The 57,671-nt window shown below is 62.2% G+C and carries 48 protein-coding genes, 1 tRNA gene and 1 pseudogene (1 of these 50 running past the window's edge); 33 read left to right on the top strand and 17 right to left on the bottom strand.

Going from position 1 to position 57,671, the window contains the following annotated elements; translation table 11 throughout:
* The 3 genes in view from MHX66_RS03780 to MHX66_RS03760 are tightly spaced (at most 53 nt apart) and all read right to left on the bottom strand, a layout consistent with a single transcriptional unit that may run on beyond the window.
* Window positions 1–1,744, bottom strand: the 5' portion of a protein-coding gene (locus tag MHX66_RS03780) for a multifunctional oxoglutarate decarboxylase/oxoglutarate dehydrogenase thiamine pyrophosphate-binding subunit/dihydrolipoyllysine-residue succinyltransferase subunit (protein ID WP_071057080.1). 1,952 nt of this gene lie to the left of the window's left edge; only the first 1,744 of its 3,696 coding nucleotides appear in the window; it begins with the start codon at window positions 1,742–1,744; the stop codon falls past the left edge of the window.
* 53 nt (window positions 1,745–1,797) lie between these two features.
* A complete protein-coding gene (locus tag MHX66_RS10575; protein WP_370646263.1) occupies window positions 1,798–5,289 on the bottom strand; it encodes an ABC transporter ATP-binding protein in 3,492 nt (1,163 codons plus the stop codon).
* A 40-nt stretch (window positions 5,290–5,329) separates the two neighbouring features.
* Entirely contained in the window at window positions 5,330–6,097 is a 768-nt protein-coding gene (locus tag MHX66_RS03760; protein ID WP_239200073.1) for a hypothetical protein, read from the bottom strand.
* An 87-nt stretch (window positions 6,098–6,184) separates the two neighbouring features.
* Between MHX66_RS03760 and MHX66_RS03755 the strand changes: the two genes are divergently transcribed.
* Both MHX66_RS03755 and MHX66_RS03750 read left to right on the top strand, forming a co-directional pair.
* On the top strand, window positions 6,185–7,699 hold the full coding sequence (locus tag MHX66_RS03755) for a carboxylesterase/lipase family protein (RefSeq protein ID WP_239200070.1): 1,515 nt from the start codon (window positions 6,185–6,187) through the stop codon (window positions 7,697–7,699).
* 188 nt (window positions 7,700–7,887) lie between these two features.
* A complete protein-coding gene (locus MHX66_RS03750) occupies window positions 7,888–8,676 on the top strand; it encodes a hypothetical protein (protein WP_239200343.1) in 789 nt (262 codons plus the stop codon).
* 1 nt (window position 8,677) lies between these two features.
* On the opposite strand, the gene MHX66_RS03745 is transcribed toward MHX66_RS03750, so the two are convergent.
* Window positions 8,678–9,181 carry a hypothetical protein gene (locus MHX66_RS03745; protein WP_239200067.1) on the bottom strand — a complete coding sequence of 168 codons (504 nt, stop codon included), beginning with the start codon at window positions 9,179–9,181 and terminating at the stop codon, window positions 8,678–8,680.
* Window positions 9,182–9,450: 269 nt separating this feature from the next.
* Between MHX66_RS03745 and MHX66_RS03740 the strand changes: the two genes are divergently transcribed.
* The gene (locus MHX66_RS03740) at window positions 9,451–10,767 is read left to right on the top strand and encodes an NAD(P)/FAD-dependent oxidoreductase (protein ID WP_239200064.1); all 1,317 of its coding nucleotides are present in this window, start codon (window positions 9,451–9,453) and stop codon (window positions 10,765–10,767) included.
* Window positions 10,768–10,870: 103 nt separating this feature from the next.
* Window positions 10,871–12,970, top strand: a complete 2,100-nt coding sequence (locus MHX66_RS03735; RefSeq protein ID WP_239200062.1) for a DEAD/DEAH box helicase — start codon at window positions 10,871–10,873, stop codon at window positions 12,968–12,970.
* Window positions 12,971–13,106: 136 nt separating this feature from the next.
* On the opposite strand, the gene MHX66_RS03730 is transcribed toward MHX66_RS03735, so the two are convergent.
* The 3 genes from MHX66_RS03730 to putP form a co-directional block, all read right to left on the bottom strand.
* Window positions 13,107–13,592, bottom strand: a complete 486-nt coding sequence (locus tag MHX66_RS03730; RefSeq protein WP_239200060.1) for a hypothetical protein — start codon at window positions 13,590–13,592, stop codon at window positions 13,107–13,109.
* Window positions 13,593–13,647: 55 nt separating this feature from the next.
* Window positions 13,648–14,223, bottom strand: coding sequence for an HNH endonuclease family protein (locus MHX66_RS03725; protein ID WP_239200058.1), 576 nt, complete (start codon window positions 14,221–14,223; stop codon window positions 13,648–13,650).
* Window positions 14,224–14,354: 131 nt separating this feature from the next.
* The gene (gene putP / locus MHX66_RS03720) at window positions 14,355–15,944 is read right to left on the bottom strand and encodes a sodium/proline symporter PutP (protein ID WP_297668018.1); all 1,590 of its coding nucleotides are present in this window, start codon (window positions 15,942–15,944) and stop codon (window positions 14,355–14,357) included.
* A gap of 523 nt (window positions 15,945–16,467) precedes the next feature.
* Between putP and MHX66_RS03715 the strand changes: the two genes are divergently transcribed.
* Genes MHX66_RS03715 through MHX66_RS03700 form a run of 4 tightly spaced genes read left to right on the top strand, consistent with a single transcriptional unit; the run spans window position 16,468 to window position 24,324 of the window.
* Entirely contained in the window at window positions 16,468–19,203 is a 2,736-nt protein-coding gene (locus MHX66_RS03715; protein WP_239200054.1) for a DEAD/DEAH box helicase, read from the top strand.
* On the top strand, window positions 19,196–20,209 hold the full coding sequence (locus tag MHX66_RS03710; RefSeq protein ID WP_239200052.1) for an SWIM zinc finger family protein: 1,014 nt from the start codon (window positions 19,196–19,198) through the stop codon (window positions 20,207–20,209). The genes MHX66_RS03715 and MHX66_RS03710 overlap by 8 nt, the downstream gene beginning before the upstream one ends.
* Before the next feature lie 9 nt (window positions 20,210–20,218).
* On the top strand, window positions 20,219–21,487 hold the full coding sequence (locus tag MHX66_RS03705; protein WP_239200050.1) for an exonuclease SbcCD subunit D: 1,269 nt from the start codon (window positions 20,219–20,221) through the stop codon (window positions 21,485–21,487).
* Between the two features lie 20 nt (window positions 21,488–21,507).
* Entirely contained in the window at window positions 21,508–24,324 is a 2,817-nt protein-coding gene (locus MHX66_RS03700; protein ID WP_239200048.1) for an AAA family ATPase, read from the top strand.
* Here the strand turns inward: MHX66_RS03700 and MHX66_RS03695 are convergent.
* Window positions 24,321–24,680 (bottom strand): hypothetical protein, encoded by a 360-nt coding sequence (locus MHX66_RS03695; protein ID WP_239200046.1) that lies wholly within the window; start codon window positions 24,678–24,680, stop codon window positions 24,321–24,323. The genes MHX66_RS03700 and MHX66_RS03695 overlap by 4 nt on opposite strands.
* Window positions 24,681–24,763: 83 nt before the next feature.
* Between MHX66_RS03695 and MHX66_RS03690 the strand changes: the two genes are divergently transcribed.
* Entirely contained in the window at window positions 24,764–25,384 is a 621-nt protein-coding gene (locus tag MHX66_RS03690; protein WP_071057035.1) for a hypothetical protein, read from the top strand.
* Window positions 25,385–25,416: 32 nt separating this feature from the next.
* On the opposite strand, the gene MHX66_RS03685 is transcribed toward MHX66_RS03690, so the two are convergent.
* A tRNA-Arg gene (locus tag MHX66_RS03685) sits at window positions 25,417–25,489 on the bottom strand.
* Window positions 25,490–25,616: 127 nt separating this feature from the next.
* Between MHX66_RS03685 and argS the strand changes: the two genes are divergently transcribed.
* From argS to MHX66_RS03655, 6 genes are all read left to right on the top strand, one after another.
* The gene (argS, locus tag MHX66_RS03680) at window positions 25,617–27,287 is read left to right on the top strand and encodes an arginine--tRNA ligase (protein WP_071057033.1); all 1,671 of its coding nucleotides are present in this window, start codon (window positions 25,617–25,619) and stop codon (window positions 27,285–27,287) included.
* 70 nt (window positions 27,288–27,357) lie between these two features.
* Window positions 27,358–28,770, top strand: coding sequence for a diaminopimelate decarboxylase (gene lysA, locus MHX66_RS03675; protein WP_370646262.1), 1,413 nt, complete (start codon window positions 27,358–27,360; stop codon window positions 28,768–28,770).
* Window positions 28,771–28,905: 135 nt separating this feature from the next.
* Window positions 28,906–30,231 carry a homoserine dehydrogenase gene (locus tag MHX66_RS03670; protein ID WP_239200044.1) on the top strand — a complete coding sequence of 442 codons (1,326 nt, stop codon included), beginning with the start codon at window positions 28,906–28,908 and terminating at the stop codon, window positions 30,229–30,231.
* 56 nt (window positions 30,232–30,287) lie between these two features.
* Complete coding sequence (gene thrC / locus MHX66_RS03665) at window positions 30,288–31,361, top strand: threonine synthase (protein WP_239200042.1); 1,074 nt, start codon at window positions 30,288–30,290, stop codon at window positions 31,359–31,361.
* A complete protein-coding gene (thrB, locus tag MHX66_RS03660; RefSeq protein ID WP_239200040.1) occupies window positions 31,361–32,287 on the top strand; it encodes a homoserine kinase in 927 nt (308 codons plus the stop codon). The genes thrC and thrB overlap by 1 nt, the downstream gene beginning before the upstream one ends.
* On the top strand, window positions 32,274–32,561 hold the full coding sequence (locus tag MHX66_RS03655; protein ID WP_239200037.1) for a hypothetical protein: 288 nt from the start codon (window positions 32,274–32,276) through the stop codon (window positions 32,559–32,561). Before thrB ends, MHX66_RS03655 begins: the two co-directional genes overlap by 14 nt.
* Before the next feature lie 105 nt (window positions 32,562–32,666).
* On the opposite strand, the gene MHX66_RS03650 is transcribed toward MHX66_RS03655, so the two are convergent.
* The 4 genes from MHX66_RS03650 to MHX66_RS03635 all read right to left on the bottom strand — a co-directional run bounded on the left by MHX66_RS03650 (window position 32,667) and on the right by MHX66_RS03635 (window position 35,671).
* Window positions 32,667–33,038 carry a helix-turn-helix transcriptional regulator gene (locus MHX66_RS03650; RefSeq protein WP_239200034.1) on the bottom strand — a complete coding sequence of 124 codons (372 nt, stop codon included), beginning with the start codon at window positions 33,036–33,038 and terminating at the stop codon, window positions 32,667–32,669.
* 138 nt (window positions 33,039–33,176) lie between these two features.
* Window positions 33,177–33,818, bottom strand: a complete 642-nt coding sequence (locus MHX66_RS03645; protein ID WP_239200031.1) for a cytochrome P450 — start codon at window positions 33,816–33,818, stop codon at window positions 33,177–33,179.
* 21 nt (window positions 33,819–33,839) lie between these two features.
* Window positions 33,840–34,334, bottom strand: coding sequence for a hypothetical protein (locus MHX66_RS03640; protein WP_239200028.1), 495 nt, complete (start codon window positions 34,332–34,334; stop codon window positions 33,840–33,842).
* A 29-nt stretch (window positions 34,335–34,363) separates the two neighbouring features.
* Window positions 34,364–35,671, bottom strand: coding sequence for an MFS transporter (locus tag MHX66_RS03635; protein ID WP_239200025.1), 1,308 nt, complete (start codon window positions 35,669–35,671; stop codon window positions 34,364–34,366).
* A 64-nt stretch (window positions 35,672–35,735) separates the two neighbouring features.
* Here MHX66_RS03635 and MHX66_RS03630 point away from each other — a divergent pair, with 64 nt between their 5' ends.
* Window positions 35,736–37,193, top strand: coding sequence for an FAD-dependent monooxygenase (locus tag MHX66_RS03630; protein ID WP_297667991.1), 1,458 nt, complete (start codon window positions 35,736–35,738; stop codon window positions 37,191–37,193).
* Here MHX66_RS03630 and MHX66_RS03625 read toward each other — a convergent pair.
* The 4 genes and pseudogenes from MHX66_RS03625 to MHX66_RS03610 form a co-directional block, all read right to left on the bottom strand.
* Window positions 37,156–37,449 (bottom strand): HAD-IA family hydrolase, encoded by a 294-nt coding sequence (locus MHX66_RS03625; protein WP_239200022.1) that lies wholly within the window; start codon window positions 37,447–37,449, stop codon window positions 37,156–37,158. The genes MHX66_RS03630 and MHX66_RS03625 overlap by 38 nt on opposite strands.
* Before the next feature lie 65 nt (window positions 37,450–37,514).
* Window positions 37,515–38,228: pseudogene (locus MHX66_RS03620) on the bottom strand (IS6 family transposase).
* Window positions 38,229–38,310: 82 nt separating this feature from the next.
* Window positions 38,311–39,009: a DedA family protein gene (locus tag MHX66_RS03615; protein ID WP_239200016.1), complete on the bottom strand. Its 699-nt coding sequence runs from the start codon at window positions 39,007–39,009 to the stop codon at window positions 38,311–38,313.
* A gap of 139 nt (window positions 39,010–39,148) precedes the next feature.
* Entirely contained in the window at window positions 39,149–40,828 is a 1,680-nt protein-coding gene (locus MHX66_RS03610; protein ID WP_239199998.1) for a long-chain fatty-acid--CoA ligase, read from the bottom strand.
* A gap of 290 nt (window positions 40,829–41,118) precedes the next feature.
* Here MHX66_RS03610 and rho point away from each other — a divergent pair, with 290 nt between their 5' ends.
* The 17 genes from rho to MHX66_RS03525 all read left to right on the top strand — a co-directional run bounded on the left by rho (window position 41,119) and on the right by MHX66_RS03525 (window position 57,474).
* Entirely contained in the window at window positions 41,119–42,864 is a 1,746-nt protein-coding gene (gene rho, locus MHX66_RS03605; protein ID WP_239199978.1) for a transcription termination factor Rho, read from the top strand.
* Window positions 42,865–42,867: 3 nt separating this feature from the next.
* Complete coding sequence (gene prfA, locus MHX66_RS03600; RefSeq protein WP_239199975.1) at window positions 42,868–43,944, top strand: peptide chain release factor 1; 1,077 nt, start codon at window positions 42,868–42,870, stop codon at window positions 43,942–43,944.
* Window positions 43,945–43,982: 38 nt separating this feature from the next.
* Window positions 43,983–44,960, top strand: a complete 978-nt coding sequence (locus tag MHX66_RS03595) for a HemK/PrmC family methyltransferase (RefSeq protein WP_239199971.1) — start codon at window positions 43,983–43,985, stop codon at window positions 44,958–44,960.
* 55 nt (window positions 44,961–45,015) lie between these two features.
* Entirely contained in the window at window positions 45,016–45,675 is a 660-nt protein-coding gene (locus tag MHX66_RS03590) for an L-threonylcarbamoyladenylate synthase (protein WP_239199968.1), read from the top strand.
* Entirely contained in the window at window positions 45,675–46,847 is a 1,173-nt protein-coding gene (locus MHX66_RS03585) for an MraY family glycosyltransferase (RefSeq protein WP_239199953.1), read from the top strand. The genes MHX66_RS03590 and MHX66_RS03585 overlap by 1 nt, the downstream gene beginning before the upstream one ends.
* 5 nt (window positions 46,848–46,852) lie before the next feature.
* Window positions 46,853–47,365, top strand: coding sequence for a hypothetical protein (locus MHX66_RS03580; RefSeq protein WP_239199951.1), 513 nt, complete (start codon window positions 46,853–46,855; stop codon window positions 47,363–47,365).
* 485 nt (window positions 47,366–47,850) lie between these two features.
* On the top strand, window positions 47,851–48,651 hold the full coding sequence (gene atpB / locus MHX66_RS03575) for a F0F1 ATP synthase subunit A (protein WP_239199949.1): 801 nt from the start codon (window positions 47,851–47,853) through the stop codon (window positions 48,649–48,651).
* A gap of 90 nt (window positions 48,652–48,741) precedes the next feature.
* Window positions 48,742–48,984 carry an ATP synthase F0 subunit C gene (locus MHX66_RS03570; protein WP_005292984.1) on the top strand — a complete coding sequence of 81 codons (243 nt, stop codon included), beginning with the start codon at window positions 48,742–48,744 and terminating at the stop codon, window positions 48,982–48,984.
* Window positions 48,985–49,053: 69 nt separating this feature from the next.
* Window positions 49,054–49,614 (top strand): F0F1 ATP synthase subunit B, encoded by a 561-nt coding sequence (locus MHX66_RS03565; RefSeq protein WP_034985593.1) that lies wholly within the window; start codon window positions 49,054–49,056, stop codon window positions 49,612–49,614.
* Window positions 49,615–49,619: 5 nt separating this feature from the next.
* Window positions 49,620–50,438: a F0F1 ATP synthase subunit delta gene (locus MHX66_RS03560; protein ID WP_239199947.1), complete on the top strand. Its 819-nt coding sequence runs from the start codon at window positions 49,620–49,622 to the stop codon at window positions 50,436–50,438.
* Between the two features lie 84 nt (window positions 50,439–50,522).
* Window positions 50,523–52,160, top strand: a complete 1,638-nt coding sequence (gene atpA / locus MHX66_RS03555; protein WP_239200318.1) for a F0F1 ATP synthase subunit alpha — start codon at window positions 50,523–50,525, stop codon at window positions 52,158–52,160.
* A 66-nt stretch (window positions 52,161–52,226) separates the two neighbouring features.
* Window positions 52,227–53,207, top strand: coding sequence for a F0F1 ATP synthase subunit gamma (locus tag MHX66_RS03550; protein WP_239199937.1), 981 nt, complete (start codon window positions 52,227–52,229; stop codon window positions 53,205–53,207).
* A gap of 2 nt (window positions 53,208–53,209) precedes the next feature.
* Entirely contained in the window at window positions 53,210–54,655 is a 1,446-nt protein-coding gene (atpD, locus tag MHX66_RS03545) for a F0F1 ATP synthase subunit beta (protein WP_005292972.1), read from the top strand.
* Window positions 54,656–54,667: 12 nt separating this feature from the next.
* Entirely contained in the window at window positions 54,668–55,039 is a 372-nt protein-coding gene (locus tag MHX66_RS03540; RefSeq protein WP_005292970.1) for a F0F1 ATP synthase subunit epsilon, read from the top strand.
* 103 nt (window positions 55,040–55,142) lie between these two features.
* Window positions 55,143–55,562, top strand: coding sequence for a DUF2550 domain-containing protein (locus MHX66_RS03535; RefSeq protein ID WP_239199935.1), 420 nt, complete (start codon window positions 55,143–55,145; stop codon window positions 55,560–55,562).
* Window positions 55,563–55,598: 36 nt separating this feature from the next.
* Window positions 55,599–56,324, top strand: coding sequence for an endonuclease NucS (gene nucS, locus MHX66_RS03530; RefSeq protein ID WP_005292966.1), 726 nt, complete (start codon window positions 55,599–55,601; stop codon window positions 56,322–56,324).
* Between the two features lie 100 nt (window positions 56,325–56,424).
* Entirely contained in the window at window positions 56,425–57,474 is a 1,050-nt protein-coding gene (locus MHX66_RS03525; RefSeq protein WP_239199933.1) for a tetratricopeptide repeat protein, read from the top strand.
* Window positions 57,475–57,671 lie beyond the last annotated feature (197 nt).

Genomic DNA, 57,671 nt, shown 5'->3' with positions numbered 1-57,671 from the left:
TGCCCTCGAACTCGGTGAAGATCTGTGCGTAGGGCTTGCCCACGATGTTGGCCAGCACGTTCAGGCGGCCACGGTGCGGCATGCCGATGATGACCTCGTCCAGAGCTGCGTCGGCAGCGCGGTCGATGGCAGCGTCCATCATCGGGATCAGGGTCTCGGCGCCCTCCAGGGAGAAGCGCTTCTGGCCGACGTACTTGGTCTGCAGGAAGTTCTCGAAAGCCTCGGCGGAGTTCAACTTCTGCAGGATGTACTTCTGCTGTGCCGGGCTGAATCCCTCCTGGCCAGCCTCGATGCGATCCTGCAGCCAGGTGCGCTCTTCGGCGTCCAGAATGTGGGTGTACTCCGAGCCAACCTTGAGGGTGTAGGCCTTGCGCAGGTGGGCAAGAACCTCACGCAGCGTCATGGTCTCGCGGCCAGCGAAACCACCGACGTGGAAGGTGCGGTCGAAGTCCCAGAGGGTCAGGCCGTGGGACTCGATGTCCAGGTCGGAGTGATCCGGGATAGGCAGACCCGGCTGAGTCCACTGCAGCGGGTTGATGTTAGCGATCAGGTGGCCACGGGAGCGGTAGGCCTCGATCAGCTGCATCACGCGGGTGGATTTATCCACGCCGATGTTCGGCAGATCCTGGCTCCAACGGGTCGGGGCGTAGGGCACGCGCATGGCGTGGAAGATCTCGTCCCAGAACTCGTCGTTGATCAGCAGGCGGCTCATCGTGCGCAGGAACTCACCGGACTCCGCACCCTGGATGATGCGGTGGTCGTAGGTGGAGGTGATGGTTACCAGTTTGCCGATGCCCATCTCGCCCAGGCGATCCTCGGATGCGCCCGCGAACTCGGCGGGGTAGTCCATGGAGCCCACGCCGATGATGGCGCCCTGGCCCTTGGTCAGGCGTGGCACGGAGTGGCGGGTGCCGATGCCGCCTGGGTTGGTCAGAGAGATGGTCACGCCGGTGAAGTCGTCCATCGTCAGCTTGCCTTCGCGGCCGCGGTGGACAACGTCCTCGTACTTCTCGATGAACTCGCCGAAGGACATCTTCTCGGCTTCCTTGATGGCAGCAACCACCAGGGAACGCTGACCGTTCTTGCCCACCATGTCGATGGCCAGACCTAGGTTGATGTGCTCCGGGGTAACGAGGGTCGGCTTGCCGTCGACAACCTCGTAGGAGTTGTTCATATCCGGGTGGGCCTTGACGGCCTGCACCAGGGCGTAACCGATGATGTGAGTAAAGCTAATCTTGCCGCCGCCGCGCGCACGCAGGGTCTCGTTGACCATCGCACGGTTTTCGAACATCAGCTTCGCCGGCATATCGCGCACGGACGTAGCCGTCGGGATTTCCAGGGAAGCGTCCATGTTCTTAACTACGGCCCTTGCGGCGCCCCTAATGGGGAACTCGCCAGGCTCCGGTGCCTCCACCGGCTGCTTCGGAGCAGGCGGGGCGGTGCGCTTCGGGGTGGGCTTAACGCTGCTGTCCTGGTTCTGGGATGCAGAACCCTTAGGCTGCTTGCCACCCGCCGTCGTATCCCGGTTGGGGGTGACGGTGTTCTTAGTGGAGCTTTGGCCGCCCGTGGTCTTCTGTGCTCCGTCGCCCGCCGCAGCCTGGGTGTTGCCCGACGAACTTACCGGAGAGGAATTTTTCTCAAAGTAATCGCGCCATTCAGCGTCGACGGACTTTGGGTCTTCCTTGTACTGCTGGTACATCAAATCGACCAGCCACTCGTTTTGACCGAAATTTGCGCTGCTCACAGCAGGTCCTCGCCTCTTTCCTTTATGACTTTAAGTCTCGCCGTTCCACCCTACTACAAACCCTTTGGTGGCCTTAGGGCGGCATTCCACAATTCGGCATATGGTCCGCCGTTTTGTAGTAGGTTGTTATGCTCACCAATTTCGACGATTCGGCCGTGATCCATCACCACGATTGTGTCGGCCCGGGCAGCGGTGCGCAGCCGGTGCGCGACGATGAGCGCGGTGCGGTTGCGAGTCACGCGATTGATTGCCTTGACGATCTGAACTTCCTCCTCGTCGCTGATGTTGGCCGTCGCCTCGTCCAACAACATGATGGTCGGCCGAATGTATTCCGCCCTTGCTAGCGCGATCATGTGTTTTTGCCCGGCGGAGAGCGTGCTCGTTCCGGGGGAGATGCGGGCGCTCAGCCCACCGGGGATCGTCTGCAGAATTCTCTCGCCGCCGATTCGCTTGACCGCCGCCTGCACCTCCGCCAGGTTGGTGTGGTTTGCGTCGTCTGCGCCGTAAGCGATGTTCTCGGCCACGGTTCCGGCAAATAGATGCGGTTCCTGCGGCACGGTGCCGATACAGCGCCGCCAGCCGCGCACGTCGAAGGTTCGGATGTCCGTTCCATCCGCCCGCACGGTTCCCTCCGTAGGGTCCATGAATCGGTTTACTATCCGCAGGAGAGTGCTCTTGCCAGCGCCCGTTGCGCCGACCACCGCCGTGGTGCCGCGGAAGGTGTGGTCGATGTCTAAGGTTGGCTCGCCGGCTTCACTGTGTTCGCCGTGTTTATTGTTGCCGTATTTATATATGACGCCCTCACACCGAATCGCCGGGCCTTTCACAAAGGTCGGTACTTCTGCGTTGCCTGGTGAGGTGATGGCCGGGCGTTCGTTAAGCAGTTCGCAGATTCGGGAGACGCTCACGCTGGCTTGCTGGAACTGATCGAACACCTGGGAGAGTTGTTGGATCGGGCCGAAGAGCATCGTCAGGTAGAGGCTGAATGCGACCAGCGCGCCCTCGGTGGTCTGGCCACTGGCAATGAGGGCTCCGCCGGTGCTGAGTATCGCGGCCTGCGCGAGCTGGGTGAGCAGGTTAATGCCGGGGAAGTACAGACTCACCGCCGTTTGAGAGTGGGTGCGCAGGCGAAGGTATTCGCGGGATTCGTTTTCCAGGCGGGTCTGCAGTGCCGCACCGTAGCCGAAGGCCTGGCCAGTGGGCAGCCCCATGAGGGCTTCCTGGAACGTTGAATTGACCTGGCTGATCTGACTCCTGGCGCGGGTATAGAGGCGGCGGGAAATTATGCGGAACACCACCGTCGCCACCACGATCACCGGTAGGAACAGCGCGACTATTCCGGCCAGGGTCAGGTCAGTGCTAATAAGCATTCCGAGGATGCCAAGAGCCAGGGTGGCCGACACGATCGTTTGGGAAAGTCCGGACTGCAGGAAGTTGGAAAGCGAGTCGATGTCGGTCGTAAGGCGGGTCATGATCCTGCCGCTCGACTGGCGGTGGGACCACAGAAGATCCATTCCGGTGATGTGTCGGAAAAGCCGATTGCGCAGTGTAAAAATCAGCCGTTCGCCGGTCAGCGTGGTGAGCACGGTGTTGGCCACCTGCGCGCCCCAGGAAAGCACGACCACCAGCAAGGCAGCTGCGCAGGTGATCCACAGTGCGCCCATGTCGTTGTCCGCGACTCCGCCGTCGATGGCGTGGCGAATAAAGGTGGGTAGGGCGATGTCTGCGGCGGAGGAGAGAAACAGCGTGACGACCACCGCTGCGATGAGCCCAGGAACCATGGCAAACAAGGTGCGAAGGCGGAAGCTCCCGCCGTCGTCAAGATCCGCGATTCGAGGTTCCACGGATGGATACGTCGCGGGATCGGCTGCGTCTTCGTAGTCGGCCGGTAAATCCGCATCGGGGGCGCTGTCGAAGGCTTTGGAGGTTTCGGCTGCGACTGGGGCTGAATCAGCCGCAATTGTCTGCAGAGCTGCAGGCAGGGAAATCGTCTGGTCAGGATCGCGGAAGCCGCCGTCCGCGCGGTGGCTGATGTAAATCACCGTGGGGCGGGAGACCGCGGTGCGGAGGTTAGCCAGGATTTGGGCCTCGGTGGCTTGGTCGATGGCCGAGGTGGCGTCGTCGAAGATTATCGTGTGCGGGGCTCGTAACAGCACGCGCGCGATGGCGATGCGCTGGCGTTGCCCACCGGAGAGCGTGATGCCCCGCTCGCCGACGACGGCATCCAACCCGCCCGCTTCGCGGATGAAGCGATCGGCACAGGCCAGCCGGGCGGCTTCCCAGACCTCCGCGTCCGTGGCTGAATAGCCGAGCAGAATGTTCTCCCGGATCGTCCCGGAGTAGAGGAATGCTTCGTCCATTACTAGCGCTGGCCGGTCGGAGTCTTGCACTTCCAGCAGCGGAACCGGCCTGTTGTCGGTGGCATTTACCACCTGGATGTCCGCCGCATCCTGGGTGTTCAAACCAGCCAAGGCGTGCGCTAGACGGGTCTTTCCTGAAGCCACCGGGCCCTCTACGATCGTTGTGCTTGACGGTGAGATTCTCAGTCGAATCGGGGGTTGCCCCGGGGCGATCGGCACGCTGCCTACAAAACCCATGGGGTCGCGCACAGGAGTGGTGCCGGTGGGGCGCGGCGGGGCGTCAATAATCTCGAAAATACGATCCGCACACGGCTCGGTAACGTGCACATTGACCAGCATCCCCGCAGCCATGCGAGTAAGCCGGGCAAGCATGGTGATGAACGTGGAGACCGCCAGGAAGTCACCAACGCTGATCGCCCCGCGCATGGCCAGCCAACCGCCCAGTGCAAACGCCGCCACCAGCGCCACGTTCGGCAGGGCGGAAAGAGCGGGCTGGAAGACGGCGCTGAGCTTGCCCACGCGCATGTTGATGCCGTACTGCCGGGCGGATTCGAGCCGGTAGCGGCCAATCTCGCGCGGCTCCTGGGCGAAGCTCTTCATCACCTGCACACCGGAAACAGTGCGTTCAACCTGCTCCGCGACCACCGCCGCCTGGCGCTGCGAAGCTAGGGACGGGCCGTAAAGTTTCGTACTTGAGGCATAAGCCACGGCGAAGAGAAGTGGGATCTGCACCGCGACAATCCCGGCGATGGGCGGGGAGATCCACAGCACCACGGCGAAGATCAGCACGAGCTCGAGCATGCTGGAAGCCATCAGCGGGAGCATCGCGACCATGCCCTGCACCTTCGTCAGATCCGTGATGGTGCGTGAAATCACCTGGCCGGTGCCGAAAGACCGCGCTGCGTTCTCGTCGACCGCCTGGATCGCCGCAAACATTCGAGTGCGCAGACTGTGCTGAGTGCGCACGCTAAACGTGCCAGAGAGGAAACGCCGCAACGCCTGCGTAACGAAACGCGCACAGGCAACCGCCACCAGTAACCCAATCGCGCGCGTGCTGCCATCCACGGAAGAGCCCGCGAGCAGTGGCAACAGCAGCTCAATGGTGGGTAAGAGTACGGAGAAAACCACCACGGCGGCGAATAACCACCGGTGGCGACGGGCGGATTCTCGGATGACTCTGAACACGCCGATGATTCTAACGCGGGGGTCGGACACCCCTGGCGAGTTAGAAGATCTCGTCGGCCTCGCGGATGAAGACATGCACGTTGTCGACCATGCGCTCTGCGATCTTCCGGTTGGCCTTCGCGCCCAGGTAAGCGCCGACGCCGAACGGCAGAACCTTCTTAAACATTGCTCCGCCGAAACTCTTGCGTACCTGGCGGAATGCGAAGCGCCCCAGGATGTTGTTGGCCTGCTTTAGCTCGACAGAGCCGGCTTTGCGCAGCTTGCGCGCGCCGCGCAGCCGGTTGGCGGCCTGCAGCGAGCTGAAGGTTCGATCCTCGGCCAGCGCCTGCACCAGCTCCTTGGCCGTAGCCCCGGAGATCGCCAGGTACACCACCGCGCGGCGAGTTTCCTCCTTGGAGATGTCGATGCCATTCAACTCGGCGGACGCTAGGGCGTAGAGCGCACAAACCTCAATGAGCAACGCGGATTCCGCCGCGATTCCCGCCAAGGAGAGCAGCGTACCCACGCCTGGGACTGCGGCCACGCCGCCGGTACCCGCGCCGGAGCCCGTGGCCAGGTTCTTAAAGTGTGTGTCTAGAACTTCCTGTCGGCGCTGAGGCGTGGCGTCACCATGCTTCTTCTCGATCTTCGTCACATAGGACCGGATGAGCGGCTCCTGGATAGAGACCGTGCGGTCGATTGCCGCGAAGAAGCGGCGAGCGATCGGGCCGGAAGGGTAGGGCGCACGCTGAGCCTGCTGGATGAGCTCAGAGGTAGCGGTGGCCTCGTCACGCGGTTGATCGGACTTGCCGAAATTGAGAATTCCCATGGGCATCAACAGTAGGCCAAAACCGAGCCGACGGTACGGAAGGCGCTCGCCCGACCGCGGGCGGGCGTTAGAGCTTAGGATGGTGAAATGATGAATCAGGACGGCGTGCGGGTAGAGACCACGGGAGGGGTCGTCCGAGGTTTTCGGATGGACGGCGTGCGAACGTGGCGCGGCATTCCATTCGGCTCCGCGGAACGCTGGAAAGCCCCACGTCCGGTGCGCTGGCAAGGGGAGTGGTCGGCGGAAGAGTACGGGAACGTCGCACCTCAGACCTCCTACAACTGGAAAGACGAAGTCATCGGCGACGAGGACTGCCTGAACCTGGATATTGTCCGGCCAGATACGGATGCCACACTGCCAGTTGTGGTGTTCCTGCACGGTGGCGGATTCTTCGCCGGGGCTTCCCACACCGCAGTGCTGCGCGGCCATAACTTCGCCAAAGAATTGGACGTGGTTTATGTCGCTCTGAACTTCCGGCTCGGTGCGCTGGGGTATGTGGACATGAGCTCCCTGGATGTCCCCGACGCCGCCGGGTGCGAACCTAACTCCGCGACCCGCGACCAGCTCCTGGCGCTGGAGTGGGTGCGGAAGAACATCGCGGGCTTCGGAGGCGACCCGGACAATGTGGTTTTGATGGGCGAATCCGCGGGCGGGACCTCCGCCGCCGCGCTGATGACCATTCCCGCCGCACGGGGACTATTCCACCGGGTGATTCTGCAGTCCGCGCCCGTAATGAGCGTGCACACCAACGCCCAGTCGAACCTCTGGGCGCGCAAGCTGACGCAGTATTCCGGACTGGTTCCGCGCACGACCTCCATCGCCGAGCTACGCGCTTTGCCCTTCGCCGACGTGGTGCGCGCCGGGCAGCAGATGCTGTGGCGGGGCGGCGGGCTGCGGGAGATGAATATGGCCTTCGGCATCGCCATCGACGGGGAACTCCTCTCCGACCACCCTTTGGGAATCTTCGAACGCGCCGAGCATCAGCGGATCCCCCTGCTCATCGGCACTAACAACGACGAGCTATCGGCTGCGCAGATGCTGTTCTTCTCTAAGTCGGCACGGATAAGGGCAGCTCGGACGATGTTGCGCGCGCACGATCCGGTGCTCGCCGAGCAGATTGAGAGCGCCTATGGGGACATTGGGCGCCGCGGGATCTTCGCGCAGATGCTCGCCGACGCCGTGTTCTGGGCGCAGTCGATCCGGCTCGCCGAGCTGCACCAGGCGGCCGGGGCGCCCGTCTGGATGTATCGCTTCGACTATGCCCCCGCGATGTTGCGGCGGCTCGGGGTGGGTGCGATGCACTCGATGGAGCTGTCTGCCCTTTTCGGTGACGCCAAGTCCTCGAAAGCCAGTTTCGTCCTGGGAGGGGAGATGGCTGTGGTCTCCGAGCACATGCAACGTGCCTGGAAGAGGTTTATCTGGAGTGCGGACCCGGGCTGGGAGCCTTATACATTGGAAAACCGGGCGACGCAGGTGTTCGAGAGGGAAATGAGGCTGGAAGAAGACCCGCGCGCGGAGTTTCGCCGGGTGTGGGAGAAGTTCGACATGCGGGGTTGGGAAGGGGACGAGAGCTCCGTGGCGATGCCGAGGCCGGGGCGCTAGTTCGGTCGTGTGGGCGGCCGACACGGCAGCGGCACAGTGGGTGAGGAGGGGAGAGGCACCCGATTGGTTTTGCGTGGAGACGTGTTGTCCAGGATCGGGTTACTATGGTGCCCAAGTCTCGGAATGCACGTTCGCTTCGGACTGAAACACCTCATATAGCACTAGGAAATACTAGGGAGACGTTGGCTGTGGGTTTCTACGAGGACATTGCTCAGGCGCTGGATACTGAGGGTATTGAGTCACGAGTAAACGATGACATGCTGTTCGTACCGATTGCCGCGGAGCTGGAGATTCATTTCCAGCAGATCGAGCAGACGAGCACTACGGCAGGCATCAACTCGGCGAATGTGTTCATGGCCAAGGGGGAGCTCGACGAGGTTGCAGGCATTGAAGAGTTTGAGGACACCCTGGTCGGAGTGGTGTTCTCCGTCGAGGCCGCCGTCGCTGTGGTGGCACAGTACATTGCGACTGACCAGTGCATTACTGTGTTGCACGACCTGCTGGAAGGCACCGATGATCGCATCTCTGACCTGGAGTTTGAGCAAGATCTGATTGAGCCGATGCTGGTACGCGCAGAGGTGGGGAATGGCTCCCTCATCACGGTGATGCTGGGTTCCGGTACTGATGAGCCCGAAGCGACCGTGACCTTTGTGACCTTCGGCGAGGAGTACGACGAGCTGGTGGCACAGGCTGAGGCCGAGCTGGATAGCGACGAGACCCTAAGCGACTTCGAGCGCGAAGTGATGTATCAGAATGTCCTGGAAGATGCCGCCGAGATGACCCAGGAGGTTTTGGAGCTGGGTACCTTCACGGACTTCGATCAGCTCTTTGACGCCCTGGCGGTTGCACAGGTGCAGGCTACCGAGTGGGAAGAGCTGTTGGTCCCGTTGGAGGACGAGTTCGACTACTACGACGACGAGTTTGAAGACGACGAGTTTGACGACGAGGACGAGGTCGCAGCAGAGGACGAGGACTAGCTCACGCGGCGCGTGGAGCCGGCGCCTTGCCAGCCTGCAGATCCTCCTGCGTCATCAGCGCATGCCACGTCAGGCTGACTTGAGCCTGGTGGTTGCGATCTCGGAACTCCTGCGGATCCTCCCGCACAGTCCACGCTTGGCCAAGGATTAACTCCAGCAGGCGGGCGGACTCGTTGCGCATCCACTGCGGACACTCCGCCGACACCGTGACCAGGAACAGATCCTGCTCCTTGGGTGCCTGCTGCCCACTGAGTCTGCGCCACAGCAGTGGGGTCATGCGCCGCCGTGAGACGTGCACCATTGCGGTGGAATCGCCGGCCGCTACAGCGAAGCGGGGCGCCTGCCAGCCAGGGGTAATGCGTATCAGGCTGCGCGGGTGGCGCAACATGGCGCGGGCCTCGGCTGCCGCGCGGTGGGGCTCGCTCAAAGCGAAACTTCGAGTAGATGGGCGCTGGATAGATGAGCGGGGGATCGGCGTGCGCCGGGCGGTGATGCGGGACTTCATGATGGCTCACTTCCTTACTTGTGTTGATCAGTTGCGCTGGCCATCCGCTGTGGAGGCTCGCCAGCAGTGGTCTGCGTTCAGGGATGCAGAGTAGGCAACGGGGTGGACACAGGTGGCGTCACTAAGAAAAAGAATAGAACACACAATCGAATAAGGGGAGGTGTTGCGAGCGACCGACGACATTAGCCGGTGCGATAGCATGGGCGCAGCAGGTGCGCGAGCGCAGGCAGAAACAGCAGGCGAGAAAAGACAGGTGAGGGAGCAGCGACATGGCGGATAACGTAGCCAACGTGGCCATCGTAGGGGGCGGGCTCGCCGGACTCGCCGCAGCGCGAACCCTGCACAAAAGTGGCGTGAAATGCATCGTTTTTGAAGCCAGCGACAGCCTGGGCGGGCGCGTGCGTAGCGAAAAGATTGACGGCGTGACCGTCGACCACGGGCTGCAGACCTTCAACTCGTGGTACCCAGCGGTGAAGGAAATCCTGCAGCCAGGGGAGTACGCCGCGCTGGGGATCCGCTACTTCCAGCCCGCAATCCAAACGCTTACGGACGACGGGTTGGCGCTGATCTGCGACCCGATCCGTGCCCCACACCTGATTCCCAAGCTCATGCGCTCAAAGGCGCGCAGCGCTCTATCCTTCCGGGACCTTCTAGCCCTACGGCGCTGGCTAAAGTCCGAGCTATCCCACCGCTCCAGCCTGGAGCTGCGCAGCATCAAGCAGAAATACATCGACGAGGACGTGAAGACCTGCGAATCGCTGGACCAGCGAGGCGTACACCGACGCACCCGCACCGTGGCCATCGATCCGTTGTTGTGCGCATTCTTGTTCGATGCCGAAAACGAGTCTTCCGCGATTTTCGCCAAGTGGATGGTCGCCACGATGCTGCGCGGCAACCTGGCTGTGCTGGAAAACGGGATGGGCGAACTATCGGCAGCGCTCGCGCGCGTGCCTGGGTCCGAATTCCGGATGAACTCGCCGGTAACAGCCCTGGAGGAGGAGGGCGACGGGGTACGAGTGACGGTCAACGAGGCAGAAACCGAATACTTCTCGCACGTCATCGTAGCCGTCGATCCGCGGCGGGAATCCGAGCTACTGGGCTCGCCAGAAGTGCCCACTACCAGCGTTTCTTCCTGGTGGTTTATCTCGGACGAGCCGGTTATGGAGGAGGGGTTGCTGACCGTGGACGGCACTCGCAGCACCCCCATTACATCTGCCACGGAAGTTACCGCCGCCGCCCCTAGCTATGCGCCGGGCAAGCACCTGGTGGCCGCCAACCACGTGCACCCGCGTGGTTCTAACCCAGCTGACGGGCCGTCGGTGGCTGAGGCGCAGCGCGGTTTGGGGTCGCTGTTCGGCGTAAATTCTTCCGGTTGGGAGCTGGTTAAGGAGCAGAAGTTTATTGACGCCATCCCGCTCATCCTCCCGCAAAGCCTGCAGCGCATTGGCAAGGAAATAGGGGAGCGGGAACTCCAAGGCGGTCGCATCGCCCTAGCCGGTGCCCAGCACGCAACGCCGAGCATCGATGGCGTGCTCCGCAGCGGGCAGCGGGCGGCAAATTACGTGATCGCCCAGCTTGAGCTTTAACCTGAGCTGCAGCTGGGGTTACGGTCCGCTAAACCCTGGAGTATTTTCCGGGGTATTTTCGTGAATCGCTTTATCGGTCAAGGCAGCGTAGGCTTGGACAACGATGAGTGATACTGAAAACGTCACCGGCGACGTGAACCAGCCGGTTAATGACGAGTCGGTATCTCAGAATGAACTGCAGGGTGGCATCACGGAGAATTCTTCCCGGGATTCTGCCGTCGAAAAGCGCGAGCCACAAGATGTGACTAATGAGGCAGTGGAGTCTGAGAACGCCGAAGCGAAAGTTCCAGAAAACGACAATAAGCAAAGCGAAAAACAGGGCGAAGAGCAGCAGCCCTCTTTCGATGGGCTGGGATTGCCCGAAAACGTACTAGCTGCAGTCAAGAAGGTCGGCTTCGAAGTACCTTCCCCAATCCAGGCAGAAACCATTCCGGTGCTGATGGAAGGCCACGACGTGGTCGGCCTCGCACAGACCGGTACCGGTAAGACGGCCGCATTTGCGTTGCCGATTCTGTCGCGTATTGACGTGTCGAAGCGTCACCCCCAAGCCCTCGTATTGGCACCGACGCGCGAGCTTGCGCTGCAGGTTGCCGAGAGCTTCCAATCTTTCTCCGAGCACCTAGGCGGCATCCACGTGCTGCCGATCTACGGCGGCCAGGCCTACGGCGTGCAGCTGTCCGGCCTGCGCCGAGGTGCCCACATTGTGGTTGGTACGCCCGGCCGCGTGATCGACCACCTGGAGAAGGGCAGCCTGGATATTTCCGAGCTGCGCTTCATGGTTCTCGACGAGGCCGACGAGATGCTGAACATGGGCTTCCAGGAGGATGTCGAGCGCATCCTGGAAGATACCCCCAGCGAGAAGCAGGTTGCCCTGTTCTCCGCGACGATGCCCTCCGGCATTCGCCGTCTGTCGAAGCAGTACCTGAACGATCCGCGCGAGATTACGGTGAAGGCCACCCAGCGGACCAGCGAGAACATTGAACAGGATTACCTGCTGGTCAGCCACCGCGACAAGCTGGACGCGCTGACTCGCATCCTCGAAGTTACCGAGTTCGAGGCCATGATCATGTTCGTGCGCACGAAGAACGAGACCGAGGAGCTGGCGGAGCGCCTGCGTGCCCGCGGTTTCAACGCGGCCGCCATCAATGGCGATATTCCCCAGAACTTGCGTGAGCGCACCGTGGATCAGCTGAAGGATGGTCGCCTAGACATCCTCGTGGCCACCGACGTTGCCGCCCGTGGCCTGGATGTCGACCGCATCACCCACGTGTTCAACTACGACATTCCGCACGATACCGAGTCCTATGTGCACCGCATTGGCCGCACGGGCCGCGCAGGTCGTAAGGGGCGCGCCATTTTGTTTGTGACGCCCCGTGAGCGCCGCCTGCTGAAGGCCATCGAAAGGGCAACCAAGTCTCAGCTGAACGAGATTGAGCTGCCGACGGTGGACGCGGTGAACGAGGCTCGCAAGGAGAAGTTCCGCGACAGCCTGACGGAATCCCTGGCGGACCCGCAGATCGGTATCTTCCGCGACCTGGTGAAGGAGTACGCGGAGTCCAACGAAGTCGAGCTGGCGGATATTGCGGCAGCTCTAGCCGCCCAGCTGCAGGCCGGCGAGGACTTCCTGATGAAGGAGAAGCCGAAGGAGGAGCGCCCGCGCCGCCGCGATCGCTATGGCGACGATAACCGCAGCGGTGGCGGAGCATACAAGCCCTTCGACGAGCGTTTCAATAAGGAAGCTCCGCGCATCACGGATCGCAACGGCAAGGAGCTGGCGGTGTACCGCCTGTCGGTGGGGCACCGTCAGCGCGTGCGCCCGGGTGCCATCGTCGGTGCCCTGGCCAACGAGGGTGGCATGAACTCCCGCGACTTCGGTCGTATCAGCATCTTCGCGGAGCATTCCCTGGTGGAGCTGCCGGCGGATCTGCCGATGGAGGTTTTCCACGCGCTGGATCAGACCCGCGTGTCTGGCCAGCTGATCAACATTGAGCCGGATCCGGGTGCGCCGGCTGGTCGCCCGGGCAGCCACAAGCGCCAGCACCGCAACGACCGCGGGGATCGTGGTGGACGTGGCGGACGCGGCGGTCACGGTGGCCGTGGCGGACGCAACCGCCGGGATGATCGTGGAGATTGGAACGACCGTGGTGGCCGCGGCGGACGCGGTTTCAAGTCAGACCGCGGGCACCGTGGAGGTCGCCGCTAGCGGCCACGCCTACGCTAGGCCACGCCGCGTACTACGCCGACGCACATGAAAACGCACCCCGGGCCCGGAGTGCGTTTTTCGTGTACCCGCGGCCTTATCCGCGGGTTCTAATTAAAGCTTTAAAAGCTGAAGGGGCTTAGACGAACATCAGGATCGCCGTGACCAGCCACAGCAGGTTGAAGATACCTGCGAACATTGCCGCCTGGCTCGGAATCTTGGAAACGTCGGCGTCCGCGGCCTTGGCAGCCTCTGCCTCGGAAGCCGGAGCGTCACCGGCCTCGACAGCGTTCAGTGCAACCAGACCCTGGCGCTGACGGGGGATAACCAGAGCAATCAGAACACCCCAAGCAGCGATGGCCAGCAGCAGGGCGAAGTGCAGCGCGGTGTTCTTCATTGCGCCGTCCACGACGAAGAATGCGATGAGACCCAGTACCGGTACCAGCAGGGAAATGAAGCCATAAGAGCGGGTAATGCGGTGTACCAGTCGCAGGGCGCCTACAGCTGCCGGGTCACCGGACTGTGCCTTGCGGAACTGGGGAGCGTACATGGAAGAAGCGATAGCAACGGGGCCGATCAACAGGATCGCCGTCAGAACGTGAAGCGCAACAATAAAAGTAGACATGTCCTCTATCCTCACAGATGAACAGGGGCTTTGTCACCTTTAAAAGTCGCGCGCCCTATAGGTCGCAGGCTTCCCGAGCCGCCTGTGCATCCGCTGCCGAAAGCGCCAATCCATAGTCGCCGACTACCCGCACGAAGCGCGCGCAGTAGCCACAGCGCTCCACCGGGGGCAGCCATTCGCTCAGGGTGGCATCGGACTTCTCCCGGTTCACCTCGGATGCCGTCACCAGCAGATTTCGCTGCATGTCGTTTGCAAACGCCCGCCGCTGCGCTTTCGGCCACGCATAAGCTCCCAGGTCCCACGCGGCCGCCAGCGGGACGATGTGGTCTATGTCCACCCCGTGGCGGTCCATGGGGTGGTGTGTATAGGGATCGACGCCCCTTCGTTCCCCCGCCGCTCCGTCTCCATCGTCGTTGGCGCACCCACCGGCCGAACCTCCGAAGGTCTGGACCAGTAGTAAGTCCCGAGTATCGCACACGCCACGGTCGGTGACCTGCATTGCCCACCCGTCGCCGAAGCGGGCGCGGGAGTACCCCAGCACCCGTGGTCGGGCGGGGATCTGGCGAATGCGATGCAGGTACTCCCTAACCGTTTGCTGATCCTGCTGTTGGTGACGATGTGGCGTCGCCACCCAAGAAACAACACAGACCACAACAACCAGGAACAGGCAATAGAACGTGAAGGGCTGAGACAGGAAAAAGCGCCGCATGCAGTCTTAGACTGCAGCGGCGCTAGAAAGGTTCGCTCAAGATAGCGGTTGCGCTACTTGGCGGTAACCTCTGCGGCTTCCTCGAAGTCGATGTCCTTCTTGATGGCCACCTTGGAGAGCTTGGCTGCCTCGTCGAAGGTATCGGTAACCTCCTTGGATGGAGCCTTGGTCATCAGGGTAACGGCGACCATGACGATGACGTTCAGGGCCACGCCCGGGATCATCTCGTACAGTTCGAACGGCTTGTCCATAACACCGAACTGCGGCAGGCCACCCCAAATGAAGGCGACGATGGCGCCGGTGACCAGACCAGCGGCGGCTCCCGGAGCGTTGAGGCGGCGCCAGTACAGCGAAGCCAGGATGACCGGGCCGAAGGAAGCGCCGAAGCCCGCCCAGGCGAACTCGACCAGACCCAGGATGCCGGACTCCGGGTTCAGAGCAATCACACCGGCGAAGACAGCGACAACCAGCACAGAGATACGGGAGAGGTTCTTGAGGGACTGATCGGATGCGTTCTTGTTGATCAGGCCGTTGTAGATGTCCTCAATCAGCGCGGAGGAGACAACCAGCAGCTGAGAAGAAATGGTGGACATGATCGCCGCCAGGACTGCGGTCAGGATCAGACCAGCGATCAGCGGGTGGAACAGGATGCGGCCCATGTCCAGGAAGATTGTCTCGAAGTTCTCCTGGTCAGTGATGGCGATGGACGGATCCATACCGAAGAATGCCGGGCCGATGATGGCGACCATGACGGTGCCGACCAGGCATAGGAACATCCAGCCCACGCCGTAACGCATACCTGCACGAGCATCGGACGGGCTGCGCAGCGCCATGAAGCGCACGATGATGTGCGGCTGGCCGAAGTAGCCCAGTCCCCATGCCAAGTTGGAGATGATGGTGACGAAGGAGACGCCGGTAAACAGGGAGAACCAGTCCGGGTTCGGCTCAATGGTCTCGAGGCCGTAAGCGTTTTCCAGTTGGTAGGTCCAGATAGCACCCGGATCATCCATGTGCAGCAGTGCCATGACCGGCACTAGCAGCAGGGAGACGAACATGATGCAGCCCTGGACGGTGTCGGTGAAGGAGACGGCCAGGAAGCCACCGATGAAGGTGTAGCCCACGGTAACGGCGGCGATGATGATCATGCCAGTCAGGTAGTCACCTTCGAAGGTGGACTCGAAGTAGCGGCCACCGGCGACCATGCCGGAGGAAACGTAGAAGGTGAAGAACACCAGAATGATGATGCCGGCGGCGATACGCAGGAAGTGGCTGCGATCATTGAAGCGATTCTCCAAGAAGGAGGGGATCGTGATGGAGTTGTTCGCCACCTCGGTGTAGGAGCGCAGGCGCGGTGCGGTAACGATCCAGTTCACTGCGGCACCGATCAGCAGGCCGATGGCCATCCACATCTCGGAGAAGCCGAGCATGTAGAGCGCGCCCGGTAGCCCCATGAGGAGCCAGCCGGACATGTCCGACGCGCCGGCTGACAATGCGGCGACGAAGGGGTGCAGGTTACGTCCGCCGAGCATGTAATCCTCATACTCGTCGGTCTGGTTGAAACTATAAAGTCCAATCAGCAGCATGATGATCAGATAGATCACCATGGCTATGACAAACCATGTTTGGTCAGCCACAAACATCATCTCCTCAAGTTGAATGTATAAGTTCTATACGTCAGCTTTCGGGCTCTCGGTGCTCCGAAGTACAGAAGGCGCGCGCATGTGTGACGCGCACAACTCGGTATCCACGTTAGCGAAGACGTTCACGTTGCGAAGGGTGTCCGGGGTACGTGGTAGAACTTCCAGCATGGGATTCACGCATCAGATGCACGTTGTTGCACCCACGTCGGGCGGGCTGTGGTTGTGGGTAGAGCGTGTCGAGGGGCACGGAGTGGTGCTTGATATCGACGAGCTGGAAATTGGCGATCTACCTGCGGTTTGTATGGGTATTTTGGGGTCGCGCCCGTGGCGAAATAGGGGTGGGATCTGGCTGTCCACCCCACGGGGAAGGGTTAAGGAATTACCGGTACCTGCGGTGGCTTTAACACCCGAAGAATCCGTTGAGCTCATGGGGCCATTATGCGAGTATGCGAATAAAAGTATCGATACTGGAGCTACTGATAAGCGTGGGCTGATTGACGGGCTAGGTCCGGAGCTTAAATTCCTTATGAATTTATGCGCTTTTGTTGAGGAATCTGTGCGGGCCGGGCGCGTGATGGTGCGGATGGAGCGTGTGGATGATCAGTGGTTCCCGCGCTGGACCCTTGCGCCAGCAGGCGACCACATGCGTGTGCTGCAGCAGTTCCGCGAGCGGGTGCCCGGAGTACTGACGCGCAACGGTGGCGCAGACGTTGTGGATCGCATGGCCGACGAGTTTGCGCACTGGATTGCGGTGACTCACCTGCGCCGTGAACTGAGCGATTTCACCTCGGATTTTGTGCGGGCTCTGGCGACGGGAACGGCGACCCGGCGAGGTGGGGCCAGCACCGTGGCAAGCCTCAGCCAGTGGCGGCGCGAAGCTGAAGCCCAGGCGGGGCAGCTGGTGTTCTTGTTGTCCACGCCCTCCGAGGTAGAAGAAGACGGTACCGAACCAACTTGGTGGCTGCAGATTGCCTATTCCCAGAACGGCGGGCCCTTCGAGCCCCTGAACCCCGCCGCAATGAACGAAGAGCTGAGGGAGCAGGTCATCCGCAGTCTCTACAAGGTGGAGGACGTGTGGCAAGAGTTCAATCCGCACGTGCGAAGCCTGCTGGCGTGGGTAAATATCGGCGCGAATCAGCGGGAGCGGGAATGGTGGCGTCCAGAAGAACTGCCGAGCGCACAGCCAACCCTGGGCACGAGCCTGGACATCACCGAGCTCGCGAGTTTCCTAGAACACGGGGCGGAGGCGCTGCGTGAAGCCGGATTTGGCGTGATGATTCCGCGCGGGTGGGGCAAGGTGCGCCCGCGGGTAAAGGCTAAGGCCACCCCGGTAGGGCAGGGGCCGGGCTCGGGCAAGCTGGGCATGGATCAGCTGATGAACTTCTCCTGGGAGGTCAGTCTGGGCGGCGGCACAGCAGGGGCTAACGGTGCCGATGGTGCCGACGGAACCGGCGAGGAGCTGGACGAGGCCACCCGCCAGGAGCTGTTGAACGCTGCCGAATCGATCGTGCGCATCAACGGCGAGTACGTCTACCTGGATCAGGAAGCCCTGTCGACCGCCCGCAAGTGGTTCGCGGAAGTGACTAAGGAGCAGGACAAGCCGCTGGGGGAAGCCACCGTGAGCGTGCGCGACATCCTGGAAGCCGACCTGTTGAGCGCCAGCGAAACGGTGGATACAGACCACGAATTCCGCGTGGTGGCCGACGGCTGGGTGGAACGATTGCTCGATGGCGAGGCACAGGTGGAACCGCCGGAGCCGGTAGAAGTTCCTGCGGCGGTGCAGACCACTCTGCGCGAACACCAGCGCCGCGGTGTGAGCTGGCTGGCCTGGATGCATCGTCACCGTATCGGCGCGATCCTGGCCGACGATATGGGTCTGGGCAAGACCCTGCAGGTGCTCGCTCTATTGGCCTGGGAACGCGAGGCCGACGACTGCACAGGCCCCACCCTGGTGGTTGCGCCCACCACCGTCGTGGAAGCCTGGCGGGCCGAAGCCGCGCTGCACGTGCCGAGCTTGGAGGTCTTGGTTGATCACGGTTCGGGATTGCTCACTGATGAGGAGTTTGGTGACGCCACGTCCCAGGGGCTGGAGGGTAAGCAAAAGAAGCCGGATCTGGTGGTGACAACCTACGGGCGTGTGGTCAGAAATACTGAGCGCTACCAGCAAGTTCAGTGGGGCCGAGTGGTGGCCGACGAGGCGCAGGCCATCAAAAACCCGGCGACGAAGCAGTCCCGCGCGGTGCGCTCGCTGAATGCAGAGACACACATTGCGCTGACGGGCACACCGGTGGAAAACCGGCTGAGCGACCTGTACGCGATCATGGATTTTGCGAACCCCGGAATCTTCGGCTCCGCCGCAGCCTTCCAGAACCGACTGGCCATCCCCATTGAGCGCTACGGGGACGAGGAGGCGAAGCGGCGGCTGCGCGGGCTGGTGCAGCCCTTTATCATGCGCCGATTGAAGGACGATGTGGCGATTGGTCTTGACTTGCCGGAGAAGCAGGACATCGTGGAGCGCGTGCCATTGTCCAGGGAGCAGGCGGCGCTGTACGAGTCCTTTATTAAGGACATGGAGATGCGCCTGCAGCTACCCGGCGGCAAGCGGCGGGCCAACATCCTGGGGGCGCTGGTGAAGATCAAGCAGATCTGCAACCACCCGGCACACTTCGCGGGCGACGGCTCCGGAATTTTGGCCGATGGCAAGCACCGTTCGGCCAAGATCGAACGCATCTTCGAGATCACCGGCCAGGCACTGAAGCAGGGCAAGAAGGTGCTGATGTTCACGCAGTTCCCAACGTTCGGCAAGATGCTGGCGCCGGAGTTGCAGAGCACCTTTGGCGTAGAGGTTCCCGTGCTGCACGGCGGGCTGTCACGCGCGAAGCGCACGCAGATGGTCCGCGATTTCCAGAGCGCCGATGGGCCGCCGATCATGATCCTCTCGGTACGAGCGGGCGGCACCGGTATCACCCTGACCGAAGCCTCAGTGGTGATCCACATCGACCGCTGGTGGAACCCGGCAGTGGAAGACCAGGCCACGGACCGGGCCTATCGGATCGGTCAAAACAAGTCCGTGGAGGTTTATAAGCTGGTGGTACAGGGCACCATCGACGAAAGAATCCACGACATCATCATGAGTAAGCGCGAGTTGGCGGGAGACATCGTCGGCGCGGGCGAAGGGTGGATCGCCAACCTCGACGATGACGAGCTGAGCGAGCTGCTGCAGCTGCGCGAATCCACCCAGTTGGAGGAAAACGATGGTTAGCAAACAGCCGAGGAAGCGCACGCGCACGGACGCGACCTGGGGCGACAATGTGGTGCTCGCCGATTTTGGAGCTAAGCGACGCCAAGAGATGGGCCGCCTGCGGGATCAGCACGGCACCCACATCCGCGGAGAGGATAGCTGGGCCAGCTCGCAACTGATGGAGGCTATTTCCAGATCCACAGACTCCGGCAGGCTGGCGCGCGGCCGCGAATACTTCCGCGGTGGCAAAGTGCTGAGCGTTGAGTTCGCGGAGAATGTGGTTGCAGGGCTGATCCACGGCTCACAGCTGGAGCCTTTCGAAACGTCCATTCACCTGCGGAGGCTCACGGACCGCCAGCGGGACTTCGTGTACCACGAGATGCTCTCCGACAGCTCGCATATCCGCTCCCTTTTAAGCGGCGGCGCGCCGGGCATGGACGTCGCCTCGGTGCTGATGCATCCCGGGCACGTCAACCGTGTGTACTGCAGCTGCCCGGATAAGTCAGCGGTCTGTAAACACGTGGTGGCGCTGACCTACTCTGCGGCGGAGAAGCTGGATAGGGATGCCAGCATTCTGCTGAAATGGCGGGGGCTTAACGCACAGGAGCTGCTGCGCCCAGTTCAGGGCTGGGGCGGCGGGAGTGTGGGGGCGTCACCAATTAGGCAACAGCAGGCACCAGACAACGCAGAGAAGCAGGCCGACCAGCCGGAGCAGGTGGATTCGGCCGAATTCTGGGGGACGTCGGCGGAACCTGTGCAATGGGAGCCGCTGCAGTGGGAATCGGGTATGGAACAGGGCGATCAAAAGGCTCTGAAAGAGGCCATGCGGTCGGTGACTTGGCATGCTGTTGATCAGCTGAAGGCCATGCATGAGCTGGAGGTTTGCTATGAGACCCTGGAGGCTGCCGAACCTTTGTTCTATTATGAAGCTGGCTTGTCCAGAGGGGCTGATAGAACTACAGGCGAGACAAATAGCGAAACAGACGGCAGCGCTAGCGATAACGGCAACACTGACAACAACGGGTAGGGGTAAGACATGGCACAACCTACGGCAATTACATCGGCGTACCGGGTGCGGATCTTGCACACGTCGGATTGGCAATTGGGGATGAAGCGCCGCTTCTTGAGCAGCGAGGCGCAGTCGCGTTTTGATGAATCGCGGTTGACGGCGGTCGAGGCGCTGTTGGACCTCGCGGAGGAAAGACAGTGTGACGCCATCGTGGTGGCCGGTGACGTTTTCGACGACAACCTGCTGAAACCAGAAATCTACGGGCGTGCGATGGACGTTCTGAAGGGGTCGACGGTGCCGGTGTTCCTGCTGCCCGGGAACCACGACCCGCTGGACGCGGCCAGTGTGTACCACAGGGAGGAGTTCACCGACCTGGCGAATGTTTATGTGCTCAGGGATTCGGCTCCAGTGGCGGTGCCGAACTCCGGTGGCGCGGGCGCGGCTGGTGTTCCTCTCGAGATTGTGGGTGCCCCGCTGCGGGGGAAGAACGCGGACGAGGATTTGGTGGCAGCTGCGCTGAGAGATTTGGAGCCGGTGCAGGGCGCGGGTGTTCGGGTGCTGGTCGGCCACGGAGCAGTGGGATCCTTCGGCGAAAAGGATGACCTAGACCGCATCGACGTGGACAACGCAGCCCGGGCGTGTCGCGAGCGGAAGGTGGACTACGTAGCGCTGGGTGACACGCACTCGACAATGCCACTGGACGCGGGCGCATCGCGGGCGCGGGTGTGGTACTCAGGCGCGCAGGAGGTTACGGCCTTCGTTGAGCAAGACGGAGGCGGCGAAGCGAACTCCGGAAACGTGCTGGTAGTGGACATCGCGGTGGATCCAGCGCGACCAGCACAGCAGGCGGACGTCCAGGTAGAGGAGGTTCCGGTCGGGCGCTGGGCATTCAAGGCGTTGAACGCGACAGTGAACTCGGCGGCGGATATCGACGAGTTTCTGGAGCGGCTGGAGGGCATCGAGGCAAAGCGCACCACCGTGGTTAAGTACGCGCTGGAGGGAACGCTGTCCGTCCACGATGCCGCTTACCTGGACGAGCGGGTCACGAAGATCGCGCCGACTTTCGCTGCGCTGTACGAGCGCGAACGGCTAATGAAGCTGCATGTTATTCCCGACGAGGACGAACTTTCCGAAGGGCTGCTCAGCCAAGGCTTTATAGGCGAGGCAGTAGAGGATCTGCAGGAACTAGCGAACACTAAAAGCGAGGACGCACAACACAAGGAGCGGGCACAGTGGGCGCAGGATGCGCTGCGGCTACTCGTGCGCTTGGCACACCAGGCGGAGAAGGCTAACTAAGGGAGAGGGACGGCAAGCAAATGACATCTTCTACCAAGGCATCGCCAAAAGCCAGCTTCGTGCTGGAGAGTCTGGATGTGCAGAATTTCGCGGGCATCGAATCCGCGCACTTTGCCCCAAGCGCCACGGGCGTGACCGTCGTTCACGGCAGTAACGAGGCCGGAAAATCCAGCCTGATGAACGCCTTTGGCCTGCTGCTTTCGGATTGGAAGGTCTCGACGACCTCCAAGAAGGTCAGTGGCTTTTTCCCCGTGGACAGCGGCACCAAGCCGAAGATCACCGCCCGACTGCAACTGGGCGAGAACCTGGTGGAGTATACGAAGGACTTCGAGAAAAAGAAGGTGCTCCTAAATGTGCTGCGTCCCTCCGTGCACAACTACACCGGCGATCAGGCGATGGAGAAATTTAGCGAGCTGCTGAACGAGAGTATCGACTCCGCCCTGCGCGAGGCACTTTTCGTCAGCCAGGGGCAGCGCCTGGATGCCCTCGATTTCACTGCCATTCCCTCCCTGTCCTCGGCCCTGCGCACCGCTGGTGACGGCGCTGGTGATGGCGCTGCGGACGATTCTGCGAGCGATGCGGTGGGCGAGAGCGGCGAAACTAGTGACGTCACAGTGAGCGCCGCCGGTGGCATCGGCGAAGGCGACCAGGGAGCCGCCGAGCTGCTGGTCCGCCTGATCGACGACGAGGACAAGAAGCTGCGGGACCGCCGTGCCAACAGAAACTCCAAGGGAGAGCTGGCCTCCGCCGAAACTGAACTGACCCGTGCGGAGGAAGCCCTAGCGGCGGCCGAGCTTGAGTACAGCAATGCGCAGGCAGCGATCCGCGAAATCGAATCCAAGCAGGTTCAGCGCGCTGATGCCGAAGACGACCTCCCGGATGCGCAGCAAGAGTTCGACCAATGCGCCGAGCGGTTAGAAGCCGCGAAGAAGGTGGCAGAGACCTTAAGCACCCTGGAAAACGAGCTGGAGCTGAAGCAGGATCAGGTCGGACGATGGAAGGAGGCCTCCGAAGCGCGGGAGAAACAGAAGCAGGCGCAGAGGGAGCTAGAGCAGTCGCTCAAAACTGCGACGGAGGAGCTGCGTGGCGTCCAGAAACAGGCAGAGGAACAACAGGCCGAGCGGGACGAGGCGAAGAAAGCCTTCGACAATGCCCACGCCTCGTACGTGCGTGCGGAGAAGCGTGCCAAGCTGGCCACCGCGCTGAAGAACGCGGCGGAGGTCCAGGGACGGCTGGAGTCCGCGGCGGAGGAGCGGGATAGCGCGGTGAAGCTGGATGCGAAGGTCGCGGAGTTGGCGCAGAAGGTGGATCGCAACCCCGCCACGCCGAAGGCGGAGCAGCGAATCCGCGAGGCGATGACGGACCTGGACGCGCAGATAAAGATCCGCGACGCGGGTGCGACCGCCGTACACATCGCAGGGCCGGCCGGCGGCACCGTCGTGGACAACGGAGTGGAGAAAACTCTGGGGGAGAGCGGCCTGGAGAAGAAGGTCACCACCGAATGGACCGTTGGCCTGGGTGAATACGAGGTGCGCGTGACCCCGGCGCAGGATTCCAGCAACCTCGACCTCAACGTCGACGAAGCACTGCAGAACGTCAATGCGGAGCTATCGGCGGTCGGGCTCGAGCCCATTGCGCTCGAGGACCCTCGCGCGGAGATCCTGGAAGATTTCGGGCGTGCTGTGCGGGCGCGTAACGAGGATGAGGAAACCCTGCGCGACCAGCGTGCGAGCCTCAAGGCTGTACTCGGCAAGCGGACGCTATCCGACCTGAATGGCCAGGTTGAAAGCCTCACCGCTGAGGTGGAAAGGCTGCGGGAAACCTGTAGCGCCCTGCGTAGTGACGCCAACGTGGATGCCAGCGAAGACGTCGACGAAGCAGAGGTAGCTACTGCGCTGGACGCAGCCACCCTAGCCCGTGACAAGGCCAACGAAAAGCTGCTTTCCCTGCAGAACAGCGACGCGATCGAGCGGAAGATCCAGCACGAGGCGAAGGTGGACAACCTGCAGCAACAGCTGGATGCGGCGGCGAAGGATCTGGAAGCAGCCCGCGAGCGCTATTCCGACGAAGACCTAAACGCGAAGCACATCCAGGCAACGCAGGCCGTGGATGCGGCGCGCGAAAAGCTGGATTCCAAGCGCCGGGAAGTAGGCGAGCTCGGCGACGTGGCGGACGTTCAGGCGAGCTTTGAGGGTGCTCGGAGCCGGGTAAACATGCTGAACCAGCAGGTGCAGGAATGCCGCGTGGATATTGCAGCCCTGAACGCCAAACTCGGGCAGGCTCGCGGTTCCGCAGAAACCAAGGAGCAGGCAGAGGCGGAAGTAGAGCGTCTCAAGGGCGTGGTCGCTAGGCTGCGCAGGCAGGCGGATGCCGCGGAGCTGCTGCACCAGGTGGTTCAGGCGGCGCGTCGGCGGATGCAAGAGAAGTACTCCGAACCGTACCGGAAGGCTCTGAACAAGCTCTCCGGAATCGTTTTCGGTAGCGATGTCGACCTGGACGTAGATGAGAAGTTCCAGGTTTCGAGCCGCGCTATCGGCAACGTGCGGTTGGACAAGGAGCAGCTCTCCGGCGGTGCGCAGGAGCAGGTGGAGATTCTGCAGTTGCTTGCCATCGCCCGCCTGGTGGGCCATGACGGCAGCGGGGTGCCGATATTCCTGGACGACGTGCTGGGATTCAGCGATACCGACCGAGCCAAGAGCATGAACAAGGTGCTTGGCGCCTTGGGGCGGGATAATCAGATCATTGTGCTGACCTGCGACAAGGATAGGTTTTCCCGGATCCCGGGCGTGGACTTCCAGAGCATCGACAGCTTAAAGAAGGCGGGAGCTAGTTCCTAATAGTCGCTGTACTCGTCGTAGTCGTCGTAGTAGTCATACTGCGCGTCGTCATAACCGTCGAGGTATCCCTCGTAGTAAGAATCATCCGGCGCGGGTGCAGGCTCGGCCGGGCGGGCGGCCATCATCTTGTTGGCACACGTCGACGTCCACCCCGACGTTCCATCGGTAAAGAAAGTCGTGCCCGTCTCGTGCATCGAGGGATCCCCGCAAGAGGCGATCGTCTTATTCATCACGGATGGGTTCGCCTGCCCCGGCGCCTCAGTGTGGCCAATGACCACCTCGCCGGTGGCGTTCGTCTGCTGCGAACCGCCCGGGTTAGATGCCGGGGACTTAGCCTCTGAGTCCTTTGAGGGCAATAAGAATTTCTTTAAGAATACCCAGCGAGTGCCCCAAAGCGACGTTATTATCGCCACAGAAGAGAACACTTAGGAGTGCTCCCATGAAGTCCCACTCAAAGCCTCGCTCGCTACCAGTAAAGATCGATGCAGTAATCACCTCAGCCGCCCTGCTGGGGTCGTGCAGCCTCATTACTTCCGAAGATTCGGATCAGGCCGAAAACTCGGCACAGTCCGTGGCCGAAGGAATGCAGCGCGTCGAAGAAGGGCGAATCTCCCTCGAAGTTCCAGCAGATTGGGTAGAGACCGAGGACTTCAAACCAACGAAGAATGGTTTCACCACGTCTTGGTCTAACGCGGACAAAGAGGCCGATAAAGAGCCAACGGATGTGATCCGTCTGAGCTCTGACCAGGGGCAAGGGCCTACGGCAACCGCCACGATGGGGTACTTCGAAGTGAACGCCCAGTTTCGAACCACTCACGGAAGAGACTTCGAACTAGGCGAGTCCCGCGACCTGGATATCGAAAACGCCGACGAGGCCAAGCTGACTACCTGGACGACGAACGAAAAATCTGGCAAGACTCTGCACGGCGCGTGGGTGTTCGTCTCCGCAGGAAGCGGTGGAGCCGCTGGAGTTGAGATCTTGGCGCTCACCCTGTCCGAGGAAGAGATCGAGGCGATCATCGACTCGGTAGAGTTCGATCCGAGGAAATCGGAGGAATAAGAACACCCCGAGTGCCCCTGGCTTGAAAAGAGTGCCCTCGGCGAGATTCGAACTCACGACCCCTGGTACCGGAAACCAGTGCTCTATCCCCTGAGCTACGAAGGCGTGTATCGGCGGTTCACTTTGTGTTCACGTCAATACGGGTTGAAAGTCTAGCACTGCACTGGGGCAGGAGTTCAATCACCTCCGCCACTGCGTGAAGTGTCCGGCCTCACTGCTAGTGTTTAATGCTGTGACTCCTGCTGAATTGTCTGAACTGATTACCAAAACTGCCCGCACGGCCCTGGATGCCCACGGTCTGGATTCTTCCGTGGTGCCGGAGAGCGCCACGGTGGAGCGCCCGCGCAACCCGGAGCACGGCGACTACGCAACGAACATCGCCATGCAGGTGGCCAAGAAGGCCGGCACGAACCCGCGCGAGTTCGGCACCTGGCTGGCGGAATCCCTCGGCGCGCACGAGGGCATCGACGAAGCCACTGTCGCAGGCCCTGGCTTCATCAACATCCGCCTGGCTGCCGCTGCGCAGGGCAAGATCGTCGAGGACATCCTTGCCGCCGGTGCAGACTTCGGCCACGGCGACGATCTCGCTGGTTCTGCCATCAACCTGGAGTTCGTCTCCGCCAACCCAACTGGCCCAATCCACTTGGGTGGCACCCGCTGGGCGGCCGTCGGCGACTCCCTGGGGCGCGTGCTTACCGCCCGCGGTGCGAAGGTCACCCGCGAGTACTACTTCAATGATCACGGCGCGCAGATCGACCGCTTCGCCCGCTCTCTGGTGGCCGCCGCGAAGGGCGAGCCCACTCCGGAGGACGGCTACGGCGGCGACTACATCCAGGACATCGCCTCCCAGATTGTGGAGGCCAACTCGGATTGGCAGCAGCTCGGCGCGGACGAGGCACAGGAACTGTTCCGATCCCAGGGCGTGGAGCTGATGTTCGCCCACATCAAGCGCACCCTCTCGGAGTTCGGCACGGAGTTCGACGTGTACTTCCACGAGAACTCCCTGTTCGAGTCCGGTGCGGTGGAAGCTGCGATCCAGAAGATCAAGGACAACGGCAACCTCTACGAGGCCGACGGCGCCTGGTGGCTGCGCTCCACCAACTTCGGTGACGACAAGGATCGTGTGGTCATCAAGTCCGACGGCAACGCGGCGTACATCGCCGGCGACATCGCCTACGTGGCCGACAAATTCGACCGTGGCCACAACCTGTGCATCTACATGCTGGGCGCCGACCACCACGGCTACATCGCTCGTCTGCGTGCGGCGGCTGCCGCCATGGGTTACGACCCGCAGCAGGTGGAGGTGCTCATCGGTCAGCTGGTGAACCTGGTAAAGGACGGCAAGGCCGTGCGTATGTCGAAGCGCGCCGGCACCGTCATCACCCTGGATGACCTGGTGGAGGCCATCGGCGTGGACGCTGCCCGTTACGCGATGATTCGCAGCTCTGTGGACTCGTCCCTGGATATCGACATGGATCTGTGGGCCTCGAAGTCCAACGACAACCCGGTGTTCTACGTCCAGTACGCGCACGCCCGCCTGTGCTCTCTGGCGCGCAAGGCCGCGGACCTGGGGGTTACTCGCGAGGGCGCCGGCCTTTCCCTGCTGACCCACGACCGCGAAGGCGACCTGATTCGCACTCTCGGCGAGTTCCCAGCCGTGGTGAAGACCGCCGCTGAGCTGCGTGAACCCCACCGTGTGGCTCGCTACGCCGAGTCCCTGGCCGGTACCTTCCACCGTTTCTACGACGCCTGCCAGATCTTGCCAAAGCCGAGCGACGACGAGCAGACTGTGGCCGAGAACCAGCCCCTGTTCGCTGCCCGTCTGTCCCTGGCTGCGGCTTCCCGCCAGACCCTGGCCAATGCGCTCGAGCTGTTGGGTGTCTCCGCCCCGGAGCGCATGTAATTGTTGTTTTTCTTTGTGACGCCACCACCTCCCGCCCCCTGCCGATAATTCACTCACCTAGGAGATTCCCTTGGATCCGGAGACTCACCTGAACTCCACGCCGTTGCGCCGTCGCACGGCCAGCACCGCGGAGTTCAACGCGATTCCCGCGCACGTCTACCCGCTGACCCTTCGCCACGAGACGGCAGGGGAGCGCCGGGGTGAGGTCACCATCGGTGGCGTGCCGATCACCGAGATCGCCGACACGTTTGGCACGCCGGCGTTCGTGATGGACGAGGAAGACTTCCGAACCCGCTGCCGCCGCCTGGCGAAGGCTTTCGGTGGCGGGCACTTCGTGCACTACGCTTCCAAGGCATTCCTGTCGAAGACTGTCGCCCGCTGGGTGATGGAGGAGGGGCTATCCCTGGACGTTGCCTCCCTCGGCGAGCTGCAGGTCGCCCTGGCCGCGGGATTCCCCGCCGAGCGCATCACCGTGCACGGCAACAACAAGTCCCCGGAGTTTCTGCGCCTGGCAGTTTCCGAGGGTGCGGAGCTGATCGTCGTGGACTCGCTGCAGGAGATCGAGACCCTGTCCACTGTCGCCGGCGAGCTGGGGAAGTCCCAGGATGTACTGGTGCGTGTGACCCCTGGCGTGCACGTCGATACCCACGAGTTCATCGCCACCAGCCACGAGGACCAGAAGTTCGGATTCTCCCTGGCCTCCGGGGCGGCTCATCATGCGGCTATGGCGTGCCACGCCGCTGATGGCGTACGCCTGCGCGGCTTGCACTGCCACGTCGGCTCCCAGGTGTTCGAGGCCTCCGGCTTCGCCCTGGCCGCCGAGCGCCTGCTGGGCCTATGGAAGCAGCTGTTGGATTCCACCGCGACGCTTTCGGACGCCCCTACGTCGCTGGATACCCTCGATCTCGGTGGTGGCTACGGTATCGCCTACATGCCGGATCAGGAGGCTCTGGACGTGGAAGAGGTGGCGTCCGAACTCAAGAGCAAGGTGCGCAAGGCAGCAGAGGTGGCCGGCGTGCCAGAGCCAAAGCTCAACGTCGAGCCGGGCCGAGCGATTGCCGGACCGTCGATGATCACGCTCTACAGGGTGGGCACGGTGAAGGACGTCGAGGTGGCAGAAGGCATGACCCGCCGCTACATCTCCGTCGACGGCGGCATGAGCGACAACATTCGTCCCGCCCTCTACCAGGCCGAATACGATTGCCGCGTGGCCAACCGCGAGGTCGACGGCGAGTTGCTGCCGACCCGCATCGTGGGCTCCCACTGTGAGTCGGGCGACGTGCTGGTCAATGACGCGCTGGTGCCGGAGGACGTTCGTCCCGGGGACCTGTTGATGATCGGCGCCACGGGCGCGTATTGCTACGCGATGGCCTCCCGGTACAACATGATGACCCGCCCTCCGGTGGTGCGAGTGTCCGACGGTGAGGCGCGGTTGATGATTCGCCGCGAAACTATCGACGACGTGCTGGCTTTGGAGGAGTAACTTCCTGGATACAGGGCAAAACAGGGGTAATGGACAGCTTTGTCTAGTCGCACGGTAGATTGGTGCGATAACCTAAGAAAAAATTACCAACTTTCCTCTCATTGAGACCTTACAAAGGAGCGACAAAGGAGCGACATGACCGAGCAGAAGTTTAAGCCAGGCAAGGGAATCGGCCAGACCGTAGGTGTGGCTCTGCTGGGCATGGGTACCGTTGGCGCAGAAGTGCTGCGGCTGCTGGAGGAGCGCAGCGATGAGTTCGCAGCCCGCATCGGTGGCCCTCTGGAGGTCCGGGGCATCGCCGTCAGCGACCTGTCCAAGCCCCGCCCGGGGGTAGACCAGGAGAAGCTGACCGACGATGCGTTGTCCCTGGTTTCCCGTGACGACATCGACCTGGTCATCGAGGTCATCGGTGGCATTGAGTACCCGCGCGAGGTAGTGCTGGCCGCACTGCGCGCTGGCAAGTCCGTGGTTACCGCCAACAAGGCTCTTATCGCCGCTCACGCGGACGAGCTGGCCGCCGCTGCCGACGAGTCCGGAGTGGACCTGTTTTTCGAAGCCGCTGTTGCCGCCGCCATCCCGGTGGTGGGTCCGTTGCGTCGCTCCCTGGCCGGCGACAAAGTCAACCAAGTGATGGGCATCGTCAACGGCACGACCAACTTCATCCTCGACGCAATGTACACCCGGGGTGCCAGCTACGACGAGATGCTGGCAGAAGCCACCGAGCTGGGTTACGCGGAAGCCGACCCGTCCGCCGACGTCGACGGCTTCGACGCCGCCAGCAAGGCCGCCATCCTGGCCTCCCTGGCGTTCCACACCCGTGTGTCCGGTGAGGACGTGCACACCGAAGGCATCCGCGACATCACCGTCGCTGACATCGAAGCGGCAAAGGCTGCAAACTCCACCATCAAGCTGTTGGCTATCTGTGAGCGCCTGGTGGATGAGGAAGGTAAGGAATCCGTGTCTGCAAGCGTGTACCCGGCGCTGATCCCCAGCAGCCACCCACTGTCCAGCGTGTCTGAGTCCTACAACGCAGTCTTCGTCGAGGCGGAGTCTGCCGGTCGTCTGATGTTCTACGGCAACGGTGCCGGTGGCGGCCCGACCGCTTCCGCCGTCCTGGGCGACGTCGTGGCTGTGTCCCGCAACATCGTGCTCGGTGGCCGTGGCCCAGGGGAGTCCACCTATGCCTCCCTGCCGATTGCCAACTTTGGTGATGTTTGTACCCGCTACCACGTGGATATGCAGGTGGATGACCGCCTGGGCGTGCTGGCCGAGGTGGCCTCCGTGTTCTCTGAGCAGGGCGTGTCGCTGAAGACCGTGCGTCAAGAAGGGTTGAACGACGGCGCGCGCCTGGTCGTCATCACCCACAGTGCGAAGGAAAAGAACCTGGAAGAGACCGTCGCGAAGCTGAAGGAGCTCGACGCAGTCAAGGCAATTGACTCCGTCATCCGCATGGAAGGCTAAAATCTAAGAGCGCTTTAAGCTAAGACCGACAACTGGGAAGAAACGACAGGGAAGCTATGACGAACAAGGTTCTGAACCACTGGACCGGCCTGATCAACATGTACCGCGATCGGATGTCGTTCGCGAAGGACTGGGAGCCGGTGACCCTCAACGAGGGCGGCACCCCGCTACTGCGTGCGAATTACCTGTCGGAGCTCACCGGCTGCGATGTTTACCTCAAGATCGAAGGCGCCAACCCCACTGGTTCCTTCAAGGATCGCGGCATGACCGTTGCCGTCACCGACGCCTTCCACAAGGGCCAGAAGGTCCTGATGTGCGCCTCGACCGGCAACACCTCGGCCTCCGCAGCGGCCTACGCCGCCCGCGCCGGTCTGAAGTCCGCCGTGCTGATCCCAGAAGGCAAGATCGCCCAGGGCAAGCTCGCGCAGGCAGTAATGCACGGCGCGCAGATCATCCAGGTCCGCGGCAACTTCGACGACTGCCTCGAGCTGGTCCGCAAGACCACCACCGAGTTCCCAGAGATCGCACTGGTCAACTCCGTGAACCCGATGCGCATCGAGGGCCAGAAGACCGCCGCGTTCGAGATTGTGGATTGCCTTGGTGACGCCCCCGATGTTCACTTCCTGCCAGTCGGCAACGCGGGCAACATCACGGCGTATTGGAAGGGCTACTCCGAGTACGCGGAGGACGGCGTTTCCACCCAACGCCCCGTGATGAAGGGCGTGCAGGCCGCCGGAGCTGCCCCGCTGGTCAAGGGCGAGCCCGTGCTGGAGCCGGAGACGATCGCCACCGCGATCCGTATCGGTAACCCGGCCTCTTGGCAGCAGGCCGTTGCCGCCAAGGAAGAGTCGGGTGGCGACTTCCGCGCCCAGACCGACGAGCAGATCCTGGAGGCCTACCGCACCATCGCTGGCCGCGAGGGCATCTTCGTCGAGCCGGCCTCTGCGTCTTCCGTTGCAGGTCTGCTGGACGCTCACGCCAACGGCGAGCTGACCGCCGGACAGCGCATTGTGTGTACCGTCACCGGCCACGGCCTGAAGGATCCGACGACCGCCCTGTCCCAGATGCCGGAGCCCACCGTCACCGACGTGGATCCGCACGCCGTTGCAGACAAGCTGGGGTTGAAGTAATGGGCGTCGAGATCCCCGTTGGCCGCAAGGCCACCGTCAAGGTTCCCGCTTCGACCGCGAACCTGGGGCCTGGCTTCGATACCCTCGGCCTGGCGCTTGGTCTGTACGACTATGTGACTGCCGAGGTCATCGAGTCCGGATTGGAGGTCGAGGTCACCGGTGAAGGCGAGGGCGAAGTTCCGCTGGACGAGCGCCATCTGGTGGTGCGTGCCCTGCGGGCAACGCTGAAGGAAGCCGACGTGACGGTTCCGGGGTTGCGTGTCAGCTGCACGAACTCCATCCCGCAGTCCCGTGGCCTGGGGTCTTCGGCGGCTGCGGCGACGGCAGGCGTGGCAGCAGGCAATGGCCTGGCGGGGTTCACGCTGGACGACCAGGCGCAGGTGCAGATTGCCTCCACCTTTGAGGGGCACCCCGATAACGCGGGCGCATCCGTGCTGGGCGCGGGCGTGGTCTCGTGGACGAACACCCCCATCGACGGAGTGTCCGCACCGGCCTATCACGCCCGTCGTATCGACGTGCACCCGGACATTAAGGCCACCGCGTTTATCCCGGACTTTCACGCCTCGACGGAGGCGATCCGCCGCGTGCTGCCGTCCGACATTAGCCACGTGGACGCCCGCTTTAACGTCTCCCGCACGGCAGTAATGACCGTCGCGCTGCGCGACGATCCGGAGCTGCTGTGGGAGGGCACTCGTGACCGCATGCACCAGACCTACCGAGCCGAGGTGCTGCCGGTGACCGCCGAGTGGGTGAACCGTCTGCGCAACCTGGGCTACCCGGCGTTCCTTTCGGGCGCGGGTCCGACGATCCTGGTGCTCAGCACCGAGCCGGTGGACAATGCACTGGTGGAAGAGGCTCGCGGCCGCGGGATGAAGGTCCTGGAGCTGGACATCGCCGGTCCGGTCGAGGTGGATGTCACCGGGTAAGGCGGAGCTGGTGACCGATGGGTTCTGCAATCCGTACACCTCACGCACGTACCCCTCGGGGGACACGGAGGTGATCTCGACGGGCATGGAGTACCTGTTCGGGCCGCCGTCCGGGAAAACGCAGCGGGAACGGTCGATGAGCAGTTTCGCGGACAAGGGACGTGACGGGTTCATTCGGGGTGGGTCGCCGACCACAGGTGATCCGGACGCATTCAGCGATCCCGGGCACCGCAACCTGATCCTCGGGGTACTGCGGCTGCTGGGCGTGGGGTAGGCGGAGAAGCTGCCCGGTTGAAGTACCGGGAGTGTGAGGTCTCGACGGCCGTGCGGTCCCGGGCGGGGATGGTGACGACCTCCCTTCTGCGGCTGGAGGACCGGGTCACGCACCGCCGGCGAGGGTTTCGTCCCGGTCCTCGGTCTGAGCACCGCTGCTGGAAACCTTATCTGCAGCGATGATCTGGTCCAGCAGGCCGGGGAATGCTTTCTCCAGGTCATCACGGCGCAGTCGGGTCATGCGGCCGTTGCCGACGTCTCGCTGCCACACGAGGCCGGCATTGCGCAGTACCCGGAAGTGGTGCGTCCGGGTCGATGGGGCCCAGGGGGTCCCGAACACGCTGCAGAACTGCTCTGTGCCCTCCGGTTGTGATGCCAGATTGACGATGACATGCCGTCGGTTTTCGTCGGACAGTGCATGGAGGATCTTCGACAGGTCAAACTCTTCGACACTCGGGTGTCCATCCTGATCAGGCATTGCGCAATTCCTTGGGGCTCGGGGGCATTGACTACTTCTATGGTACCTACCCTGGGTGGTGTCATGTAGGCATGCCCGTGCCTACTTCCCGACCGTCACCGGGAGATTCAGCGGGCGGTGGACGAGTACGCCCGTGTCCTACTGCACGGCGTCCACCGGGGACGCCAGGGTGAGGTCAGGGAGCGCGGCGGTCAACACCACCAGGGTCTCGTGGATCTCCATGCGGGCCATCGCCGCGCCCATGCAGTGGTGCATACCGTAGCCGAACTGGAGATGCCGCTTGGATGTGCGTGCGGTGTCCACGATCCAGGGTTCGGGGTAGACCTGCGGATCCCGGTTGGCAGCGTGAGCGTCTGCGTAGACCGTCTCCCCCTCGCGCACTGTTCCCCCGGAGACCGCCACATCGCGCGATGCGATCCGCGGGAACGTGGAGATCCTGCCGAGTGGGAGTAGGCGCAGGAGTTCTTCGGTGACCACTGGGATGCTGTCGGGGTTCGTGGACATCAGCTCCCAGAGCTCGTGGTGTGACAGGGCCACGAAGACGATCTTTGAGAGTTCCGACAGCACATTCTGGTCGCCGCCGACCAGCGATCCGAGAAGCAGAGCTGCGTACTCACCGTCGGTGACCGGCGGGGTTGCTTCCTCGCGGACGGCGAGCAGGTTCTTGATGAGTCCGTCGTTGAGGGGGCGTCTGCCGGCGATGAGGTCTTCCAGGTAGTGATACAGCTCCCAGAAGTCCTCCAGCAGCTGCGGGATGTCGGTGTCATGCGCGAGTTGCATCTGCCGCGACAAGTGCCGAAATCAGGGAATGTCGTCGTCGGGGACGCCCAGATAGGTGGCGTTGACGTTGATCGTCAGGGGTTCGAGCAGGTCGGTCATCAGGTCGAAGCTGGACGCGGGTGTCAGCGCATCGGCGGCGTCGGAGACGATGCGACGGACCGTCGGGGCGAAAGCCGCCATCGTGTTGGCGCTGTAGGCTGCGGCGACGAAGCGTTTCAGCCTTCCGTGGTGCGGATGATCGAGATTGAGGAGCATCTCCTCGGGCATGACCGTCGGCAGGAAGCTGGGGCCATCGTCGACGTTGGTGTCGCTGCGGATGAACGAGGTGTCCGTCAGAATCTTCTGGACATCGGGGTAGGCGGTCAGGTGCACGGCCGTATGCCCCGTGGGAAGAACGACCTGGGGAAGCCCACCTGGGGAAAGGTCATCGAGCGGTGTCACCATCGAGGGCGGCATCAGGCCGGGGATGGAGCGGAGGTCGAAGCGTGCGGATGTGGGTGGTGTGGTGGTGGTCATGGTTTCCTCCATGGATCTCTACAGGATGTTCAGTGGGTGTCGGTGTGTTCGCTGCGGCGGATGGCCAGGACGGCGATGGCGATCACGACCACCAGAACAGCGACAATGAGAACGGTTGTGGTGAAAGCACTGGTGTAGACGTCGGGGTGTCCGGGTTGGCCGGCTGCGGTGTCGGTCGCGGCGTCGCCGGTGAGCTTCTGCCCGATCAGTGTGGACAACAGGAGGGCGTAGCCTGCGACGAAGATGGCCTCACTGCCGACCCGGAAGAAGTTGAGCAACCCGGCAGCGGTGCCGGTGCGTTCCGGCGGGACCACCTGAAGGGCGTGGCCGTCCACAAGCCCAATGGGGAGGCCGAAGCCGAATCCGAGCAGGATCATCGGAACGATGATCCAGGCCAGGGAACGGTTCTCGCTGAGTAGCATGAGTCCCAGGTCGCCGAGGATCAGGACGGCAAGGCTCGTGTAGATGACAGACCCAACGTTGATCCAGGTGACGGTGTCGACGAGCTTGGCGGCGACAGTGGGTGCGATGACCACGGGGATGGTCATGGCGAGCATGAGCAGACCTGCCTGACCTGCGCTGAGATCTCGGATGCCGCTGAACGCTGAGGGGAGATAGGTCAGCAGGGTGACGAAGCCAATCGACCCGGCTACGGGTACCAGGCACATGGCGAGGAACTCCCGGTTGCGCAGCAGGGACAGGTCCAGCAACGGGGCGCGGTCTGACGTGCTTGGTGCCACAGCAGGGGCCGCGGCGGGGAGAACACGGGAGCTCAGCGCAACAGCGGCGAGGATAAGGCCGTGAACAGCGAAGACGCCGCGCCAGCCGACCCCGGCGACCAGGGCACCGGAGATGGTCGGTCCGAGCGCGAGACCGAGCCCGTTGACGGTGCCGAACAGGGCGAAAGCACGGGCACGGGCGGAGCCGGTGAAGGCGTTGGACAGCATCGAACTCGCACCGGTGAGGATCGCGGCGGCACCGATTCCGGCGATGATGCGCATGGCATCGAGCAGGAGCAGCGACGGGCTCGCCGCACTGATCAGACTGGTGGCGGCGAACAGGATGCTGCCGATAACGAAGGTGAGGCGGTAGCCGATGCGGTCGCTGAGTGCTCCCCACGCGAGGACACCGAGGGCGAAGGCGACGTTGAAGCCGTTGACCACCCACTGCAGTGCCGTGGTCTGGGTGCCGAGGTCGGTGGAGATCTTCGGAAGCGCAATGGCTGTCCCGGCGATGGACATCGGGGTGACGAACTGGGCTATCAGGATGATCGGGAGCGTCCAGCGACTCGGGGGTGCCGCCGCCGTTGTCTTGGATTGCGTCGATGTGGCTGTCATGGGTGTGTCCTTTCGGTAGGTACGATGATATTAGTAGGTACCAGTATCGTAGTTACTTCGCAATGTGAGGAGAGCACGGGACATGGAAAACACCAGCGCAGGAACACCAGATCAGTCGGATGAAATCGTGGATGTGGCCATCGTCGGAGGCGGTCCGGTCGGCATGCTGGTGGCAGCTGAGCTGACGCTGCAGGGACTGACTGTGGTGCTGTTCGAGCCGCGGACAGAGGTCGACCGCAGACCGCGAGCAGGCACAGTCCACGCCAGGTCGCTGTCGCACCTGGCCCGGCGTGGATACGTCACATCGGTCACGCCTGAGGAGATTGAACGGCGCTCCGGTACCGTCCGGCGTGCGGAGTTCCAGTTCGCCGGCTCTGCCGGGCTCACGCTGAGCGCACCCGCTCAGGAGCCGTCACCGTTGGCGGGGATACCGCAGGCCCAGTTGGAAGCGACGTTTGAGCAGCGGGCACTGTCACAGGGGGCAGACATCCGCCGGGGGACAGTCGTGCGGTCGGTCACCGTCGACGACGGCCACGACGGAGTCCTGGTCCAGTTCACCGACGCAGACGGACGCCCGGCACTTCACTCCGGAAGGGTCCGGGCACGGTACTGCATCGGGGCAGATGGAGGGCGCAGTCTTGTCGCCAGGACGGGGAACTTCCCGGCGGTCGAGACCCCCGCGACGATGAACGCCATCTCGGCGCTCGCCTACAGTGACGATGGTTCGGTTCCTCCCGGATGGAATCAGACGGAAACCGGATGGACAATGCACAACCCCGGCTTCGGGCGGCAGGGACGTGTCATCGGCATGGACTTTGACGGCCCGTCCCGGGACAGGTCTGTGCCCGAAGCGACTGAGTATGTGGACCTGGTGGAGCGCATTCTCGGAGGGCCGGCGAACCTGTCAGGGATCACCCACCTCACCCGGTTCAGCGACTTCGCACGGTACCGCCTGTCGATGCGCGACGGGAGACTCCTGGTCGTCGGTGACGCTGCGCATATTCACTACCCTCTGGGAGGACAAGGCCTGAACACCGGTATGCAGGACGCGTTCACCCTGGGCTGGCGGCTGGCCGCAGTCATCAAAGGTGTGCAGCCGGAAAGCTGCCTCTCCGAGTGGTCCCGGATGCGGTCGCACGCAGCGGCTGTCGTCATATCCAACACAGTTCTCCAGTCGCGGATGATGCACCCGCAGCAGGGGACGGCCCTTCGCGACTCCATTCACATGCTGCTGACCGTGCCTGGGATCCATGACGCTTTCGCAGACATGATCTCCGGGCAGTTCCAGCCGGGATTCGCTACGGATCTGGCGATCACCGAGCAGCAGACGGGAGAGGAACTCAGCCTTGCCCGGCTGCTGATCCCCGGCCGCGCTGTCGAGCTGCGTGTCGACGATGACGCTCCCCGCGTGGGGACCCACGATCCGGAACGGCTGGTGGTTACCGGAACCATCCGCCCCACTCCGCCGTGGCGAAGCGCTTACATCACCCCTGACGGCTACTTTGCGGAGACGACTCCGTAAGTACGCGGCGCACGTCGGCGATGGCCTGCTCGGCGGTGATGTACTGGACTGCGGTCCATCCGGCCCTGCGGGCCGCGGCACAGTTCTCAGGAAGATCGTCGATCAGAACACAGTCCTCCGCGGCGACGCTAGCCGCATCAGCAGCGATGGCGAAGATCTCTGGATCAGGCTTCCGGACGCCAACCCTGCAGGAGTCGATGATGACGGTCGCCACCTCGTCGAGGTCGACCATCGCCCGCCAGTGGTGCTGTTGCAAAGTTGGGTGGAGAACCGCGAACACTCCTTTCTTCGTCGCCTGGCCAGCATTATGGCCCAGCCTGCTTAGATATTCTGGAAGACCCGGTTGACGATCACCGCGTCCGGGTTCGGTTGCCCGTAGGCAAACATCGTGCCTTGCCCTTTCCGCAATGAGTGCATCGCCTCCATCCCTGTCAACGTCCGATATGCAGATGTCCGGTTCGTAAACGCGCCTTTCGGCCCGAGGATCCGCTTCAGCCGACCATGGTCGCCTTCTAGGATGTTGTGGAGGTATTTCACCTGCCGGTATTCCACTGTTGGCGGGCAGATTCCCTCTGACTTCAACTCGGCGATTGCCCTGGCTAGGGAAGGTGCTTTATCGGTGTTGATCACTCTGGGATACCCAGCTGACGCATTGGATCTGAGGGCCTTGGTCAGGAAACGCTTCGCCGCGGCCACGTTCCGCTTCGGAGAGAGGTAAAAGTCCAGGGTCTGACCACCGGCGGTGATCGCCCGATAGAGATAGCACCACCTGCTGCCGACCCGGATATAGGTCTCATCCACCCGCCAGGAACTGGCCTGCCAGTCAGGTACCTGCCGGTACCACCGTGTTTGCTTGTCCAGCTCACGGGCGTATTTCTGGACCCAGCGGTAGATCGTGGTGTGATCGACCGGTACGCCCTGCTCGGTCATCATTTCCTCCAGATCGCGGTAGCTCACCCCGTAGCGGCAGTACCACCGCACACTGCCCACAGAATGATGTCACGGGGGGAAATGACGACCGGAGAAGATACCCATGGCTGTGATTAGTTCACGTCGCTCTTCCTACTGCCCCAACTTTGCAACAGCACCGGTAAGGCCGGTAACCAATCCTGGGAAACTATTCTTGGGGTTCTAGAGAATCCTGGGCAGTAGCTGGGGCGAGAGATTGCTTCCTCTCGCCCCGGCTTTTCTGTATCACGCCGAAAAGTGCCGGGACGATGGAGAAGGCGACGATTCCGAGGAAAATGGCCTCGATGTTGTTCCGTACGAACTCCACCCCGCCGAATAGCGACCCCAGGTAGACGATGCCGCTGGCCCACAGCACACCGCCTATCACGTTGAAAACAATGAATGTGTGATAGCGCATGCCCGACATTCCAGCTACCAGTGGGGCATAGGTGCGAACGAAGGGTACGAAGCGGCACAGGATGATCGTGATCGCCCCGTATTTCTCAAAGAACGCCTCAGAGCGGTGCAGGTGTTCCTGTTTAAAGAAGCGCCCGTCCTTGCGGTTGCGCAGCGCAGGGTGGAAGCGGTGGCCAATCCAGTAGCCCACCTGGTCGCCTAGGATTGCCGCGATCGGGGTAATCAACAGCACCTGCCACAGCGGTGCGAAGCCATCAGGCTGGCTGGCTAGAAGGCCCGCTGTGAAGAGCAAGGAATCACCGGGCAGGAAAGGAAAGAACAGCCCGGATTCGATAAAGATAATCGCAAAAATGGCGGGCAAAATCGCCGCGCCGAAAGGTCCGGAACCCGAAAGCAAATACATTGGGTCGAACCACTGCGGCCCGAGGGCCAGCACAGTTACATCGGTCATGCAGGAAAACGCTACTCTACTTTCTCCCGCAATAGTTGGAATGGTTCCTGTTAAATTCTGGAGAATTTACCCCGACGACCCAGGGGTGGTGACCCTTGCCCGCCCCAGCCCGCCCTCAGCAGGCATCCGGGTGCGCCCCTTAAATCGTGATGATCTCGAACTTCCCCTCGCGGAAGTACTGGCGTAGGTCTTTCTTGTCGAACTTATCCACGCTGGTCTTGTCGATGTGATCCACGAAGGTCCAGTTCTCTGGCACCATCCAGCCGGGCACGCGTTGGCGAAGTTCCTCGGCCAGCTCTTGTGCAGTTTCCACAGTCCAGGGGGTCTCCTCGGCAACCACTACTACTGCGAGCGGGCGCTGCCCCCATTTCTCCGATGGAATACCGATCACTGCAGCCTCGATCACGGCTGTGGGCTCCAACAGGTAGTTTTCCAGCGCCGCGGAGTAGATCCATTCGCCGCCTGAACGGATGATGTCCGCCTTGCGGTCGTGAATCGTCAGGTAGCCGTCTTTGTTCACTGTGGCGATGTCGCCGGTGCGCAGCCAGCCGTCATCGGTAAAGCGCGGGCTGTCGTCCATGTAGTACGAAGCCGTTACTGTGTTGCCGCGTACTTGCAGTTCGCCTTCGTTGCGGTCGTTGGCTTCTAGCACGTTGTCGTTGTCGTCGACGATGCGGTAACGCATACCTGCGTGGAAGCGCCCTTGGCTTTCGCGATACTTGGCGCGGGCAGCGCCAGCCACACCAGCGGGCGGGTGGGCAACGGTGCCCACCGGGCCGGTCTCCGTCATACCCCAGGAGTGGATGATGTCCACGCCGAAGCGTTCCTCCCAGGCGTCGATCATGGCGGGGGAGACCTGCGAGCCGCCGACGTAGATCTCCTGCAGGCTCATCTTCTTGGGGTGCTTCTTGGTGTAGTGCACCAGCAGACCGGTCCACACCGCAGGGGACCCATGGGCTTGGCGTGGCATGGCGTCTGCGATCACATGTGCCAGGTGCTCCGGGGTGGCGCTGCGCCCGGTAAACACGATCGGAGCGCCGGCCATAAAGGCAGCTAGTGGCACGCCCCAGCTGAGGACGTGATAGATCGGCACACAGCATAGAAAGCTGGTGCCATTGCGGATACTGAAGCTATCGGCGGCGCGCAGCTGCATGGAGTGCAGCCACAGTGCGCGGTGGGAGTAGACCACGCCTTTCGGTGGGCCTTCCGTACCAGTGGAAAAACAGATGGCCGCCGGGTCAGTCTCTTCCATGTCCGGCCAGTCGAAGTCGGCGCTGCGCCCGTCGAGTGCGGCCTCTAGGTTTAGAACGCGCAGGTGGCTCAAGCCCGGCTTGCCTTGTTTGCCTTGCACGGCGATGAGCTGCTGTACCGCCTCGGTGTCCGCTAGGTTCGGCCCAATCACCAGCACCGCCTCCACGCAGGGGCAGTCGGCTAGTAGCGGGACGATCTGGTCTTTACAGGTCGGGTCGAGCACCAGCACTTTCGGCGCCGCCTTGTTGATGATGTGCGTGATCTGGGTGTTCATGAGGTGCCGGTTGATGGGGTTAAAAACCGCGCCCATCGAGGCCACGGAGAGCAGCACCTCCAGGTGCTCGGTACAGTTCGGCAGTACGGTGGCTACGCGGTCGCCGCGTTCAATGCCGAATTCGTCGCGCAGCATGTTGGCCATTGCGGCCGCGCGGATACCGATGTGCAGGAAGCTGGTTTGCTCCGCAGTTTCGTCAAAATACGTGGTCACGGTAGTGTTTCGGTGAACGCTGGCCCCGTATTCCAGGATCGTCGCTACGGATAATGGGATCTCCTGCATCGTCGACTTCATGCATTTCAGCCTAGCCGTTAGGTACTCGCGGTGTGGGAGGTGCTATGGTTAGCTACGGAAGCCGGATGTGAGGCTCGTTTCTTTTCTCTTTCTTTCTTTTTACGACGCCACCCCGCGCTACACCCGCCGCCAGTCGCATCGTGGGACGTTAAGGCGGCAATCTTTCTGGAAGATTCCCGCAATCTTTGGGTTAATTTAAGAACTGTTGTCGAATACGCATGTCTGGCCAACCCTGGGGCTTCGCAGGCTTTTGAAGGGTCGATGAAGAAGCCGGACGTGAAAGGACTTTTGTGAGCCTGTCCGATATTTTGGCTCGTGGCCAAGCCAATGGCCTCGCCTCGTTGAAATTGCCGGAGCTACGCCAGATTGCAGCGGCACAGGGGCTGAAAGGTACCTCTGGTCTCCGCAAAGGTGAGCTAATCGCAGCCATCGAATCCGGTGGTGCATCTGGTGGCGGTGGAGCGCCCCGGAAGCCGCAGCCTGCTGAAGAACCTGCGCCGAAGGAAAAGCCGGTTGAGGAGGCGCGGGAGGGGCGTCACCAAGAAAAGCGCCCAGAAGAAACCGCAGAAAGCGCCGAAAAGCGCGGTAAGGGCGACGGCAAAGATCGCGGCGAAGATCGCGGCGAAGATCGCGAAAAGAACCGCGACGAGCGTGGCGACAACAACCGCGACGATAATGAGCGCGAAAACAACCACCGCGACGACAACAACCGCGGCAATCGCCGCAACCGTCGCAATCGCCGTAACCGCCGTAACCGTGGCCGTGACAATAATCGCGACAATAACCGCGATAACAACCGCAACAACGGCAACAACAGCGGGGATGGTAATAACGGTGGCGGCAACAACAACCGCGAACCGAAGCCGGAAGAGCTTACGCCTGTCGCGGGCATCCTCGATTTCGTCGATGCGAACACCGCGTTCATCCGCACCACTGGCTACCACGCGGGGCCGACGGACGTGTACGTGCCGATCAACACGGTGCGCAAGTACGGCATGCGCCACGGCGACGCGATCGTCGGCACCATCCGTCCGAAGAACAACAACAATAACGGCGGCGGACGCGGACGGAATCGCCAAAAGTACACGCCGATCTACCAGGTAGAGACCGTTAACGGCCTTACCCCCGAGCAGGCATCAGCACGCCCGAACTTTGCGAAGCTGACCCCGCTGTACCCGAACCAGCGCCTGCGACTGGAGACCGACCCGAAGACGCTGACCACCCGTGTGATCGACCTGATCATGCCCATCGGCAAGGGGCAGCGTGCGCTGATTGTCTCCCCGCCGAAGGCCGGTAAGACGACCATCCTGCAGGACATCGCCAACGCGATCTCCACGAACAACCCCGAGTGCTACCTCATGGTCGTGCTGGTGGATGAGCGCCCGGAGGAAGTGACGGACATGCAACGCTCCGTCAAGGGCGAAGTCATCGCCTCCACGTTCGACCGCCCGCCAGGGGAGCACACCAACGTTGCCGAGCTAGCCGTCGAGCGCGCAAAGCGCCTGGTAGAGCAAGGCAAGGACGTTGTTCTGCTGCTGGATTCCATCACCCGCCTGGGTCGCGCGTACAACAACTCCTCGCCGGCCTCTGGCCGCATCCTGTCCGGTGGTGTGGATTCCAACGCGCTGTACCCGCCGAAGCGCTTCCTGGGCGCTGCCCGCAACATTGAAAACGGCGGCTCCCTGACGATCATCGCCACCGCGATGGTGGAGACCGGCTCGGCCGGCGACACGGTGATCTTCGAGGAATTCAAGGGCACCGGCAACGCGGAACTGAAGCTGGACCGCAAGATCTCCGAGCGCCGCGTGTTCCCGGCTGTGGATGTGAACCCGTCGGGCACCCGCAAGGACGAGTTGCTACTCAGCCCGGAAGAGGCGCGCATCATGCACAAGCTGCGCCGTATCCTGTCTGCCCTGGATTCACAGGCGGCCATCGATCTGTTGATCAAGCAGCTGCGTAAGAACAAGACCAACCGGGAGTTCATGCTGCAGGTTGCCAGCTCCGCGCCTCTGGCAGGCGAGGACGAGGAGGATTAAACCATGAGCCAATCACCGTCAGTCATCGACGACATTCTGGCCGAGTATCAGGGCCTGGAGATGCAGCTGAGCGATCCTGAGCTGCACAATGACCCAGCGGCGGCCCGCAAGGTCGGTAAGCGCTTTTCCGAGCTGCAGCCGATCATTCAGACGCACCAGAAGCTCGAGCAGGCCCGCGAGGATCACGAGGCCGCGTCCGAGATGGCATCCGAGGACAAGGAATTCGCCGAAGAAGCCAAGCGCCTAGAAGAGGAGATCGGGGAGCTGGAAGAGCAGCTAACCGACCTGCTGGCTCCGCGCGACCCGCACGACGGCGACGACATCGTCATGGAGATCAAGTCCGGCGCCGGCGGCGAGGAAGCCGCGCTGTTCGCCGGTGAGCTGGCGCGCATGTACCAGCGTTACGCTGAACGTCACGGCTTTAGTACCGAGATCCTGGGGCTGAACGAGACCGACCTGGGTGGCGTGAAGGACATGACCCTGTCCATCCGCTCCAAGCAGCCCTCCCGCGATGGCGCGTGGTCGGAGTTCAAGTTCGAAGGTGGAGTGCACCGCGTGCAGCGCATCCCCGTCACCGAGTCGCAGGGCCGCATTCAGACCTCCGCGGCGGGCGTGCTGGTGTACCCAGAGCCCGACGAAGTCGAGGATGTGCAGATCGACGACAAGGACATCCGCGTGGACGTCTACCGTTCCTCCGGTAAGGGCGGCCAGGGCGTGAACACCACGGACTCGGCGGTTCGCATTATCCACCTGCCGACCAACATTGTGGTGACCTGTCAGAAGGAGCGCTCCCAGATTCAGAACCGCGCCCGCGCGATGCAGGTTCTGGCTGCGCGCCTGCAGCAGATGAAGGAAGAAGAGGCCGAGGCCGAGGCAGCCGAAGGCCGCGCAGCGCAGATCCGCACCATGGATCGTTCCGAGCGCATCCGCACCTATAACTTCCCCGAGTCCCGCGTCTCCGACCACCGCATCGGCTACAAGGCCAACAACCTGGATTCCGTCCTGGACGGAGACCTGGAGGCGCTGCTCGCGGCGCTGAAGGATGCCGACCGCGCACGCCGCCTCGAGGCGGAAGACTAGCCTTCCCGTCGCCGCGACAGCGGCAGAGCGGCAGAGCGATGAGGCGGCAGGATGGCGGAACGGTAGTACGGCAGAACGGTGGGACGTTGAACATCAACCAAGCGATCCGCGAGGCTACCGCACAGTTGAGCGCGGCGGGCATCGATTCCGCCGCAGTCGACGCGCGCCTGCTGATGAGCTATCTGCTCGTGGAGCCCGGCACTAGCTCAGCTGCGCCCGGAGCCGCCGCTGCCACCGCTGCGCCCCGCGCCGCCGTCGACTCCGGCACTCTCTTTATGCGCGCCGACGATCCCGCCCCCAGCGCCTATGCCGATTGGGTGGCCCGCCGCATGGCGCGCGAGCCCCTCCAGCACATTGTGGGCTCCGCCCCCTTCTGCGGCCTGGACCTCTTTGCGGAGCCAGGCTGCTTCGTCCCGCGCCCCGAAACCGAGCTGCTCGCCGACTGGGCCGCGCGTTTCCTCAAGGGGCGCCCCACGCCGCGCGTGGTCGATCTGTGCTGCGGCCCCGGCACGTTGGGGCTCGGGGTTTCTTTTCTTTATGACGCCCCTATCTCCCTAACTGGCATCGAATTCTCTGATGCTGCGCTGCGACTGGCCGAGAAGAATGCTCGGCTTGTCCCGCAGGTTAAAGCCACATTCGTCCAGGCGGACCTGGCCGTAGACGATCCCGCGGAGTTGTCAGCGACGGCGGACGTTTCCCCCGAGGCTTTCGCACCCGCGGACGTGGTGGTATGCAACCCTCCGTACGTGCCGGAATCCGCGGAGGTTTCCCCCGAGGTGGCCGCCGACCCACACGCAGCCGTGTTCTCCGGGGACGACGGGCTGGAGCTCATGCCACGGGTCCTGCAGTGGGCTGAGGCGCTGGGGCGCGCAGGTGGTGGCGTCGGAATAGAACACGACGACTCCAACGGCGCGCAGGTGGCGGCCATGATGCAGCAACGCGGCTGGCGAGAAATCACCCAACACCACGACCTGGCTGGCCGGCCGCGCTTCGTCACCGCCCTGCTACCGCAGTAGTTCCGGCGATGGGGTTAAGGTAGAGCACGTAATAAATGAGCAAGAAAGGGCCGCAATGTCGAGAACCGTAGACGCAACCGATTCGCAGAACCGCGAGGCCGCGCTAGACGCCGCGGCGAATGCGGTGAAGGGCGGACGGCTGGTCGTGCTGCCGACCGACACGGTCTACGGCATCGGCTGCGATGCCTTCGACAACGAGGCAGTGGCCGCATTGCTGCGTGCGAAGGGGCGTGGCCCCGACATGCCCGTGCCCGTGCTGGTTCCCAGCTGGACCACCATTCAGGGGCTCGTGCGCGAGTACACCTACAACATGCGCAAGCTCGTTGAGGCCTTCTGGCCGGGCGGGCTGTCGATGGTCGTCCACCAGGCGCCCAGCCTGCCGTGGAACCTGGGGGATACGCGCGGCACCGTGATGCTGCGCATGCCCAACCAGCCCATTGCCCTGGAGCTTTTGGAGCGCACCGGCCCGATGGCGGTTTCCAGCGCCAATATCTCCGGCCAGCCGCCGGCGACGAATGTGCAGATGGCCGAGGATCAGCTGGGCGCGGACGTGACTACCTACATCGACGGTGGGGAAGCGCACCACGGTGTGGCCTCCACCATCGTTGACCTTTCGTCTGGCCGCCCGCGCATCCTGCGCGAGGGTGCGGCCACCACCGAGCGCGTGGCCGAGGTTCTGGGCATGAGCAGTGCGGAGCTGCGGGGAGACGTCTAATGACAGTCCTTGCCCAGCCGGCTATCGGCGCAGGTATTCCCCTGCGCGAGTTGGTGTTGGTGCTGCTCGTCGCCTGCACGGTGACGTATCTGGTGACTGGTGTGGTGCGCTCGGTGATCTTGCGCTACGGGCGGATGGCCGCCCCGCGCGAGCGCGACGTGCACCAAGTTCCGATGCCGCGGCTGGGCGGGGTAGCGATGTTTACGGGACTGGTCGTGGCCGTAGTGGTGGCCAACCAGCTGCCCGCGTTGACTCGCGGGTTTCCACCGGTAACGCCAGATATGACGGCGGTTCTGATGGCCGCCTTTGTGATTGTGTTCGTCGGAGTGGTGGATGACCTCTACGACATCTCCTGGGTGCTGAAGCTCGGCGGGCAGGTCGTGGGTGCCGTGGTGATGAGCCTGATGGGCCTTAGTTGGTACCTTTTTTATCTGCCGTTCGGGGACGGCACCACGCTGATCCTGGACCAGGTCCAGTCCACGATCCTGACGGCGCTTTTGACCGTCACGATCGTGAACGCGATGAACTTCGTCGACGGCCTAGACGGTCTGGCCGCGGGGTTGGGGGCGATCGCCGCCGGGACGATCCTGATCTATTCGCTGACCATCCTGCATGATCAGGGTGGCACCGTGGCGGCCTACCCGCCGGCGATTATTTCGGCAGCATTGGTGGGAATCTGCATGGGTTTCCTGCCTCACAACTTCTCGCCCGCGCGCATCTTCATGGGGGATAGCGGCGCGATGCTGATCGGCCTGCTGCTGTCCGCGGCCTGCACATCGGCATCCGGGCGCATCAACGCGGCGCTGTACGGGCCGGCGGATATGTTGGCTCTGCTGTCGCCGATGATTGTGGTTCTGGCGGCCCTGTCCATTCCACTGCTGGACCTGGTGATGGCAGTTGTGCGCCGCGTGTCCCAGGGCAAGAGCCCGTTTTCCCCGGACAAGAAACACCTGCACCACCGACTGCTGCACATTGGCCACAGTCAGAAGCGCGTGGTTCTGGTTTTGTACACCTGGGTTGGGGTAGTGGCCTTCGGTGCAGTGGGACTGACCGTGCTGCCTCTACACGTGATGGCTATTTCCTTTAGTTTGCTGGTGATCGTTGCCATCGTGGCGACGGTGGTGCCGCTGTGGCGGGAGAATCGGAAGTCGAACACGGCTCAGGTAAGCTAATCGCCATGACTGAGGCGACTGAGAACAACGGTGCTGCAAAAGACGCTGCGGTGAACGGTGCTGGGGTGAACGGTGCTGCGGGCGCTAAAGAGCTGCCCGAGTTGAACGACGTATCCCAAGCCAGCGACCACGTCGGCCCGCTGAAGGCTGCCATGCGTTCCGGAGCGCTGGCGCTGGTGGTGTTGGGTGCGCTTTCCCTGTTGGTGTGGGGTCTTATCAGCGGCGCCGAGGGGCTGTGGGGAGCAGGTATCGGGTGGCTGGTCGGCGGCGGATTTATGCTGCTGACGGTAGTGATCGTGCTGTTTAGTTCCAACACTTCGCCCTCGATGACGATGGGCTTGATCCTGGGCAGCTGGCTGGTTAAGGCGGCCGTGCTGCTGGGTATTCTGTTCTTCCTGAAGGACAAGACTTTCTACGACACCGCAGCGCTGGCCGTAACCGTGATCTTGAGCATGGTCGCCGTACTGGCCATCGAGACGCTGGCGGTTACTCGCACCCAGAAGCTCTACATCAGCTAGTACTTGTTCGCTAGTCCACGCCCCGGTTTGCATAACCAAATGCAGGCCGGGGCTCTTAGTTTGTTGTGGTGCTACGGGTGGCACTGCTTGCGCGCAAAGAGATGACGCCCTCACACGGAGAGGCGACAACTGTCAGTAGCGAGCTGGGGGTAAGCGCCGCGGGGAGGGAAGCGGAGGTAGGCCTAAACACATACAAATGATTCTGGAACCAAAAACGTTGAAAACCACGGCCAAGTGGGGGGACCCACAACGTGTTTCACTTAGCGATTCGCGAGATAAAGCTGATATTGTTCTATCGGGCCATTTATTGGCACACGTATGTGTGAACAGTAGATACGGCACCGGCTGATTATGTAGGGACGTGCGACGGAGTCCCTCAGCGTCGGCCTAACTCTTCGAAAAGAGACCTCCATCGCACCGCAGTGATTCTGTGCAATCTTGCGGCCCAATCACGGGAGAGAACGCTGAGCGTAACAACCTTGGCCATGAAGGGCGACTTTCACGTACCTTCATTGGAACACGAATTCTTCCCGGGGCAAGTGGATAGCAACCAGCTGTGGTTCAGTGAGTTTGCTGGTGGAGCGTTCGCGCTCGACCGCCTCATGGTCATCCGTATTGTGATGATTCTTCTGGTTACCGCATTCTTCTTCTTTGCAATGCGGAAGCCGAAGCTGATTCCGAGCGGCGTGCAGAACGTTGCTGAGTACTTCTTGGACTTCGTTCGGATTCACATCGCGGAGGATATCTTGGGCAAGAAGGAGGGGCGCCGGTTCCTGCCGATCATCGCCGCTATCTTCTTCACCGTTCTTGCCGTCAACATGTCGACGATCATTCCGTTCATGAACATTTCAGCCAGCGCTCGAGTGGGTCTGCCACTGGTGCTGGCTGTTGTCGCGTATATCGCATTCATCTACGCGGGTGTGAAGCGCTATGGCTTCGGCAAGTACATCAAGTCCTCGCTGATCATTCCTGGTTTGCCTTCTTGGCTCCACTTCATCGTGGCGCCGATTGAGGCATTCTCCACATTCGTCCTCCGTCCGGTAACGCTGACGATTCGTCTTATGGCGAATATGTTGGCTGGACACATCATCCTCGTCATGCTGTTCAGTGCCACGAACTTCTTCTTCTGGCAGATGAGCGGTTGGACTGTGGCTGCTGGCGGCACGATCCTCTTCGCGATCGCCTTCACCCTGTTCGAGCTCATGGTGATCTTCCTGCAGGCATACATCTTCTCCCTGCTGACCGCCGTGTACATCGAGCTGTCCCTCCACGCAGACGAGCACTAATTCGCCCCTTTTTAAGTACTCAAATGACCAAGCCGGACAACAACAGAAAAGCTGCAACCGGCTGGTTCTCAGAAAGGTAATGGAAACCAAATGAACGACATCTTCCTCATCGCGCAGGACACCACCACCAAGTTCCAGGGCTTCGGCACCATCGGCTACGGCCTGGCTGCTATCGGCTCCGCTATCGGTGTGGGTAACGTTGCAGGTAAGACCGCTGAGGCAATGGCTCGTCAGCCCGAGATGGCCGGCCAGCTGCGCACCACCATGTTCCTGGGTATCGCTTTCGCCGAGGCACTGGCTCTGATCGGCTTCGTCGCCGGCTTCCTGTTCTAATTTCAGTGCGATTGGCCGCTCGTTAAGAGCACTTTCTAACCACCGCACCAGAATCGAAAGCTGGAGACTATGACGAACACCTTTTTGTTAGCAGCTGAGAAGCTGCCGATGGAGGAGTCGGTAAACCCGCTGCTTCCTCCGCTGTACGACATCGTCTGGTCCATCATTCCTTTTGCAGTCATCCTGTTTGTCTTCTGGAAGTTCGTGCTTCCGAAGTTCCAGGAAGTGCTGAATCAGCGCGAGGACCAGATCGAGGGCGGCATTCGGCGCGCCGAGTCCGCTCAGGCAGAGGCTAAGGCTGCCTTGGAGAAGTACAACGCTCAGCTTGCTGAGGCACGCACTGAGGCTGCACAGATTCGTGATGACGCCCGTTCCCAGGGCCAGAAGATCATCGCGGATATGAAGGCTCAGGCAACCGAAGAGTCCAACCGTATCGTCGAGTCGGGCCACAAGCAGCTCGAGGCACAGCGTTCCGCCGTTGTCACCGACCTGCGCAAGGAGATGGGTGAAAACTCCATCAACTTGGCTGAGCGCCTGCTGGGCGAGCAGCTGTCGGACGACGTGAAGCGCTCGGGCACCATCGATAACTTCCTCGCCGGACTGGACAACGTCGGCGCTTCCGGGAAGTGATCGGTATGCACGCAGCGAGCCGAGAGGCAATTGAGCGCCTCGAGCAGACCCTGGACCAGGGTCTCAACGAGACCTCCGACAAAGTGGGCACCGGTGTAACCACCGGCACCGAGCTGTTCGACGTAGTCGAACTGCTCGACAGTGACCGCGGCCTACGTGTCGCGCTGATCGACCCGGCGAGGGATGCCAACACCCGCGTTGAATTGGCCAAGAGCCTGTTCGGCGGCAAGGTATCTGCCTCGACGGAAGAAATCGTGTCTGCTGCTGTATCCCAGTCGTGGTCCAACACTCGCGACCTGCGCGACGGACTGGTGAAGCTGGGCCGCCTGGCCCTGCTGCGCGCCGCCGACGCCCAAGGTCAACAGGACCGTGTTGAAGACGAACTGTTCCAGCTGGCCCGCATCATCGAGCGTGAGCCGGAGCTGGAACTGAAGCTGGCCGACCGCGCCGCATCCCCGGATGCACGTCGCGACCTGCTGGCCAAGGTTCTCTATGGAAAGGTCACCTCCACGACCGAGGCACTGGCGCTGCAGGCAATTGGCCGTCTGCGTCAGCGTCCAGTCGAGGAACTTGACTCGTTGGTAGACGAGGTAGCTGCACTGGAAGGGCGCACCGTAGCGCGTGTCCGTGCCGCAGCTGCCCTGGGTGAACAGCAGAAGTCGACTCTGTCGGACAAGCTGGAAAAGATTTACGGTCGCAAGATTGCGGTCCACTCCGAGGTTGATACCAGCCTCCTCGGCGGTGCCGTGATCCGCGTCGGACACGAAGTTATCGACGGCAGCACTGCAGGTAACCTGCGGCGCCTCCGCGCGTCGATCGCTTAGGGCGTCATAAAAGCGCTTCAAAAAACCGACAAAGACCAAGCAAGAAAATAGATGCTGGAAGACGAAACCGAGAGCAGGAAGAACATGGCGGAGCTGACGATCTCCTCCGACGAGATCCGTAGCGCGATTGCGAACTACACCTCGAGCTACTCCCCGGAGGCCTCCCGTGAGGAGGTCGGCGTGGTCACGGCGGCTGCAGACGGTATTGCCCAGGTAAGCGGCATGCCCTCTGTGATGGCTAACGAGCTACTCGAGTTCCCAGGCGGCGTGATTGGCGTCGCACAGAACCTCGACACCGACAGCGTCGGCGTCGTGATCCTGGGTAACTTCGAGACCCTCAAGGAGGGCGACGAGGTCAAGAGGACCGGCGAGGTCCTGTCCATTCCGGTTGGGGAGAAGTTCCTCGGCCGCGTTATCAACCCACTGGGTCAGGCCATCGACGGCCTGGGCGACATCGAGTCCGAGGAAGAACGTGCCCTCGAGCTCCAGGCGCCCTCCGTTCTGATGCGTCAGCCCGTCGAGGAGCCGATGCAGACCGGCATCAAGGCTATCGACGCAATGACCCCGATTGGCCGTGGTCAGCGTCAGCTGATCATTGGCGACCGCAAGACCGGTAAGACCTCGGTCTGCATCGATACCATCCTGAACCAGCGCGACAACTGGGCAACCGGCGACCCGAAGCAGCAGGTTCGCTGCATTTACGTCGCTGTTGGCCAGAAGGGTTCCACGATCGCTTCGATCCGTAAGACCCTGGAAGACCACGGCGCGCTGGAGTACACCACCATCGTGGCAGCACCGGCATCCGATTCCGCCGGCTTCAAGTGGCTGGCACCGTTCACCGGCGCCGCACTGGGCCAGCACTGGATGTACCAGGGCAAGCACGTCCTGGTTATCTACGATGATCTGACCAAGCAGGCTGAGGCCTACCGTGCGATCTCCCTGCTGCTGCGTCGCCCGCCGGGCCGCGAGGCATACCCCGGTGACGTCTTCTACCTGCACTCCCGTCTGCTGGAGCGCGCAGCGAAGCTGAACGACGAGCTGGGCGGCGGTTCCCTGACGGCACTGCCGATCATTGAGACCAAGGCAAACGACGTATCTGCCTTCATTCCGACCAACGTTATTTCCATTACCGACGGTCAGGTATTCCTGGAGTCCGATCTGTTCAACCAGGGTGTCCGACCGGCTATCAACGTTGGTGTGTCCGTCTCCCGTGTTGGTGGTGCCGCACAGACCAAGGGCATGAAGAAGGTGTCCGGCTCCCTGCGTCTGGACCTGGCCGCATACCGCGACCTGGAGGCATTCGCTGCCTTCGCATCCGACCTGGACCCGGCTTCAAAGGCACAGCTGGAGCGCGGTAAGCGCCTGGTCGAGCTGCTGAAGCAGAAGGAGACCGAGCCGCAGTCCGTCGAGGACCAGATGGTTTCCATCTACCTGGCAGGCGAGGGCGAGTTCGACGACGTTCCGGTTGAGGACGTTCGCCGCTTCGAGTCCGAGCTGCTGGAGAACCTGCACGCTTCCCACGGTGGCGTGTTCGAGCAGATCAAGGGTGGCACCCCGTTCAGCGACGAGTCCAAGGCCGAGCTGGCTGGCACAGTCCAGGACTTCAAGCAGGGCTTCCAGACCACCGACGGCACCCCCGTCATCAACGAGCCGGAAGCTCGCCCGCTTGGCGACGACGAGGTCACCAAGTCTCAGATCACTGTCTCCCGCAAAACCCAGTAGGCGCGGAAGGTAAGTGAGCACAGTGACCACCAAGACCATTAATGAAACAGAAGGGAGGCGATAGTTATGGCTAGTCTTCGCGAGCTGAGGACACGCATCAAGTCCGTGAACTCGACTAAGAAGATCACGAAGGCCCAGGAGCTCATCGCCACCTCGAGGATCACGAAGGCTCAGGCACGTGTTGACGATGCGGAGCCTTACGCGGATGAAATCACCCGCGTGGTTCAGCGCCTGGCCTCCGCCAGCACCCTGGATCACAAGATCCTGCAGGAGCCGACGGATGCTTCCCGCGCCGCAATCCTCGTGGTTTCAAGTGACCGTGGCATGTGCGGTGGCTACAACAACAACGTCTTCAAGAAGACTGCAGAGCTGCGTAAGCGCCTGGAGAACGAAGGCAAGGACGTTGTTCTGTACGTCTCTGGTAACAAGGGCATCTCCTACTACAACTTCCGTGGCGAGGACATCGCAGGTGCCTGGTCGGGCTACTCTCAGGACCCCGACTACGCGGCTACCCACGATGTGCGCCGCCACCTGATTGATGGCTTCGTCGCCGGTTCCGAAGGAACCGCTAAGTGGCGCGAGGGCCTCAACGCGGAAGAGGGGCAGGCTGTACAGGGATTCGACGAAGTACACATCGTGTACACCCGCTTCGAGTCTATGCTGAGCCAGAAGCCAGAGGCACACCGACTGTTGCCGATCGAGACTGTGGTTGAGGAAGAGAAGTTTGAGCTCGGCGAGGATCTGGTCTCCGACAAGGTTGACCAGGTTGCTGCCGACTACGACTTCGAGCCCGACCCAGACACCCTGTTGAAGGCTTTGCTGCCGCAGTATGTCTCCCGAGGCATCTTCGCAGCAATGCTGGAGTCTGCGGCGTCGGAATCCGCAGCGCGTCGTACCGCGATGAGCGCCGCAACCGACAATGCGACCGACCTGGTCAAGCAGCTTTCCCGAGTTGCCAACCAGGCTCGTCAGGCCCAGATTACCCAGGAAATTACAGAGATCGTCGGTGGCGCATCCGCGCTCGCCGATAGCGGAGAAAGTGATTAAGTATGACTACAGCAAACCAGGTTCAGCCTTCTGCTGAATCGGCTGTTGCGGGCCGCGTCGTGCGAGTTATCGGCCCGGTCGTCGACGTGGAGTTTCCGCGCGGCCAGCAGCCAGCACTGTTCAACGCCCTGACCGTCGAGGTTGACCTCGAGGCAGTGGCAAAGACCATCACCCTGGAGGTTGCACAGCACCTCGGGGACAACCTCGTGCGCGCCGTGTCTATGGCACCGACCGACGGCCTGATCCGTGGCGCTGAGGTTACCGACACCGGCAAGCCGATCTCCGTACCGGTCGGCGACGTTGTCAAGGGCCACGTCTTCAACGCTCTGGGCGACTGCCTGGACGAGCCGGGCCTGGGCCGCGACGGCGAGCAGTGGGGCATCCACCGCGAGCCGCCGGCATTCGACCAGCTCGAGGGTAAGACCGAGATCCTGGAGACTGGCATTAAGGTCATCGACCTGCTGACCCCGTACGTGAAGGGCGGCAAGATCGGCCTGTTCGGTGGTGCAGGTGTGGGTAAGACGGTGCTCATCCAGGAGATGATTACCCGTATTGCCCGCGAGTTCTCCGGTACCTCCGTGTTCGCAGGTGTTGGTGAGCGTACCCGTGAGGGCACCGACCTCTTCCTGGAAATGGAAGAGATGGGCGTGCTGCAGGATACCGCGCTCGTGTTCGGCCAGATGGACGAGCCGCCGGGAGTCCGTATGCGCGTGGCTCTGTCCGGTCTGACCATGGCGGAGTACTTCCGCGATGTTCAGAACCAGGACGTGCTGCTGTTCATCGACAACATCTTCCGTTTCACCCAGGCTGGTTCTGAGGTTTCGACCCTGCTGGGTCGTATGCCTTCTGCCGTGGGCTACCAGCCCACCCTGGCTGACGAGATGGGTGTTCTGCAGGAGCGTATTACCTCGACCAAGGGTCGTTCCATTACCTCCCTGCAGGCCGTTTACGTGCCGGCCGATGACTACACCGACCCGGCACCGGCAACGACCTTCGCCCACCTGGATGCAACGACCGAGCTGGATCGTTCCATCGCTTCGAAGGGTATTTACCCCGCAGTGAACCCGCTGACCTCTACCTCTCGTATCCTCGAGCCGGGTATCGTCGGCGAGCGTCACTACGAGGTTGCCCAGCGCGTGATCCACATCCTGCAGAAGAACAAGGAACTGCAGGACATCATCGCCATCCTGGGTATGGACGAGCTCTCGGAAGAGGACAAGATCACCGTTCAGCGTGCACGTCGCCTGGAGCGCTTCCTGGGCCAGAACTTCTTCGTTGCGGAGAAGTTCACCGGCATCCCGGGCTCCTACGTGCCGCTGGCCGACACGATCGACGCCTTCGAGCGCATCTGCGACGGCGAGTTCGACGCTTACCCGGAGCAGGCCTTCAACGGTCTGGGTGGCCTGGACGATGTCGAGGCTGCTTACAAGAAGATGACCGAAAAGTAAGGGGTTAAGCACATGGCTGAGATTGCCGCACAACTGGTCTCCGTGGAACGTCCGCTGTGGGTTGGTACCGCAACGTCCGTTACCGCGCAGACCACTGAGGGCGAGATCGGCGTGCTCCCTGGTCACGAGCCTCTGCTCGGCCAGCTGGTCGAGAACGGCGTCGTTACCATTCGGACGAACACCGGTGAGAAGCTGGTGGCCGCGGTACAGGGCGGGTTCCTGTCCGTGTCCTCCGAGAAGATCACCATTCTGGCGGATTCTGCAACGTGGGCCAGCGAGGTCAACGTTGCGGATGCCGAGTCTCGCAAGCAGTCTGCAGAGACTGAGCATGACAAGGCTGTCGCAGAGTCCGAGTTGCGCGCTGTGAAGCGTATGGAAGCTTAAGAGCTAACTAGCTTTAAACTTCCCGACAAACGGGTTCCACTGTTTTCACGGTGGGGCCCGTTTTGCTTTTTCGAAACCCACTTCATGCCTGTAAGTTAGGTATATGGCGTGGTTGTTGTATTTTCTTGCGGCGGTGGCGCTGTTCGTCGTCACCGCCGTTGTGTGGCGCTTCTTTACGCTGCGTTCCCAGGGGTATCCCGTGGTTGTCCGGCGCCTGCCGAATTCCGATGGCAGGCACTGGCGCCACGGGATTTTGAAGTATTCGGGCCACTCCGCCAGGTTCTACAAGCTGCGTAGCCTGCGCCCGGCCTCGAACGTGGTGCTTACACGCCTGGGCACAGCAATCGTTTCTCGCCGCGAAATCACCCCGCGCGAGTCCGCTTTCTTGGAAGATAACGTCCACGTCGTCGAGGTAGTTCATCGCAAGACCCATTGGGAAATCGCCCTGGATAGTGCCGGGGATACCGCGCTTGTGGCCTGGCTCGAGTCGGCCCCTTCGGAGCGCCGCATACCCCGCCGTTGAGTCGCCGCCTGCTTCGGTAGCGTAGGCTGAACAACCATGCGCTTAGTCATTGCCCGCTGCTGTGTCGATTACGTCGGACGCCTGGAGGCCCATCTGCCGCCTGCAGACCGTTTGATCTTGCTGAAGGCCGATGGTTCGGTCTCTATCCACGCCGACGATCGCGCGTATAAGCCGCTCAACTGGATGATGCCGCCGTGTTCCCTTGAGGCCGTCGAGGCTAGCTCTTTTGATGGTGATGACGCCCCTACGGAGTATTCGGAGCTAGGCAATGAGGGGGTCGAGCAGTTGTGGATCGTCACGAATCCAAAGGGGGAGCAGCTGCGGATCCAGATTTTCGAGATCTACTCCGATACGGAGCACGACCTCGGGGAGGACCCAGGCCTGGTGAAGGATGGCGTGGAGGCGCACTTGCAGGAGCTGCTGGCCGAGCAGATTGAGATCTTGGGCGAGGGATACTCTTTGATCCGCCGTGAGTATCCGACGGCTATCGGCCCGGTGGACATTTTGTCCAAGGACTCCACGGGCGCGACTGTGGCCGTGGAGATCAAGCGCCGTGGTGGTATCGACGGTGTGGAGCAGCTTACCCGCTATGTGGAGCTGCTGAACCGGGACGAGCTGCTGGCTCCCGTGACGGGCGTGTTTGCCGCCCAGGAGATCAAGCCGCAGGCCCGCACACTGGCGGAGGACCGCGGTTTCCGTTGCGTTACCCTGGACTATGAAGCAATGCGAGGAACCGACTCCTCGGAGCTGCGGCTTTTCTAAAAGACTCAGCTCTCTCAGTCGGTTTTAGCCCTCAACAGGCGATTATTTTCTCCCGCGCGGCCAGCGCGTGGGAGGGCAAGTAAGAAAGGACACTTACAAGGTGACGAATCCTTCAAATACTCCTCCGTCCCGCTTTGTTGCCGGGGCAGTGGACCTGGGTGCGGTGAAGCAGCAGGCTGAGCAGCGGGCACAGGCGCAGGCTCGCGCCGCTCAGGCGGCCCAGGGGGCGCAGGCAAACCCAGCCAGTGCTGGCGCTGGTGCTGCCGTAGGCGTGCCGACAGGCCAGCCGGGCGCGGCCGGTGGAGCTTCAGTCGCTTTTGTCAGCACTATTACCCCGGAGAACTTCGAGCTGGACCTCGTTGTTCGTTCCACTCAAGTGCCGGTGGTTACGCTGCTGGGTTCCGCCCGCTCGGACGCCTCGGAGCAGATGCGCCAGGACTTCACCAAGCTGGCCGAGTCCCAGCAGGCGCCGACCAAGTGGCTGTTCCGTTATGTCGATGTGGACGCCACCCCGGAGGTCGCCCAGGTCTTCGGTGTGCAGGCAGTCCCCACCGTCATCGCGCTGGCCGCCGGTCGCCCGCTGACCAACTTCGAGGGCGGCCAGCCCGCCGCGCAGCTGCACGGCTGGGTAGATGCTGTGGCGCAGGCCGTAGACGGAAAACTGCGCGGCCTGGCTCCGGAGGAGGACCCGGCTAACGCGACCGGAGCCGCTGGTGGCGCGGGCGCTGCTGTGGACGGTGCTGACGCGGACCAGGATGCGGGCGACCCGCGCCTAGCTGCCGCCGCCGAGAAGCTCGAGGCGGAGGATTACGCGGGCGCAATTGAGGATTATGACGCCATCCTTGCCAACCCCACACAGACTGATGAAGAGGTCGTGGGGGAGGCCCGCGCGGCGCGTGCCAATGCGCTGCTGATGCAGCGCCTGTCCACGGGTGGGGACGAGTTCGCAGAGTCCGATCGCCTGCTGCTGGCTGGCGACAAGCCTAAGGCCTTCGACCTACTGATCGAGGAGCTGCGCCCGTCCGCTGAGGGCAGCGCAGATCACAAGAAACAGGCGAAGGCTCGCCTGCTGGAGCTGTTCAGCCTGTTCGACCCGGCGGACCCGGAGGTTATCGCGGGCCGCACCCGCATAGCCTCGGCGCTGTTCTAGTCGCCCGGGCCGCGCCGGCCCGTGAGCGGGGGGTGTCCCTATGTTTTTGTCAAGCGTCAGGCCGATGTTGACGAGAACAGTCTTGGGAGTAGTTTCTTAGGCGTGCCTAGGAGCCGACCAGCGTGCGCTGGTCGGCTTCGTTTTGGGCTTTATGCGGCGACGGGGCGTGGCGGGATTTCGCGGAAGAACTCCTTGTT

Origin of the sequence: Corynebacterium sp. ACRPH (genome assembly GCF_022347285.1) — a bacterium.
Taxonomy (GTDB): Bacteria; Actinomycetota; Actinomycetes; order Mycobacteriales; family Mycobacteriaceae; genus Corynebacterium.
This window is presented reverse-complemented; position numbering and strand designations above follow the sequence as displayed.

Excerpts from the sequence above, each read along its gene's own strand:
- MHX66_RS03565 (WP_034985593.1), top strand. The coding sequence starts at position 49,054 with ATGACGAACACCTTTTTGTTAGCAGCTGAGAAGCTGCCGATGGAGGAG.
- MHX66_RS03690 (WP_071057035.1), top strand. The coding sequence starts at position 24,764 with ATGAAGTCCCACTCAAAGCCTCGCTCGCTACCAGTAAAGATCGATGCA.
- MHX66_RS03655 (WP_239200037.1), top strand. The coding sequence starts at position 32,274 with ATGTCACCGGGTAAGGCGGAGCTGGTGACCGATGGGTTCTGCAATCCG.
- MHX66_RS03550 (WP_239199937.1), top strand. The coding sequence starts at position 52,227 with ATGGCTAGTCTTCGCGAGCTGAGGACACGCATCAAGTCCGTGAACTCG.
- MHX66_RS03535 (WP_239199935.1), top strand. The coding sequence starts at position 55,143 with ATGGCGTGGTTGTTGTATTTTCTTGCGGCGGTGGCGCTGTTCGTCGTC.
- MHX66_RS03705 (WP_239200050.1), top strand. The coding sequence starts at position 20,219 with ATGGCACAACCTACGGCAATTACATCGGCGTACCGGGTGCGGATCTTG.
- prfA (WP_239199975.1), top strand. The coding sequence starts at position 42,868 with ATGAGCCAATCACCGTCAGTCATCGACGACATTCTGGCCGAGTATCAG.
- MHX66_RS03585 (WP_239199953.1), top strand. The coding sequence starts at position 45,675 with ATGACAGTCCTTGCCCAGCCGGCTATCGGCGCAGGTATTCCCCTGCGC.
- MHX66_RS03560 (WP_239199947.1), top strand. The coding sequence starts at position 49,620 with ATGCACGCAGCGAGCCGAGAGGCAATTGAGCGCCTCGAGCAGACCCTG.
- atpB (WP_239199949.1), top strand. The coding sequence starts at position 47,851 with ATGAAGGGCGACTTTCACGTACCTTCATTGGAACACGAATTCTTCCCG.
- MHX66_RS03640 (WP_239200028.1), bottom strand. The coding sequence starts at position 34,334 with ATGACCACCACCACACCACCCACATCCGCACGCTTCGACCTCCGCTCC.
- MHX66_RS03570 (WP_005292984.1), top strand. The coding sequence starts at position 48,742 with ATGAACGACATCTTCCTCATCGCGCAGGACACCACCACCAAGTTCCAG.
- MHX66_RS03615 (WP_239200016.1), bottom strand. The coding sequence starts at position 39,009 with ATGACCGATGTAACTGTGCTGGCCCTCGGGCCGCAGTGGTTCGACCCA.
- atpA (WP_239200318.1), top strand. The coding sequence starts at position 50,523 with ATGGCGGAGCTGACGATCTCCTCCGACGAGATCCGTAGCGCGATTGCG.
- MHX66_RS03595 (WP_239199971.1), top strand. The coding sequence starts at position 43,983 with ATGAGGCGGCAGGATGGCGGAACGGTAGTACGGCAGAACGGTGGGACG.
- MHX66_RS03730 (WP_239200060.1), bottom strand. The coding sequence starts at position 13,592 with ATGTCTACTTTTATTGTTGCGCTTCACGTTCTGACGGCGATCCTGTTG.
- MHX66_RS03645 (WP_239200031.1), bottom strand. The coding sequence starts at position 33,818 with ATGCAACTCGCGCATGACACCGACATCCCGCAGCTGCTGGAGGACTTC.
- MHX66_RS03715 (WP_239200054.1), top strand. The coding sequence starts at position 16,468 with ATGAATTTATGCGCTTTTGTTGAGGAATCTGTGCGGGCCGGGCGCGTG.
- MHX66_RS03650 (WP_239200034.1), bottom strand. The coding sequence starts at position 33,038 with ATGCCTGATCAGGATGGACACCCGAGTGTCGAAGAGTTTGACCTGTCG.
- MHX66_RS03755 (WP_239200070.1), top strand. The coding sequence starts at position 6,185 with ATGATGAATCAGGACGGCGTGCGGGTAGAGACCACGGGAGGGGTCGTC.
- MHX66_RS03700 (WP_239200048.1), top strand. The coding sequence starts at position 21,508 with ATGACATCTTCTACCAAGGCATCGCCAAAAGCCAGCTTCGTGCTGGAG.
- putP (WP_297668018.1), bottom strand. The coding sequence starts at position 15,944 with ATGATGTTTGTGGCTGACCAAACATGGTTTGTCATAGCCATGGTGATC.
- MHX66_RS03540 (WP_005292970.1), top strand. The coding sequence starts at position 54,668 with ATGGCTGAGATTGCCGCACAACTGGTCTCCGTGGAACGTCCGCTGTGG.
- thrC (WP_239200042.1), top strand. The coding sequence starts at position 30,288 with ATGACGAACAAGGTTCTGAACCACTGGACCGGCCTGATCAACATGTAC.
- MHX66_RS03735 (WP_239200062.1), top strand. The coding sequence starts at position 10,871 with ATGAGTGATACTGAAAACGTCACCGGCGACGTGAACCAGCCGGTTAAT.
- MHX66_RS03580 (WP_239199951.1), top strand. The coding sequence starts at position 46,853 with ATGACTGAGGCGACTGAGAACAACGGTGCTGCAAAAGACGCTGCGGTG.
- MHX66_RS03760 (WP_239200073.1), bottom strand. The coding sequence starts at position 6,097 with ATGGGAATTCTCAATTTCGGCAAGTCCGATCAACCGCGTGACGAGGCC.
- thrB (WP_239200040.1), top strand. The coding sequence starts at position 31,361 with ATGGGCGTCGAGATCCCCGTTGGCCGCAAGGCCACCGTCAAGGTTCCC.
- MHX66_RS03745 (WP_239200067.1), bottom strand. The coding sequence starts at position 9,181 with ATGAAGTCCCGCATCACCGCCCGGCGCACGCCGATCCCCCGCTCATCT.
- MHX66_RS03635 (WP_239200025.1), bottom strand. The coding sequence starts at position 35,671 with ATGACAGCCACATCGACGCAATCCAAGACAACGGCGGCGGCACCCCCG.
- nucS (WP_005292966.1), top strand. The coding sequence starts at position 55,599 with ATGCGCTTAGTCATTGCCCGCTGCTGTGTCGATTACGTCGGACGCCTG.
- MHX66_RS03670 (WP_239200044.1), top strand. The coding sequence starts at position 28,906 with ATGACCGAGCAGAAGTTTAAGCCAGGCAAGGGAATCGGCCAGACCGTA.
- MHX66_RS03610 (WP_239199998.1), bottom strand. The coding sequence starts at position 40,828 with ATGAAGTCGACGATGCAGGAGATCCCATTATCCGTAGCGACGATCCTG.
- MHX66_RS03740 (WP_239200064.1), top strand. The coding sequence starts at position 9,451 with ATGGCGGATAACGTAGCCAACGTGGCCATCGTAGGGGGCGGGCTCGCC.
- MHX66_RS03590 (WP_239199968.1), top strand. The coding sequence starts at position 45,016 with ATGTCGAGAACCGTAGACGCAACCGATTCGCAGAACCGCGAGGCCGCG.
- atpD (WP_005292972.1), top strand. The coding sequence starts at position 53,210 with ATGACTACAGCAAACCAGGTTCAGCCTTCTGCTGAATCGGCTGTTGCG.
- MHX66_RS03710 (WP_239200052.1), top strand. The coding sequence starts at position 19,196 with ATGGTTAGCAAACAGCCGAGGAAGCGCACGCGCACGGACGCGACCTGG.